43 protein-coding genes and 3 pseudogenes (1 of these 46 running past the window's edge) are annotated in these 57671 nt (G+C 69.1%); 16 read left to right on the forward strand and 30 right to left on the reverse strand.

Annotated elements, in window-relative coordinates; all coding sequences use genetic code 11:
• From VJT49_RS13440 to VJT49_RS13455, 4 genes are all read left to right on the forward strand, one after another.
• A partial coding sequence (locus VJT49_RS13440) for a hypothetical protein (RefSeq protein WP_324165121.1) occupies positions 1 to 231 on the forward strand: 231 nt, incomplete at its 5' end.
• Positions 232 to 472: 241 nt separating this feature from the next.
• Positions 473 to 952, forward strand: a complete 480-nt coding sequence (locus tag VJT49_RS13445) for an AbrB/MazE/SpoVT family DNA-binding domain-containing protein (RefSeq protein ID WP_324165122.1) — start codon at positions 473 to 475, stop codon at positions 950 to 952.
• A complete protein-coding gene (locus VJT49_RS13450) occupies positions 949 to 1527 on the forward strand; it encodes a hypothetical protein (RefSeq protein WP_324165123.1) in 579 nt (192 codons plus the stop codon). Before VJT49_RS13445 ends, VJT49_RS13450 begins: the two co-directional genes overlap by 4 nt.
• Positions 1524 to 1898, forward strand: coding sequence for a hypothetical protein (locus VJT49_RS13455; RefSeq protein WP_324165124.1), 375 nt, complete (start codon positions 1524 to 1526; stop codon positions 1896 to 1898). The genes VJT49_RS13450 and VJT49_RS13455 overlap by 4 nt, the downstream gene beginning before the upstream one ends.
• Positions 1899 to 2117: 219 nt before the next feature.
• On the opposite strand, the gene VJT49_RS13460 is transcribed toward VJT49_RS13455, so the two are convergent.
• From VJT49_RS13460 to VJT49_RS13490, 7 genes are all read right to left on the reverse strand, one after another.
• The gene (locus VJT49_RS13460; RefSeq protein WP_324165125.1) at positions 2118 to 4439 is read right to left on the reverse strand and encodes an SEFIR domain-containing protein; all 2322 of its coding nucleotides are present in this window, start codon (positions 4437 to 4439) and stop codon (positions 2118 to 2120) included.
• Between the two features lie 195 nt (positions 4440 to 4634).
• Positions 4635 to 4880, reverse strand: a complete 246-nt coding sequence (locus VJT49_RS13465; RefSeq protein ID WP_324165126.1) for a tetratricopeptide repeat protein — start codon at positions 4878 to 4880, stop codon at positions 4635 to 4637.
• A gap of 40 nt (positions 4881 to 4920) precedes the next feature.
• Positions 4921 to 6309, reverse strand: a complete 1389-nt coding sequence (locus VJT49_RS13470) for a tetratricopeptide repeat protein (RefSeq protein ID WP_324165127.1) — start codon at positions 6307 to 6309, stop codon at positions 4921 to 4923.
• A gap of 156 nt (positions 6310 to 6465) precedes the next feature.
• Positions 6466 to 6756 carry a hypothetical protein gene (locus VJT49_RS13475; RefSeq protein ID WP_324165128.1) on the reverse strand — a complete coding sequence of 97 codons (291 nt, stop codon included), beginning with the start codon at positions 6754 to 6756 and terminating at the stop codon, positions 6466 to 6468.
• Positions 6757 to 6995: 239 nt separating this feature from the next.
• The gene (locus VJT49_RS13480) at positions 6996 to 8972 is read right to left on the reverse strand and encodes an AfsR/SARP family transcriptional regulator (protein ID WP_324165129.1); all 1977 of its coding nucleotides are present in this window, start codon (positions 8970 to 8972) and stop codon (positions 6996 to 6998) included.
• Positions 8973 to 9062: 90 nt separating this feature from the next.
• Entirely contained in the window at positions 9063 to 11963 is a 2901-nt protein-coding gene (locus tag VJT49_RS13485; RefSeq protein WP_324165130.1) for an AfsR/SARP family transcriptional regulator, read from the reverse strand.
• Positions 11964 to 12060: 97 nt separating this feature from the next.
• Positions 12061 to 13989, reverse strand: coding sequence for an ABC transporter ATP-binding protein (locus tag VJT49_RS13490; protein WP_324165131.1), 1929 nt, complete (start codon positions 13987 to 13989; stop codon positions 12061 to 12063).
• 431 nt (positions 13990 to 14420) lie between these two features.
• Between VJT49_RS13490 and VJT49_RS13495 the strand changes: the two genes are divergently transcribed.
• A complete protein-coding gene (locus VJT49_RS13495; RefSeq protein ID WP_324165132.1) occupies positions 14421 to 17519 on the forward strand; it encodes a lantibiotic dehydratase in 3099 nt (1032 codons plus the stop codon).
• Positions 17509 to 18825 (forward strand): lanthionine synthetase C family protein, encoded by a 1317-nt coding sequence (locus VJT49_RS13500; protein WP_324165133.1) that lies wholly within the window; start codon positions 17509 to 17511, stop codon positions 18823 to 18825. The genes VJT49_RS13495 and VJT49_RS13500 overlap by 11 nt, the downstream gene beginning before the upstream one ends.
• Before the next feature lie 802 nt (positions 18826 to 19627).
• Here VJT49_RS13500 and VJT49_RS13505 read toward each other — a convergent pair.
• From VJT49_RS13505 to VJT49_RS13525, 5 genes and pseudogenes are all read right to left on the reverse strand, one after another.
• Positions 19628 to 20866, reverse strand: a complete 1239-nt coding sequence (locus VJT49_RS13505) for a cation:proton antiporter (protein ID WP_324165134.1) — start codon at positions 20864 to 20866, stop codon at positions 19628 to 19630.
• Between the two features lie 21 nt (positions 20867 to 20887).
• Complete coding sequence (locus tag VJT49_RS13510; protein ID WP_324165135.1) at positions 20888 to 21730, reverse strand: class II glutamine amidotransferase; 843 nt, start codon at positions 21728 to 21730, stop codon at positions 20888 to 20890.
• An 887-nt stretch (positions 21731 to 22617) separates the two neighbouring features.
• On the reverse strand, positions 22618 to 23508 hold the full coding sequence (locus VJT49_RS13515; protein WP_324165136.1) for an SDR family oxidoreductase: 891 nt from the start codon (positions 23506 to 23508) through the stop codon (positions 22618 to 22620).
• Positions 23509 to 23675: 167 nt separating this feature from the next.
• On the reverse strand, positions 23676 to 24914 hold the full coding sequence (locus VJT49_RS13520; protein ID WP_324165137.1) for a flavin-dependent oxidoreductase: 1239 nt from the start codon (positions 24912 to 24914) through the stop codon (positions 23676 to 23678).
• 438 nt (positions 24915 to 25352) lie between these two features.
• Positions 25353 to 25604, reverse strand: a pseudogene (locus VJT49_RS13525) (metal-sulfur cluster assembly factor); the annotation flags it as partial.
• Positions 25605 to 25625: 21 nt separating this feature from the next.
• Between VJT49_RS13525 and VJT49_RS13530 the strand changes: the two are divergent.
• The 6 genes and pseudogenes from VJT49_RS13530 to VJT49_RS13555 form a co-directional block, all read left to right on the forward strand.
• Positions 25626 to 25975 (forward strand): annotated as a pseudogene (locus tag VJT49_RS13530) (DUF2867 domain-containing protein); the annotation flags it as partial.
• 33 nt (positions 25976 to 26008) lie between these two features.
• Positions 26009 to 27262 (forward strand): glycosyltransferase, encoded by a 1254-nt coding sequence (locus tag VJT49_RS13535; RefSeq protein ID WP_324165138.1) that lies wholly within the window; start codon positions 26009 to 26011, stop codon positions 27260 to 27262.
• 199 nt (positions 27263 to 27461) lie between these two features.
• Complete coding sequence (locus VJT49_RS13540; protein WP_324165139.1) at positions 27462 to 28451, forward strand: phytoene/squalene synthase family protein; 990 nt, start codon at positions 27462 to 27464, stop codon at positions 28449 to 28451.
• Positions 28430 to 28786: a lycopene cyclase domain-containing protein gene (locus VJT49_RS13545; protein ID WP_324165140.1), complete on the forward strand. Its 357-nt coding sequence runs from the start codon at positions 28430 to 28432 to the stop codon at positions 28784 to 28786. The genes VJT49_RS13540 and VJT49_RS13545 overlap by 22 nt, the downstream gene beginning before the upstream one ends.
• Positions 28783 to 29091 carry a lycopene cyclase domain-containing protein gene (locus VJT49_RS13550; RefSeq protein ID WP_324165141.1) on the forward strand — a complete coding sequence of 103 codons (309 nt, stop codon included), beginning with the start codon at positions 28783 to 28785 and terminating at the stop codon, positions 29089 to 29091. The genes VJT49_RS13545 and VJT49_RS13550 overlap by 4 nt, the downstream gene beginning before the upstream one ends.
• A 5-nt stretch (positions 29092 to 29096) precedes the next feature.
• Entirely contained in the window at positions 29097 to 30668 is a 1572-nt protein-coding gene (locus VJT49_RS13555) for an FAD-dependent oxidoreductase (RefSeq protein WP_414635943.1), read from the forward strand.
• Here VJT49_RS13555 and VJT49_RS13560 read toward each other — a convergent pair.
• Positions 30620 to 31624 (reverse strand): DUF5914 domain-containing protein, encoded by a 1005-nt coding sequence (locus tag VJT49_RS13560; protein ID WP_324165189.1) that lies wholly within the window; start codon positions 31622 to 31624, stop codon positions 30620 to 30622. The two genes, VJT49_RS13555 and VJT49_RS13560, sit on opposite strands and share 49 nt — an antisense overlap.
• 253 nt (positions 31625 to 31877) lie before the next feature.
• On the opposite strand from VJT49_RS13560, the gene VJT49_RS13565 reads away from it, so the two are divergent.
• Positions 31878 to 32576, forward strand: a complete 699-nt coding sequence (locus VJT49_RS13565; protein WP_324165143.1) for a TauD/TfdA family dioxygenase — start codon at positions 31878 to 31880, stop codon at positions 32574 to 32576.
• A 99-nt stretch (positions 32577 to 32675) separates the two neighbouring features.
• Positions 32676 to 33488: a DUF1684 domain-containing protein gene (locus VJT49_RS13570; RefSeq protein WP_324165144.1), complete on the forward strand. Its 813-nt coding sequence runs from the start codon at positions 32676 to 32678 to the stop codon at positions 33486 to 33488.
• A gap of 291 nt (positions 33489 to 33779) precedes the next feature.
• Here VJT49_RS13570 and VJT49_RS13575 read toward each other — a convergent pair whose 3' ends face one another.
• Positions 33780 to 34457, reverse strand: coding sequence for a hypothetical protein (locus VJT49_RS13575; RefSeq protein ID WP_324165145.1), 678 nt, complete (start codon positions 34455 to 34457; stop codon positions 33780 to 33782).
• A gap of 1609 nt (positions 34458 to 36066) precedes the next feature.
• On the opposite strand from VJT49_RS13575, the gene VJT49_RS13580 reads away from it, so the two are divergent.
• Positions 36067 to 36354, forward strand: a complete 288-nt coding sequence (locus VJT49_RS13580; RefSeq protein WP_324165146.1) for a hypothetical protein — start codon at positions 36067 to 36069, stop codon at positions 36352 to 36354.
• 115 nt (positions 36355 to 36469) lie between these two features.
• On the opposite strand, the gene VJT49_RS13585 is transcribed toward VJT49_RS13580, so the two are convergent.
• The 4 genes and pseudogenes from VJT49_RS13585 to VJT49_RS13600 all read right to left on the reverse strand — a co-directional run.
• Positions 36470 to 37543, reverse strand: a complete 1074-nt coding sequence (locus tag VJT49_RS13585; protein ID WP_324165147.1) for a D-alanine--D-alanine ligase family protein — start codon at positions 37541 to 37543, stop codon at positions 36470 to 36472.
• The gene (locus tag VJT49_RS13590; RefSeq protein ID WP_414635946.1) at positions 37453 to 37830 is read right to left on the reverse strand and encodes an alanine racemase C-terminal domain-containing protein; all 378 of its coding nucleotides are present in this window, start codon (positions 37828 to 37830) and stop codon (positions 37453 to 37455) included. The genes VJT49_RS13585 and VJT49_RS13590 overlap by 91 nt, the downstream gene beginning before the upstream one ends.
• 1689 nt (positions 37831 to 39519) lie before the next feature.
• The gene (locus VJT49_RS13595) at positions 39520 to 39753 is read right to left on the reverse strand and encodes a hypothetical protein (RefSeq protein WP_324165191.1); all 234 of its coding nucleotides are present in this window, start codon (positions 39751 to 39753) and stop codon (positions 39520 to 39522) included.
• A gap of 678 nt (positions 39754 to 40431) precedes the next feature.
• Positions 40432 to 40986, reverse strand: a pseudogene (locus VJT49_RS13600) (recombinase family protein); the annotation flags it as partial.
• A gap of 554 nt (positions 40987 to 41540) precedes the next feature.
• Here VJT49_RS13600 and VJT49_RS13605 point away from each other — a divergent pair.
• Positions 41541 to 42284 carry a TylF/MycF/NovP-related O-methyltransferase gene (locus VJT49_RS13605; protein ID WP_324165149.1) on the forward strand — a complete coding sequence of 248 codons (744 nt, stop codon included), beginning with the start codon at positions 41541 to 41543 and terminating at the stop codon, positions 42282 to 42284.
• A gap of 60 nt (positions 42285 to 42344) precedes the next feature.
• Here the strand turns inward: VJT49_RS13605 and VJT49_RS13610 are convergent, their stop codons facing one another.
• The 12 genes from VJT49_RS13610 to VJT49_RS13665 form a co-directional block, all read right to left on the reverse strand.
• Complete coding sequence (locus tag VJT49_RS13610; protein ID WP_324165150.1) at positions 42345 to 43070, reverse strand: SDR family NAD(P)-dependent oxidoreductase; 726 nt, start codon at positions 43068 to 43070, stop codon at positions 42345 to 42347.
• Positions 43067 to 44401 carry an aldehyde dehydrogenase family protein gene (locus tag VJT49_RS13615; RefSeq protein ID WP_324165151.1) on the reverse strand — a complete coding sequence of 445 codons (1335 nt, stop codon included), beginning with the start codon at positions 44399 to 44401 and terminating at the stop codon, positions 43067 to 43069. Before VJT49_RS13615 ends, VJT49_RS13610 begins: the two co-directional genes overlap by 4 nt.
• A complete protein-coding gene (locus VJT49_RS13620; RefSeq protein ID WP_324165152.1) occupies positions 44401 to 45468 on the reverse strand; it encodes an AMP-binding protein in 1068 nt (355 codons plus the stop codon). Before VJT49_RS13620 ends, VJT49_RS13615 begins: the two co-directional genes overlap by 1 nt.
• Positions 45465 to 46052 (reverse strand): aminodeoxychorismate/anthranilate synthase component II, encoded by a 588-nt coding sequence (locus tag VJT49_RS13625; protein ID WP_324165153.1) that lies wholly within the window; start codon positions 46050 to 46052, stop codon positions 45465 to 45467. Before VJT49_RS13625 ends, VJT49_RS13620 begins: the two co-directional genes overlap by 4 nt.
• On the reverse strand, positions 46049 to 47404 hold the full coding sequence (locus tag VJT49_RS13630) for an anthranilate synthase component I family protein (protein ID WP_324165154.1): 1356 nt from the start codon (positions 47402 to 47404) through the stop codon (positions 46049 to 46051). Before VJT49_RS13630 ends, VJT49_RS13625 begins: the two co-directional genes overlap by 4 nt.
• Entirely contained in the window at positions 47401 to 48588 is a 1188-nt protein-coding gene (locus VJT49_RS13635; protein WP_324165155.1) for a DUF362 domain-containing protein, read from the reverse strand. Before VJT49_RS13635 ends, VJT49_RS13630 begins: the two co-directional genes overlap by 4 nt.
• Complete coding sequence (locus VJT49_RS13640) at positions 48578 to 49255, reverse strand: cyclase family protein (RefSeq protein WP_324165156.1); 678 nt, start codon at positions 49253 to 49255, stop codon at positions 48578 to 48580. Before VJT49_RS13640 ends, VJT49_RS13635 begins: the two co-directional genes overlap by 11 nt.
• A 14-nt stretch (positions 49256 to 49269) precedes the next feature.
• Complete coding sequence (locus VJT49_RS13645) at positions 49270 to 49494, reverse strand: tautomerase family protein (protein WP_324165157.1); 225 nt, start codon at positions 49492 to 49494, stop codon at positions 49270 to 49272.
• Positions 49494 to 54548, reverse strand: coding sequence for an amino acid adenylation domain-containing protein (locus VJT49_RS13650; protein ID WP_324165158.1), 5055 nt, complete (start codon positions 54546 to 54548; stop codon positions 49494 to 49496). Before VJT49_RS13650 ends, VJT49_RS13645 begins: the two co-directional genes overlap by 1 nt.
• Positions 54549 to 55409: a hypothetical protein gene (locus VJT49_RS13655; protein ID WP_324165159.1), complete on the reverse strand. Its 861-nt coding sequence runs from the start codon at positions 55407 to 55409 to the stop codon at positions 54549 to 54551.
• Entirely contained in the window at positions 55406 to 56740 is a 1335-nt protein-coding gene (locus VJT49_RS13660; RefSeq protein ID WP_324165160.1) for an ATP-grasp domain-containing protein, read from the reverse strand. The genes VJT49_RS13655 and VJT49_RS13660 overlap by 4 nt, the downstream gene beginning before the upstream one ends.
• A 105-nt stretch (positions 56741 to 56845) precedes the next feature.
• Positions 56846 to 57671, reverse strand: the 3' portion of a protein-coding gene (locus tag VJT49_RS13665; protein WP_324165161.1) for a hypothetical protein. Its footprint extends 518 nt past the window's final position; 826 of the gene's 1344 nt are visible here — the last part of the coding sequence; the start codon falls outside the window, past its right edge; the stop codon is at positions 56846 to 56848.

Below are 57671 nucleotides of genomic sequence, written 5' to 3' on the forward strand. Positions count from 1 at the left end.
ATCCGTGAAGCGCCGTTGCGCAAGCTCCATGGGCATGACGTCGAGGTGCCGTCAATGGTAGCGAAGCCGAAGCTTGTCGCTAACCTGGTCCTGCGCAAGTTCACCGAGGTAAGCGGCCTGCCGATCGATTTGGCTGAGTACTTAAAAGCCGATCGCCTGCAGGCGGAGGAGCGCGCACGGCAACACGCGATGCGCCTCGCGTCCAAGAAGCAGAAGCAGGCTTCCTCGTAAGGAGGGGATTCGTGTCATCCCCCAGCGGGCCTGGCACCCGCCCGGTCAACGGCGGGATGAGCAGGGAAAGCCTCATCAGCTGGAAGTGGGCAACCGAAGGCGGGTGGATAGTGTGCAAGTCCCCCCTCGGACACAGTTTCGTGGCATCCCTGCCACATCTGACGTACTCGTGCTCGAACGCACTCCAACACCCCGGCGTGGCGTATAGGCCGCGTTTGCGTGTCTTCCGGCGGCGGTCATCATGACCAACTCCGTGATCGCGCCGGTGGTCATCCCGGCCACTCCTCTTCGTTCTGACGGGCACACCGACGGGTCGGTCGGGACGTCGGGCGCCCGCCGGACGCTGCCACTGCCGACCGTGCCCACGCCCCGCACGAGCAGCATCGTGTACGGGCTCGCGGCCGTCGACTGCCGGGGCCGCCCGGCCGACCACACCGTGGTCACCGCGCTCGGCTGGGTGCCCGGCACGCGCCTGGACATCCGCGAATCCGGCGGGCTCCTCCTCATCCGCTCCGACGTCCACGGCGTGTTCAGCGTGACCAAGCAGGGACACCTCCGCCTGCCCGCTCCCGTCCGGCACTGCTGCGGCCTGATCCCCGGCGACCGCGTCCTACTGGCCGCCGACCCGCAACGTGACCTCCTCATCGTGCACCCGCCCGCAGTCCTCGACGACCTGCTCGCGCAGTGCCACGCGCAGCTGCTGGACGGTGATCTCACATGACAACCCAGAAACCCGAGCTGGCCGCAACCCCGGCCGAGTTGGATGCCGCACGGCTGCTCCTCGCCCGGATGGGCCTGTCACCTGAAGACCTCCTGGCCACGCACACCGCCCGGCCACCCTTGCCCACCTTCACCGAGTACATCCCGATCGTCTCCGCGGCCGTCACCGACGGCACGCGCAGGGTCTACGGCTCCTACTGGAATCGCATCAATGAGCATTGGGGCCACCGCCATCTTGACGAGCCGACCCCCTCCGAAATCAAACAACTGGTCGAACACATCAAGACCAATGTTGTTTCCCGCCGCAACGCCCGCGGCGGGCGTAGCGCAGGCGAACACCTCGTCGCCGCGCTGCGCTGCCTCTACCGACACGCCGAAGACGACGGCCTGATCGACCCCGCCGACAACCCGGCCAGCAAAGTCGCCAAACCCCGCCGCCTACCCTCCACACGACGAGCCGTCGCCGACACCCGGCTGACCGAGATCAACCACACCGCCGCCACCACGGGCAACGACCCCGCCCTCGACAACCTGCTAAAACCGTCCGCTGGCAACCCGTCTCACCCACCCTCATGACACACCTCCAGCACCACGCCCACCAACGGCACGCTCCCCGCGACGGACAACTGCTCCGTTACCTTGACGGCCGACCGATCACCACCCGCCGCTACGACCACCTCTGGACCCGACTCGGCACACACCTCCCCTGGGTCGCCACCCAACAAATCTCCACCCACTGGCTCCGCCACACCACCCTGACCTGGGTCGAACGCAACTTCGGCTACGCCATCACCCGCGCCTACGCCGAACACACCGACTCAGGCGGCGACACAGGAACCACCACAACCTACGTCCGCGCCAGCACCCAGGAAGTCGCCGCCGCACTCGCTGCCCTCACCCAAGAACCCCACCCCTGTGGGAATCAACCACTGACCTCCTCGGTGTGAACCAAGGACGGCATCGTCCGCTGACTAGCGGAAATGTGATTTCCACTAGTCAGCGCTGGTCCGTTCGGAGTCGTCGGATGCAGTTAAGAGCGGTTCGACGGGCATGTCTGCTCCCAATTTGCTCCCCGTGCGAGTATCGACATGTCCCTTGACCTGCATGGACGAGATTTTCGGCACGACAGGTGCCCCGCGCGACGTCCGAGAAACCAACCGCACCGGCTACGCGGGACCGCCCAGGTGCCGTTGCAGGTGCCGGTGGCGGAATTGGTGGACCGCCCCGTACTGGCGGAGCACGCCGCGGTCGCGGGCGTTGTCCAGGAACGCGAACAGCCGCCACGGCAGCCTGCCGCGCGCGGCGAGCACGAGCCGGGCCGCAGTGAATCTGGCGTACGCGCTGAACAACATCCAGGCGGCGGCGTAGCCGAAAGCGATCCGGACCGCGTAGTCGACGCCCAGCACGGCGAACAACGCCGCGATCGCGAGCATTGTCCCCGTGCCGACCAGGACTACCTTGCGGTCCGCGCGGACCGTACCGCCCGGGCTTGTTGTGCGTTTGAGGTCGGCGAGCACCACTAGGCCGTCGCTGCTGCCCTGGCGCTGCCGATGCCACAGCTTGCGGCCGAACCACCAGACCAGGAACCCTCCACCGAGCACCAGCGTCGTCAGCACCAGCACCGCGCGGAGGGTGAACACGAGTCCCGTCGCGATGCCCCGGCCAGCGACCAGCAGCGAGAATACTCCGACCACGAACAGCAGCGCGCTCCCCAGCAGTTTCGCGAAGTCGCGGAGCTCGGCACGCAACTTGAGCGCTGAGGCGTCGAACGCGTGCGGGGTTTCGAGGTCGGCCACGTTGAAGTAGGCCATGTACCGGGTGCTGTTGGCGACCAGCCCGACCACGGCGGCGGCCACCAACCCGGGCACGACGCCGACGGCGCTGACCAGCCCGAAGCCCAGCGCGCCGCCCGCCGCGAAACGGCAGGTGGGAGTGACCCACGGGAGGGAGCGGTGGAGCCGCCACCACGCGATGTCCGCTGACCCGGTCGGACCGAGGTGGTTGGCCAGGTGCTCCAGCCAGCGCCGCACGGTGCTGTGGTGTACGCGGGCGAAGGCCGCGCGGGGGCGGCGGCCAGGGTGGTCCGGGTAGACCGCCGGGACGAGATGCTCCAGCAGGTGGGCCTCGATCGAGTCCAGGTCCGGGAAGCGCGTCCGGTCACACAGGTCGCCGGGATCGCGGTCGAGCTCCTGGTGGACTACGCGGACCAGCCACACCACGAGCGGTGTCGGGTCGTGTTCCGCGCGCAGCCGGGCGAACAGCGGGGCCAGGCGGGACACTCCGTGCGGCACGGTCTCGGCCAGGTAGTCCTCGACGTCGTCCCGGTCGAGCGGCAGCAGTTCGGCGCGGGTGGCGCGCGCCAGCCCGACGCCCGCCGCCTCCAGTTCCCGATACTCGGCCAGGCCGCACGTGACAACCAGCGGAACCGACGAACCCAGGCGGTTGAGCGCCGCGATCGCCTCGGGCCTTAGGTCGTCCGCGATCGTCTCCAGGCCGTCCAGCACTGGCAGCACCAGCCCCACCTCCAGCAGCGCGGACGCCAGCGTGGTGCGCCTCCCGTCGACCCAGCGCACGGTCCGGCCTAGCCGGTGGTCGCGGGCCAGCCGGCGAGCGAGCCAGTCGAACGCGTGCAGCTCGCCGGGATGCCAGTCGGTGACCGGGACCAGCACCGGCACCGGGTCGCCCTTGGTCCGCTCGGCCAGCACGTCGGACACCAGTCGGATCGCCGACACGCTTTTGCCCGACCCCGGGCCGCCGAGCACGATCAGCCGGCGAGTCGGCACGTTCCGGCGGAAGAACGGCCCGATCCGGTCGAATTCGCCGCCCTCGGCCGTCCAACGGGTGGCCAGCGGGCGGGGGTCGTCCAAGCCGAGCCGCTTCGACTCGCCCCGCCACAGATGGGCGACCGCGCCCGCGAGCCCCTCCGCAGCCTCGACCAACACCCGGCTCAGGTCCGCGCCCAGCGGCGTCGAGCGGAACAGCCCGTCCTGTTCTGCGGTCGCCGGATCGGCGGGCGGTCCCAGCTCCGGCAGGACGTGGCGGGACTGCCCGGTCAGCACGCGCAGCAACTCGTCGAGCTGCCCAGGGACTGCGTATCGGGTCGCGGAGTAGGGCTGGAGGAACGCCGGCAGGTCGTCGGCGGAGTACCCGGGCAGGACGACCGGAAGGATCTTGGCCAGCCACCGGGGCCGGTCCGCGGCCAGGTGCTCGCGCAGCATCGCGAGCTGGAACCGGGCGTGCCCGTGAGACTCACCGTCCGACGCGGCCAACCGCTTGTACTTGGGCGAGGCGATCGCGAGCACGAAGTCGCCATGCTCGATCTGGTCCACCACCCAGTCGAGCCAGTCCCGCCGTCGATCGCGCTCCCACAAATCCAGACGGACGTCGATGCCGAGCTCGCCGCGCAGCCGACGGGCGAACCGGTGGACAGCGTCGGTGTGTTCGCCGGAGTCATCGGCGTAGGAGACGAACACCCGGGGAGGTCGCATGGGCGGCACGCCGCCCGACCCTAGTGCCGCTGCATCGGGCCGGGGCGGGAACCCCGGATTTCCGTTGCGAGGCCCGCGAATTGCGGACACTGCACCGGACTACCCCGTCGGTGTCCGGCACGATCAGCTCGACCAGTTCGGCGGCAGTCAGCGGCGAGCCGCGCGGCGACTGACGACCCTGGCGTCGGAAGGTGCTCACACAGCCTGGTTGTGCAGGAGGTCGTGGATTCTGACGGCTTCCTCGATGGCGCGGACGGCCTCTGGCTGTCGTCCCAGTTGAAACAACCGGATGCCGAGGTTGCGCAGCGCGGCGACGAGTCCGAGGAGGTGGGCGGGGCTGGCGTCGGCCAGTCGGCGGTAGATCGCCACGGCCTCCTCGCTGACCGGCAACGCCGACTCGGCTCGCCCCACATCCGACAGCCGGTTGCCCAAATTGGTCAATGCTGCGCCAAATTGGCGAGGTCACTGGCCAGGCCGGGGTTCATGTGACTCCGACAGATGGCGACGGCCTCCTCCGCCGCAGTGCCTCCTCCGGACTCTGGACAGCAGCCAGGTTACTCAGGGCGGCGGCGAGATCCACGAAGTGGGCGGGGTTGGCCGCATCCAGCCGCCGATAGATCGACACGGATTCCGCGAGGGCCAGCCGTGCGTCATCCCACCGCTCCAGGACGGACCACGAGGCGCCCAGATTGCGCAGGGTTCCGGCGAGACGGGGAAGGTGGGCGGCGGGGTTGTTCTCGGCCAGTCGCCGGTAGATCGCCACGGCCTCCCGGGTGGCGGACAGTGCTTCGTTCGCTCGCCCCAATTCCGACAACCGAACGCCGAGATTCGTTGTCGTCAGGGCGAGAGTGAGGAGGTAGGAGGTGGGGTTGGCGTCGGCGAATCGGCGGTAGATCGTCACGGCCTCCTCGCTCGCCGGCAATGCCTCCTGGTTTTGCCCCAACTCCGACAACCGATTACTCAGATTGTTGAGCGTCACGCCAAGGTCGAGAAGGAACGCGGCAGAGTTGCCGTCGACCAGCCGCCGTCGGATCTCGACGGCCGCCTCGGTGGCCTGGAGCGCCTCGTCCCATCGCCCGAACGTGCCCAACCACTTGCCGAGAATGTCCAGGGCTCCGGCCTGGCCAGGAAGATGGGCGACGGGATTGGTCTTGACCAAGCGCCGACAGACGGTGCCGGCCTCCTGGGCGATCGACAACGCCTCCTCGTGCCGTCCCCGGCTGGCCCACCGCTCGCTCAGGTGTTCCAGGAACACAGCGAGTTCGGTGAGGTGGCGTTCGGGGTTGTCCTTCGCTAGTGCCCGGTAGATCGTGATTGCCTCCTCGGCGACCGACAGCGACTCATCTTCTCGCCCCAGATCGGACAGGTCCACGCTGTAGTTGTGCAACGCTACGGCCAGAGCGGGGAGGTCGGCTGCGTCGGCTTCGGCCTGCGTCCTGTGGATCATGACGGTTTCCTCGGCCGCCTTCAACGCCTCTTCTCGGCGCCCCAGGTTGAAGAGTTCAACAGCGCGATTGTGGATGGCAGCGGCCAAGGCGGGCAGGTCGGGGGTGTTGGTGTCCGCCAGTTTCCGGTGGGCCGCGATGGCTTCCTCGGTGGCCGACAACGCTTCCTCGTATCGCCCCAGTCTGGACAGCCAGACGTGGAGCTTCGCCTGGAGCGCGGGCCAGCCGCTGGCGGAACGGGCCAACAACAACACCCGCGTCGGAAACGGCTGATGCAGCAGTTGGTTCTGGAACAACCAACCCAGATCCGACACGGACCATCGATCGGCGTAGTCGACCAGCAGCACCCCGGCGTGCTCGGTCACGCGCATATCCTGGCTGCCCGCCTGCGTTGGATGGGTCTCCATGCGATGCACGGCGTCCACGACCAGCCAGCCGGGGCGCTCGGCGTCGGCAGCGAGTGCGGCGGCCAGCCGAGTCTTGCCCTGGCCACCTTCGCCGTGCAGCCACCGCACAGTGAACCGAGCCCGGTGTCCCGCCAGGTGACCAGCTCGCTCAGTTCCGCATCGCGACCGGTGAAATCAACGACCTCGGCGCGCGCGTCCAGCATCCGGCTGGGATGGGCGCAGCCATTCGGTGTCGTGGGCGGTCGTCGGGCGATGGGCGAACAGCAGGTACACCGGGGTTCCGTCGCCGAACACATGGATGTCCGCGCCGACGGCGCCATAGGCGTAGCCGCCCCCGGCCCGGACATCCTGGCGTAGCGACACCCAGCCATCCGGGCCGGTCAAAAGACCGATCTCGTCGGGAGCCGGCCCCGCGTGGTGCATGGCGGCACTGACGGTTCCGGGACCGACGGTGGTGCTGTTCACGGGCGAGGATGATGGGAGGATTCGCCGCTGGAATGTTGAGACGGGTGAGGCCGTTGGTGAACCATTCGGTGACCACGCGAGTCCTGTGCGGGGCATGACGGTCGGCGCGCCCATTGACGGCAGGCCCACGTTGGTGACCGGTGCAGACAATGGGACTGTGCGTCGCTGGGACGCCGAAACCGGGCAGCAAATCGGGCCGCGGATGAACAGCGAGAGCGGATCGCCATCCCGAACGCGTGTCACCGCCCTACTCGCGGATTCGGGCAGACCGCCCGCACGAGCCGTGCATTCTGCTCTTTCAGTGCGGCGACGGGCTCGTTCTCGCGGATCATATCCTCAGTTTTCCCCTGATCGCGCGCGTACAGCCGGACCAGGTCGTGGATCCGGTAGTGGAGTGCGTCGCCTTCCTGGTCGTCGGCCGTATCCAACAGCCGGGCATCGACCAGATCCTCGAGCAACCGCTCGGCCTCGGCCACGGTGATGCCCAGCAGGTCGGCACCGAGATGCGCGGGGAACGTCGGGACGTCGAAAATACTGACCCGGCAGAGCAGTCTCTTGGCCTGTTGTGGGAGGGGCCGATAACCGAGTGCCAGGCACGAACGCAGATCGAGCTCGCCATGCCGGAGCTCCGCGAGCCGACGGGCGTCATCCAGCAGCCGACCCGCCAACGTCGCGAGCCGGCGCCGAGGCCGTGCCGCGAGACGTGCGCCGGCGATCCGCAGTGCAAGGGGTAGTCCCGCGCAGCTGCGAGCGATACTTCTTGCCTCCTCGGGCTCGGCGGCGAGCCGGTCTTGGCCGACGATGCGTGCCAGCAGGTCGAGCGCGCCCTGCTCATCGAGCGCGCCGAGATCGATCCGGTGTGCTCCGGGAAGCGACGCCATGCGCGCTCGCCCGGTGATGATGGCCGCGGAGCCGCTTCCCGCGGGAAGCAACAAGTTCATCTGGCTTTCGTCGACGACGTTGTCCAGCACCACCAGCACCTTTCGCGACGCGGTCAGCGACCGGTACAGCGCGACGCGCTCGTCCGATGACCGGGGCATCGTTTGGTCGTGGAGACCGAGCCCGCGCAGCAGACAAGCCAAGGCGATGGAGGTTCCCGCGCGCCGCAGGTCCACGTACAGCTGGCCGTCGGGAAACGCTGGAACAAGACGGTGCGCGCATTCGACAGCCAGAACGCTCTTCCCTACGCCACCAGGCCCGCTGACCACCGCGAGAGGTTCTCCCCCGCGAGCGCCGAGTTGCCCAACGACACCGGCTGCCTCCGTTTCGCGACCCACCAGGTCGGCGATCTTGGCGGGCAGCTGGCGGGAAATGCCGAGAGTAGCTTCGCGTTCACCGGCCGAGTCGGGATTTGTCGTGGCCGGGCGCCGCGACGTCGACTCACCGGTGCAGGTGCAACGGCTCCCTCGGCCGCTGTTGCCTTCGCGCGCGTCGGTTTCGTCGCCGAGCAATCCGCGGAACGCCGCACGCAGCTCTCCGGACGGGTCGATGCCGAGTTCGGTACGCAACCGCCCCTGCATTTCGTGATAGGCCATCACTGCCTCGGCGCGGCGCCCGCACCGCACCAGCGCCATGATCAGCAGCCGGACAGCCGTCTCCCGCAACGGGTGGCGGGTCGTCAGCTCGCGCAACTCCGGCACCACCTCCGCGTGCGCACCAGCCGCGACGTCGAGCTCGATGCGCCGTTCCAGGGCCGCGATCCGCTCCTCGGCCAACGCCGGCGCATCTTCACGCTGAAACGCCTCGGACTGCAACCCGGCCAGCGGATCCCCCCGCCACAGCAGCAATGCCCGGCGAAGCAGGTCACGCGCCCGATCGTCCGGCAGAGACCGCGACTCGGCGACCATTCGGCGGAACACCAGGACATCGACGTCCCCGGGCGCGATCCGAAGCAGGTACCCCGGCGGCGCGGATTCGATGATCGGGGCTCGCAGCACCCTGCGCAATCGCATCACCTGGTTGGACAGACTGGCGCGCGCCTGCGTGGGCAGCCGCTCTCCCCAGATACAGTCCGCCAGCGTGTCGGCCGCGACAACTTGCCCCGCGGACAAGGCAAGCCTCGACAGCAGGACGGCGCCCCTGCCGCTGATCTGTGGCAGCACCTCGCCGCTGACGCGAACCCGCAGCGAACCGAGCACCTCGACCTCGACACGCATAGCCCTCCCAATGCACCCGTACCAGTCATCACACCGCGGGTCTCCCGAACTGAGCGGCATCGCCCGAACCCTTCGCGACCCCGCGGATCACGAAGATCACGGTGTGGGTGGAGGGCGGAACGAACCTTGAACTCCGCTTGAACCCGCTGGTCACGGGCCGGCGCGGCCCCCATCATCAGGATGGGTACCCCGCGGACTCGGCATCGTCGAAGCGCCGGCCGCCAGCAAGCTGTTTCCGCTCCCGCCCGCCGAAGGTCGCCCCTTGAGACGGCAGAGGCTTTTCCCGATGTCGTCGGCATCGGCGATGCGATGCTGCGCACGGTAGAGCTCCAGTGCCTGGCACCACACCTCACGAGCCTGGGCAAGGGCGCCGAGAGCGAGATGAGCGTGTCCGAGATGCTCCAGTGTGTCTGCTTCGAGGTAGGTGTTGCCCACCTCGCGATACAGGACGAGCGCCTGGTAATAACAATCGAGCGCGTCGTCGTTGCGCCCGGTGTGATGTGCGATGTGGCCCAGGCTGTCGAGAACGTCCGCTACAGCCGGATGGCCGTGTTCGCGGTACAGGGCCAACGCCGCCTCGCAATGAACGCGAGCCTCGTCGTGCTCGCCCAGCCGCGTGAGATACCAGCCCACCCCGTTGAGTGCCTGGGCCTTCCAGACCGGATTGTCCAGCGTCTGGAACAGCCGTAACGCGGCGGTGGCGTGGTCCAAGGCCTGTCGGTCGTCTCCCCGCAGCTCCCAGGTCTGCGCCAGGTCGTGACGGGTGATCGCCTGGCTCGGCCGGTCGGCGGTTTCTTCGGCCAGGTTCAGCGCCAGGCCGAGGTGGCTGAGCGCGTCGTCGTGGCGGCCGCCTCGGGCGCAGGCGAGGCCGAACCGGCGGTGGGTCGTGATCCGGACCGCGGGGTCACCGAGCCGGTCCGCGGCGTTCACGGCGGCCGGCCACACGGCGAGATCCTCGTGGAGGAACCCGCGCCGGTAGTGGAACGCGGTCAGTGCCCAGGCCAACTGCCAAACAGGATGGTGCCAGTCCCGGGCCGCCATCAGCTGCTGGGTCGCCAGCAGGCAGGCATGCTCGGCGTCGAACCAGGCCAGCGCCGTGGTCTCGTCCGCAGGCCGGGACGGATGCGGATGGGCGTCGGCATCCGGTGCGCCGCTGTCGACGAGCACGGCGTGCGGATGCAGGATCCGGTTGCCGCTCAACGCCGTGCGGACATAGAAGTCGCCGAGCCGCCGGAGCGCGTCCGTCCGGACGTCGTCCGGCAGATCCCCGCGAGCCCGGTCCACCGCATACGAGCGGACCAGGTCATGCATCCGGTAGCGGCCGGGAACAGGCTGCTCCAGCAGAGAAACCCGTTCCAAGGTGCGGAGAACCACGGCGGTCGAGGCAGGCGGCAGGTTGAGCAGGTTCGCCGCCGCCCGCACACCGATGTCCGGGCCAGGGGCAAGTCCCAGCAACCCGAAGACCCTGGTGTGGTCGGGGGCCAGCGCCTGGTAGGACCAGGACATGACCGCCCCCAGACTCGCTCCGGGTTCACCGTCGTCCAGAGCTCCCATCAGAGTCGTCACGTCGCGGAGTTCGGCGACGAGGTCCGCGAGCGGGAGTTCGGGGTGAGCGGTGGCCCGCCCAGCCAGGATGCTCAACGCCAGTGGCAAGCCCGCACACCGGGCGAGTATCTCGTCAGCAGCTTCGGATTCGGCCTCGAGGCGCTCCTCGCCCAGCCACGCAATGAGCACCTCACGGGCCTCGGCGGAGGTGAGGATTCCGACGCGCAGCGGACGCGCGCCGCGTGCGGCCACCATCCCGGCCAGCCGGTCGCGGCTGGTAACCAGGACCGCGCAACCGCCGCTCCCCGGCAACAGCGGCGCGACCTGCACGCTGTCGCGGGCGTTGTCGAGAACGACCAGCATCCGCTTGCCCGCCACCAGTGTCCGATACATCGCAGCTTGGGCGTCGGCGTCGGCCGGCATCGCAGTCCTGGTCACGCCGAGTGCGTGGAGGAACCCGCGGACGGCCACGTCAGCGGGTGTCGGGGATTCGGCCGGGTCGAACCCTCGCAGGTCGGCGTACAGCTGCCCGTCCGGGAACTCACCGGTGTGCCGGTGGGCCCAGCGCAGGGCGAGCGCGGTCTTCCCCATTCCCCCGCTCCCGTGCAGCACGACGATCGGCGTCGCGCCGTCGGCGCCCGAGCCGCGGGCCAAAGTCTCCGTCAGCACGTCGAGCTCCTCGCCCCGTCCCGAGAAGCGTGCCGACGGCGGCGGCAGTTGCCGTGGTACGGGATGGGAAAGCTCCACTGGTGCCGCGGCTGGGCGCGGGGTCGTCGCGTTCGCCGTGAGGATCTGCTGATGTAGTGCGCGCAGCTCGGCTCCGGGGTCGGCGCCGAGCTCCTCGCCCAGCCGCACTCGGATCCGCTGGTAGTGGGCGAAGGCCTCGTCCTGCCTGCCGCTGCGGTGCAGGGCGAGCATCAGCCGACCCGCGATGCGCTCGTCCAGCGGGTGCTCGCCGGCGCGGACGGCGAGTTCCGCCACGACTTCCGCGTGGAGGCCACGCTCCAGCTGCACGTCGATGTAGTCCAACTCGGCGGCGCCTCGCTGCCGGTCGAGCCCCTCGCGGACGATAGCCGCCCACGACGACTCCAGCCCGCTCAGCGCCTCTCCGCGCCACAGTTCCAAGGCACGCTCGAACAGCGCCGCCGCCTCGTCACGGTGTTCGGCGGCGCGGGCCTTCGCCAGCAGGTCACCGAAACGATGCAGGTCCACAGTGCGAACATCGTGGAGAGGGATCCGGTAACCACCAGACCGGCGCTCGATCCTGACGCCGGTCCCCGTGAGTGCCCGACGGAGCCGGGCCAGATAGGTCTGCAGTGTGTTGACCGCGCGCAGGGGCGGGTCCTGTCCCCAGACACGGGTGATGAGCTGCTCGACCGGCACGGTGCGATTGGCGTCGACCAGCAACGCCACCAGCACCAGCCGTTGACGAGCGTGGCCGAGGTCGAGCGGCCGGCCGTCGGCTTCCGCCCCGATGTCGCCCAGCACGCGGAACTCGACCGCCATCGCGCCCCTCCCCGGCTCAGCGTCCCGTCCGGGCAGACTATCCAACGGCCGGTTACCGGCGCTGGTCGAGGGGCGGCGGCGAGGCGGGTGTGGCCGGTCAGGTGGTGGCGGCGCGGCCGCTGTACTGGTCCGCCTGCTGGCGGTACATGGTCGCGTAGCGCCCGTCGGCGCGCATCAGCTCGTAGTGGCTGCCGTGTTCTACGATGCGCCCGCCGTCCACAACGTAGATGCGGTCGGCCCGCGCCACCGAGGCGAGACGGTGAGTAACCAGAACGACGCAGCGGCCGCGCCAAGCGGAGCCGATGATCTCGTCGAACACCGCGATCTCCGCGGCCGGGTCGAGCGCGGCGGTCGGCTCGTCCACGACCAGCACTGGTGCGTCCCGATACCATGCCCTGGCGAGCGCCATCCGTTGCCACTGCCCGCCCGAAAGGTTGGTACCACCCCAGAACTCCCTGGCCAGCAGGGCGTCCCAGCCGTCGGCCAGGCCGTCGACGACCTGTGCCGCTCCGGCCGTCTCGGCGGCTGCCCGGAGCCGCGCTTCGCTCACGGGCTGGTCGGCGCGGCCGACGGCCACGTTCATCCGGGCGGTGAAGGGCCACTGCACGAAATCCTGGGTCACCAGCGCGATCCGGTCGAACAAGGCGCGGCGATCCAGATCCTGGACGGCGACCCCGTCCCACGACACGGTCCCGCTCGACGGCAGGTACAGGCCGGTCAGCACCTTCGCCAGGGTGGACTTTCCCGAGCCGTTCTCCCCCACCAGGGCGATCACCTCGCCCCGCCGGACGTACAGGTCGATGCCGGTGAGCGTCGGCCGTGGGGCATCGGGATACCGGAATCCCAGGTCACGGGCGACAACGGTGTCCGGCGCGGCCCCCGGCACGGTCGCGCCACTCGCGATTCCCGCGTTCGCGGCCCGGCCGCACGCGTCGGCCCAGTCCTGGACGTAAAGGCCGTCCTCGTAGAGCTGGCGCAACTGACCGACCAGCATGACGAAACTCGACGTGCTGGAGCGGATCGCGAAGGCGGCAGTGGTCGCGACCGGAAACGTCATCCGGCCGGTCACCACAAGAAGGACGAGCAGCCCGTAGGTCAGCACGCCGAGCGCGCCGGCCAGCGCGCCCGCGACGAGCTGAACCCGGGCCTCGTGGCGGGCGAGCCGCGCCTGCTCACCCTCGCTGTCGTGGGCGAGCCTGCGGTAGTGCCGCAGCAGGAAGCCGCCGAGCCCGTTCGCCCGCACTTCCTCGGCGCTCTCCCGGTGGGTCATGAGCATCGCCAGCTGGTCGAGATGCCGGTTCAGCTCGGTCCATCGCTTCGCCGAGGTGTAACGCGACGTCGCATTCCTGGCCACGCTCCAGCCCCGCGGGACGATCGTGATGAGCAGAAGCGGGACGAACAGCGGGTTGAGCGCCGCCAGCACGGCACTCGTGGTCACGATCGACAGCACCCCGCCGCCGAGCGAGACGGCGCGTTCGATGACGCGCCGCGCGGCATCCGCGCCGCGACGGGCCGCGCCGAGCAGATTCTGGAACCGGGTGTCCTCGATCGCCGCGAGCTCGGCGCCGACCGCGCATTCCAGCAGGCGGATCTGGGCAGAGCGGGAGACCCGAGGCCCCAGCCGACCGGACGCCACGGTTCCGAGTGCGGTGCACCCGGCGCGCAGGGCGCTCAGACCGACCATCACGAGCGCCACGGTCACAATGACCCCGATGTGCCGGCCCGGGTCGGGGCCAACCAGCGCGTTGAGCAGATCCCGCACGAGGAGATAGCCGGCGGCGGTGCACGTCGCCACCACGAGCTGGACGACGACCACAGCGACAAGCGCGGCGCGGTCGGCGTGCCAGCCGAGCCGAGCGGTCGTCGCGACCACGGCGGGCAGCCTGCGCAGGGCCCCAAGGCTGCCCGGGCTCCGGTGGTGGTCCTGGAAGGAAAGCCGGAAGCCGGCGCCGAACAGCGGATCGCGGCCGTCAGGCGCTCCGGTGTCTCGCGGAGAACCGCCGGGACCCGCTGTCCGGCCGGTCATCGCGCACCCGGGCGCGCGAAGACAAGGACGCTGGTCAGCACGCGCACGGATGTCCTGTCGTGCCGTCGCAAGTCTGCGTCGTGCACGGACAAGTGGAGTCGCACGTGCCCTCACACGTACTGCCGTTCAGCGTGCACGCCGTCGTGTAGCAGCCCAACGACGGCGTCATCTGCATCGGACGACCAAGCTGCCCCCCGTCGCGGTAGGCAACCCATCCCGCGTTCCGGCCCAGCATCCGGGGGTCCAGATCGAACTCACCCATTTCGGTTTCTCACTTTCCACCTCGAACCAACATTCGGAACGAAACGTTAGCAAGCCACCGAAAACATTTCACTGCCATCGAAATAACACCCGAACAACACCGGTAACATTCGACTGTCATTGCCATCACACGTTGACCACCCGCCGATCGGCCTGCTAGTTCTATTGTCATGTCGCCTGATCCCCAGTTCCGCCCGGCAGAATTCGCGATCGCACGTCTTTCGCTGTTGGGTTCGTCCACGGCGATTCCGGAAATACCGCGAACGCTCGACGACCTGGCCGGACTGCGCGAATTCCTCACCACGGTGGCGGCCGACCCCGCCATCAGCGAGGCGATCACTGTCTCCAGTGAATCCCTGGCCATCGTGCTGGACCGGCTCGTGGCCGGTGAACCTGTCCGGCCGAAGCGGTTGCGGCGCGCGGCGCTGTCCGCGGCGCGCTACCTGTCCCGCATGTCCAGCCGGGCCACCCCGTTCGGGCTGATGGCCGGGGTCACGTCGGCGCGATTCGACAACGACGTCAAGGTCCGGATCGGCACAGCGCATCGCAAGCAGGTGCGGCCGGACACGGCCTGGCTGACCTCGTTGGTCCGGAACTGGGAGATCGATCCGGCTGTGCTCGGGCAGCTGCGCGTGGTCAGCAGCGACGGCTACGTCGTCCGGGGTGATCGACTGGTACTGCCGCACCTGCCGGAAAGCGACCGGGACAGAGGTCCCGACCAGAGCGAACACACCGTGCGATACACCAGCGCGGTCCGTATGGCGCTCGGCTTCGCGCGGACGCCATGCCGTTTCGAGGAACTCGTCGAACACCTGGCCGCGGAGTTTCCGGCGGTGGCCGGGCAGGTGGTCCGGGCCATGCTGACGGAACTGGTGCGACAGGGATTCCTGGTGACAAGCCTCCGTCCGCCGACCACCTCCCCCGATCCACTCCGGCACATCCTGGACGCGCTTTCCGGCGTACCCGGGCACACGGGACGAGACGCGCTCAGCGAGATCGCCGAAACGCTGGCCGAATACGCGGACGCGCCCGTCGGCGCCGGCCGGTCGCTCTGGGACTCGGCGACGCGGCGCATGCGGCGGCTCCAGGGCGGGGAACGGCTGCTACAGGTCGACGTCGGCATGGAGGCCGATATCGTGCTGCCGTCGGACGTCGCCGAGGAGCTCGCGCAAGCCGTCGCGGCCGCCTGGCAGGCGGCGCCTGCCGGGGCAGCCCCCATGGACCCGCTCGCCCCTTATCGTGCCGAGTTCATCGAGACATACGGCATGAGCACGCTCGTCCCGGTCAAGGAGCTACTGGACCCGCAAAGGGGGCTCGGCGCTCCGGCCGGCTACCTCAGGCCACCCGGCCACCGCAGCCCATCCCCTGCCGCGCCGGCCGACACCCCGCGCGGCCGCCTCCTGCTCGCCCTGGCACAGCGTGCCACCGCGCGAGGTGAGGCGGAGATCGTGCTGGACGAGGACGTCCTCACGCACCTACGCCGTCCCGGCGCCGAGGACGAACCCGGCAGCGAGGTCGAGGTGTGCGCGTCCCTGCTCGCGAACTCCGAGGAGGACCTGCGATCCGGCGACTATCGTCTCGTCATCGCCCCGATCAACTACTCCCGATCCGGCGCCATGTTCGGCAGACATCTGTCCCTGGTCCCCAACCTGGCCGCGCAAGTGACGGGCTGGGCGGCGGACGCCCTCGATGCGGTTCCCGCCCAGCTGATCAGCTCGGTCGTCGGCGACCGGCTCGGCAACGTGACCAGGGTTCCGCGGCTGACCGAACAGACCATCGAGGCAGGCGTCTTCGCCGACCGTTCCGATCAGCGGGTCCACGGGCTGGACGAGCTGGCGATCTCCGCCGACCGGAACCGGTTTCTCGTGGTGTCGCTGCGCACCGGCGAAGAGCTGGTACCGCTGCCGTTCAACGCGCTGAGCGCGGTCACCGGTCTGCCGAACGCCGCTCGCCTGCTGGCGGAAATCGGTGAGCAGTACACACCCCCGTGGCAGCTGTGGAACTGGGGGCCCGCGGAACAACTCCCCTATCTGCCCCGGGTCCGATATGGACGGACAGTGCTCGCCGCCGCCCGGTGGTCGTTCGATCCCGCACTGGCCGAGTCCGGCACCAGCGAGACCGGGTGGCTCGCGGCGTTCGAACGCTGGCGCACCGAATGGACCGTGCCCGACCGGGGGTATCTTCGCCATTCCGACCACCGGGTGGGCGTGGACCTCACCTCTCCCCTGCAACTGCGACTGCTCCGGGAAGAACTGCGCCGCAATCCTGGCACCGTGTTGCAGGAAGAGCCGCTCGCCGGCGACTACCACTACGGGTGGAACGGCGGACACGCGACCGAGATCGTCGTCCCGCTACGGCCACGGCAGAAACGGTACCGGCCGCGGCAGCGTCCCAGCACGGCGCGGCCGGCCGCGGCGCACCGGCTGCACCAACCGGGAGGTTCCTGGCTCTCGCTCAAGGTGTACGCGGCCGAGCCCGTGCACGACGAGCTGCTTGTCCGCCACCTGCCCGCCCTGCTCGAGCACGCGACCGATGTCGTCGACCGGTGGTTCTTCCTGCGGTACCGCGACGACAGGCCACACCTGAGAATCCGTTTCCACTGCGAGCCCGGCGGAATCCGCGCGTCGCTGACCGGTGCCGTGCACGACTGGGCGGCCGACCTCGCCGCGGCCGGGCTGATCCGCGAGACCGTGGTGGACACCTACCGGCCGGAGATCGCCCGGTACGGTGGTATCGACGCGATCGACGCGGCTGAGCAGGCTTTCTGCGCGGACTCCGCGAGCGTCCTGGACCAGCTCACGATGGGACACGACGGCGCGACCGGGCTGCCGGCGGCCCTGCTCGGCGCGGCAAACTGTGTCGACCTTGCCCGTCACCTCTGCGGCGGAGAGTGGCGCGACTGGCTCGTCGAAACCTTCCGCCGCGAAAACCAGCGCGAAGCGTTCCAGCGCCATCGCGACGAGGCCGTCCGGCTGCTCGATCCGGACGGCGGCTGGCCCGGGTTGTCCGACCTCGACGGCGGCCCCGGCCTCGTGGCGACCTGGTCCCGGCGCGCGTCGCGGCTGGCACTATACGGTGAACTCGTCCGCGATCTTGTCGCCCGTGGCCGGCTCGAATCGGCGTCCACGGCGTTCAGTGGCGTGCTGCACATGCATCACAACCGTCTGGTCGGCATCGCCCCGGTGGCCGAACAGTGTTCCTACGCGATCGCTCGCGGGGTCGCGCACGTCAGCCTCGAGTGGGAAAGGCACCTGAGCCATGTCTCCTGACACGACGGACGTCGTCGACACGATCGCGCGCCGGCTGTCCGACGCGGAACACGTTCTCGCCGTGACGAACGCACCCGGCAACCTGATGCATACGCCTCGGCAAACCCGGCATCCCTGGTCCGCACTGTCCCTTTCGGACGGGAATCCGGCTCTGGCATTGTTCTTCGCCGAGCTGACCGCCGAGGACACGGGTCACCGCGACGTGCTGCACGCCTATCTCTCCGCGGGGCTCGAGGACGGATCACCACTACCTGAGACGACGCTGTTCAACGGGCCGTGCGCGCTCACCTTCGCCGCGCATGCGGCGGCAGTGGGCACCGGGGGGTACGCCACGCTGCTGGAATGGCTCGACGAGGCGGTCGTGGCGAAAGTGCGGCAGCAAGCCAGAACCGTCCACGCGCATATCGCGGACGGAGTCGCCATCGCGACCTGGTCGGGATACGACGTCGTCACTGGTATCAGTGGTACCGGTCGGCTCTTGCTGGCACGCCACGGCGTCACGGGCGATCCGGCAACCGGCGAAGCGCTCACCGAGGTTCTCACGACGCTGGTGGAAACCGCGCTGGCGGACGCCGTCGTGGCGGACGGCCGGGCGGTGCCCGCATGGTGGGTGACCCACTCGCCGACGGCCACCGCCGGCCACATCACCGAACACCTGAACCTGGGGCTCGCACACGGAGTAGCGGGCCCGCTGGCACTCCTGGCCCTCGCTCTCCGCGCCGGCGTGCGCGTGCCCCGCCACGAGGAGGCGATCACCCGGATCGTCGATCTGCTGTGGCGCTGGCGCAAGGTAGACGAACACGGTCCGTACTGGCCGGATTGGGTCACCCCCGACCAGTACGACGGAACCGCGCCACCCGGTCCACGGATCCGCGACGCCTGGTGTTACGGGGCAGCCGGGATCGCGCGGGCGCTGTACCTCGCCGGCGCCGCCGTCGGCAACAACGCATGGCAGGAGGACGCACACCATGCGTTCCACGGCGTCATCGCCACCGACGGCGGCGCGATCGGCACCGCCTCCCTGTGCCACGGCCGGGCCGGACTCCTGCAGATCGCACTGCGGATGTCCCACGACTCGGGCCTGCCTCAGTACCGATCGTTCGCCGACGCGCTGGCCGCACGACTCACCGCGGAGTTCGATCCCGAGAAGCCATTCGGATACCACTACCTGCATCCGGTGGCGTCCCTCGGCCCCGACCGGCCGGGATTCCTCGAGGGCGCCGCGGGCATCGCCCTGGCACTCCACGGCTACGCGATCGGCCGGCCACCGGCGACCGGTTGGGACGCGGCCCTACTGCTGAGCTGAACCAAAACTCCTGCGACCGGGAATGCGGCCGCACACGGCACAACCGCCCACCAACTCTTTCCACCTACCTTCCGCCGAAGACCGGCTAACGCGCCCGAGACACCCCTTCCGGTCAACTTCATCACACGAATCAGAGCCGAAGCCGGGTGGATAGCGCACAAATCGCCCCAGTGGTGCACTGATCATATGACCCCGCCCCCATATTCAGCGTCTCCTAGAAAAACATGGGGCGCCTGGTGAGGATTTTCCAAGAAAAACAAGGGCACTCGAAGAAGAACAACGCAATCGCCAGTGAGGCGGTCTGGAAGTCCCACTCCGAACACATCCTCGGATAGGCCAGAAGAGCTGATCGGCCAAGCCCCTCCGAGGTGGCCTGCGGCCAGCCTTGACACCGACGTCTCATGCACGCGCCCAAACCAGCGGCGGAAACCAGAAAAACAACCGCAACCCGGACCAACATCAGCCTTTGACCGGCCCCGCCCCTTCAAGGACGACCAGCGCGTTTCCCGTCGGTGTCATTCTCGTTCCCGATGAAACGCCTGCTTACCGGCGGGGGGGTTCAAGTCCCTCCGGATACGCGCACTGACCACACGCCCGCCGGGCGGCTGGACCACGGTGATCCATCGTGGCCCAGCCCTTGCCTCCGGATCGTCTCGGGCCACAGATCGGCGGGATCACTCGCCCGGTGTTGGCCGGCACCGGCTCACCTCCCGCCGCGTCCGCACCGGGTTCCGAGCATCCATCGAGCCGTGCGCGCGGACGTCACCCGAAGCAGGCGAGGTGCGCCGTCGGCGTCGACGGCTCACGTCGACGACAGCGGCTGACCGGGCGAGCGGAACTCGGGCAGCGGCCGGTCACTGCCCGCTTGCCGCGCCCTGATGGCCGCCCCGTACCGGGCTGCGAGCGGCCCCGAACTGGCACCGTGTGCAACCACGCTGGCCAGCACGGTGACCGCGATCACCGCGACGACGGTGTCGGCGCCCGAGCCCAGGGCGTCCAGTGCCAGCAGGGCGAAGATAAGCGACGCCAGGCCACGGGGCCCGAACCACCCCACGAACAGCACCGTCGCCCGGTCGAGGTGGGTGCCGAGCAAGGACAACGCGACCGGCGCCATTCGTACGACGGTCAGGCTGAGCAGCGCGTACAGGGCAATCCGCCAGTCGAAAACGTGTGCCAGGACGGGAAGAACGGTCGCCCCGAAGAGCATCCAGACCAGCAGGGACGCCAGTTCCGCGGTGTACGAGACATAACGGAGGTCCCTGATGTCACTGCGGCCGGCCGCGTTACCGAAGGTCAACCCGGCGATGAACGCGGCGACGAACCCGCTTGCGTGAGCGGCGATCGATGCCGCGTAGACGCCGATGGCCAGTGCCAGCACGGCGGGACCGGCGAAATCCTCCGAAACCCAGCCAGACCGGCCTGCACGTCCGAACAACCAGCCTCCGGCCAGCCCGGAACCCGCCCCGATGACCATCCCCATGACCAACTCGAGGACCACCTTCCCGACGCTTTCCTGTCCGGTTTGGGCGGCACCGGCGATCGCGACGAGCACCACCGGCGTGACGAGGCCGTCGTTGAGTCCACTCTCGACATTGATCAGCCTGCGGACCCGCGGCGGCACGGCCGGGTTGGTCATGACGACCAACCCGAGCGCCGCGTCAGTGGGCACGAGTGCGGCCGCGGCCAGCAGCGCGAGCCATGGCGTCAGGCCCGGTACCAGCAGGCTGGCCAGCAGCCACCCGGCGCCGAGGGACAGCGGCAGGCCCACGCCGAGCAGGCGGGCGTAGAACCCCAGATCGGAGCGGAAGTCCCGGAACCGGACCTTCGACGCGTCGGAGAAGAGCACCCAGACCAGTGTGGCCTCGGTGAGCAACCTGAACCTGTGCGGATCGAGGTCGAACTCACGAGCCAGAGCGGCGAGCATCCCGCCCACCGCGACGAACACGATCGGTGCCGTCAGGAAAGCGCGCTCCAGCCGGGCGGATACCAGGCCCCACAGGAAGATGGCCGCCATGACCACGGCGACGCCACTCGCGCCCATGCCAACCGATACCCAGCCGAGTCAACCGGTTGCCGCCGAAGTCAGCGCCGAGAACGGCCGCAGTTCCTCCTGACCACCTCGCGCGACGACGTAGCTGGATCCCGGCACCTCCCGCCACGCCCCGTGGAGATCTCCCAGCGGTTCGGACACCACCAGCCGGGCGTCATCGGAAAGCTTGTGCGAATTGGGATCGTCCGGATACTGGCGACGGAGCGTCGAGACGTCTTCGCTGTGGAAGAGGGACCGCGACCGGCCTTCACTGGAGTAACGGAACGCCCACGTTGTTTCGCCGTTGGTGAGGGCGATCGTCATCTGGATCGGGTACCGGACACCGTGACGCCGTCCCGCCTCCTCGACGAGTCCCACGGTTCGGCCCAAGGCGGCGGGCGGATCCCGGTCCAGGCCGAACGTCAGGGCAAGAAAGAACAGGACCTCGGAGTCGGTCGACCCCGCGATACCGGGATAGAGTTCGGGGTCGACGGCCAAGGTGAGTTCACCCCTCACGGCCGGGAATTCCGCGACGAGACCGTTGTGCATCCACAGCCAGCGACCATGACGGAAGGGGTGGCAGTTCGTCTTCTGGACCGCCGAACCGGTGGAGGCCCGGATATGCGCGAAAACCCGGCCGGACCTGATCTGCGCGGAGAGCTCCCGCAGGTTGCGGTCGCTCCAGGCCCGCTCGGTGCTCAGGAAGACACCCGGCGTGGCGAGGTTTCCGTACCATCCGACGCCGAAACCGTCCCCGTTCATGGTCTCGGCGCCCAAACGCGAGTGCGTGCTCTGCAGTACGAGCGAATTCGCGGGCTTGTAGAGGAGATCCTCGAGGAAGACCGGTGAGCCGGAGTATGCGAGCCAACGACACATGCCTCCGATCGAGTCACAGGTCACCGCCGCCCGGCTCACCTGTACGGGATGAAATGGACGAACCGTCCCACGTTGAGCGACGGCCGATGTGCTGCCCGAGTTGGCCCACGCGATGGGCGCTGGAGCCGGCCCCGTGGAACGACAGGCCTTATGTCAACGAGGCCGACCCGGACAGCTGGATGTATCAACTGGAGTTGCCGGCGGCCTGGAGTCGATCACACATCACGACCACCCGGGGACCTGACCGATCGTTGTCATCGACCGTCGGTCCGGCACGTGAGAAGGAGAACGGACCCATCCCTCGCTCACACCGCATAACCAAGGCCAAGCGGTGTGGTTGGCGTGTATGTCCCCCTCGGACACAGTTTCGTGGCATGCCTGCCACATCTGACGTACTCGTGCTCGAACGCGCTCCAGCACCCCCAGCGTGCCGTGTAGGCCGCATTTGGCGGTCTTCCGGCGGTGGTCGTCGTGACCAACGCGCCGGTGGTCATCCCGGCCACCCCCTCTGCGTCCTGGCGGGCACGCTGGTACGTCGGACGCTGCCACCGACGATCGTGCCCACGCCCCGCACGACCAACATGGTGTACGGGCTCGCGGCCGCCTGGCTGAGCGCGCCGTAGTCACCACGGCTCGGTTGACAGCCGGCACCCGGCATGGCGCCGGTGGCGTGTTCAGCGTGACGAAGCAGGGCCACCTCCGCCTGCCCGCTCCCGTTTGGCACTGCTGCGGACCACGTCCTACTGGCCGCTGACCCTGAAAAGGGGCTGGGCAATTGGTTCTTCTGACGCCGGAAAGGCCAACATCTGTGAGAAGGCCGGAAACTGGGTTTGGTAACCGCGCGCTGGAGACCGGGCACCTGCGCTGGTTCGAAGTCCGGGGTGTCGTCAGCGGAGGCCGGTACCGCCGTTGACCGGCAGGACCTGCCCGTTGATCCACTCCCCGTCCGCGGACAGCAGGAAGGTCACCGCCGCCGCGATGTCCTCCGGTCGTCCGAAGCGGGGTGAACGCAGTGTCTCGAACACCGTGGCGCGGTACTGCTCGTCGTTGTTCGTCATCGAGTTCTCGGTCAGCACGAGGCCGGGCGCGACGACGTTGCCACGGATGCCCTCCTTGCCCCACCGGGTCGCGATGTGCTTGCTCAGTGCGACCACACCGGACTTCGAGGAGCCGTACGCCACCCGCCTGCGGTCCCCGTGCAGCACCAGTCCGGAGATCGTGTTGACGATCGCGCCGCCGCCACGCGCCAGCATGGCCGGGACGGCGTGCCGCGCGGTGAGGAAGTAGCCGGTGAGGTTGACTTCCAGGCTGCGCCGCCAGACCTCGAGCGGCACGTCGAGGAGGTCGGTGTCGCGGCCGAGGGTGCCCGCCGACAGGTCGGCGGGCACGTTGAACAGTCCGTCGACACCGCCGAAGGTCTCGACGGTCGCCGCCACGAGTGACGCGCAGTCCTCGTCGTCGGCGACCCGGCCGGGGCCTGTCGGCCGCCGGTTATCACGTCGAGGAACAGCCCCTGTTCCGGCCGCAGTCCGTCGTCCAGCGGCAGATGCAGCGCCGCCACCCCTGCCGCCTTGGCGGCGACCAACGATTCCCGGCACAGTCGCGACAGCCCTTGGACCCAGGCGCGCAGCGCGCCGGTGGCCCCCTTGCCGGCGAAGTACTCGTTTACCGGCCCGATGCGCTGCGCTTCCTCGCCGCCGAGCCGTGCGCGTAGCGGGTGACACACCGCATGTCCCGCTCCGGCAGGTAAAACACGGGCTGGTCGAGTTGTGCCGCACGCAGCCACGGACACGGGTCCCCGGCCTGTACCCGGGTCGAAGGGATCGAACGTCCGTCCGTCAACCTCGGGGGCTCGCGGACTCGTCTCCGTCATGGCGTCTCCTGGCACCATTGCCTTCTCTTTGACGGCGGCGGATTCCCTGGATGGGACGGGGCGGCCCGGCGCTCACGCGGGGTCGGCCAGCTGCGCCCGGGAGTAGCCAGCCACTTCCTTGTAGGAATCGGAGATCCCTTGCAGCTCGCTCAGGCTGATGACGTCCTCGATCCGTTCGAAAGGACGGTCACCGGTCCTCTCCCACACCTCACGCAGGATCGCATCCGGCGGCCGCACCCGATTGGTGCGCACCACCCGCGCGGTCGCCGGCAGCCGGACCTCCTCATACCGACGCAGCGCGGCAACGGGATCAGCGCACTCCACCAGAGCCGTCCGCAGCGCATGCGCGTCAAGGATCGCCTGACCAGCCCCATTGGAGCCCCGCGGGACCATCGGATGCGCGGCGTCGCCGACCAGCGTCAGCCGCCCCACCGTCCAGTGGCCCAGCGGGTCCTGGTCCACCATCGGGTACTCCAGCACCTCCCCCGCGTGGTGGACCATCTCCGGCACGTCGAGCCAGTCGAACCGCCAGGTCTCGAAAGCGAACAAGAAGTCCCCGACGTCGGCACGGCGAGTCCAGTCCCGCCGTTCATGGCGCTCGGTCTGCAACTCCGCCACCCAGTTGACCAACTGGTTACCCTGGCCGTCGACATCATCCCGAATGGGATAGATGACCATCTTCCCACCCGCGAGCCACCCCGCCCGGATCATCGACGCCCCAGTCAGGATCGGCGGCATCACCGTGGTCCCCCGCCACATGTTCACGCCCGTATACAGCGGCTCACCCTCCTCCGGATGCAGCTGCTTGCGGATCGTCGAATGCACCCCGTCACACGCGAGGACCACATCGCCCCGCACAGCGGGCAGCGCGACACCGGCAGGATCCCGGAAATGAGCCGTGGCGCAACGCTCATCCTGCGACGCACCATGACACACGTGGCCCAGAACCACCGCATCAGACCCCAAACGCTCCCGCACCGCCTGCAACAGCACCGTCTGCAACTCACCCCGATGAATCGAAAACTGCGGGGTGGAATACCCCGCGAACCGCCCCGCCGGCTCGCGGTAGATCATCTGCCCGAACCGGTTGTAGAACACCGACTCCCGAGTGGTGACAGCCACCTCAGCCAACGCCGACTCCAGGCCAAGCCGACCGAGCACCTTCGTGGCATGCGGCAACACGTTGATCCCCACCCCCATCGGCAGGATCTCCGGAGCCGCCTCGTACACGCGGCACTCGATCCCCGCATCGTGCAGCTCCAGCGCGAGCGTCAGCCCGGCGATACCCGCACCGACGATGACTACTCTCATCGAGGACTCACTCCTTCCGATCCCTGGCGCACAGGGGGACGGCTCGTGGTGGCGATCCGGGTGGACCTGCTGCAGGTCCGATTACGTCGGCGGCCCGCAGAACCACTCCTACACGGCCACGCCGCCGAGAGACACCGTGACGGCAGAGGATTCTGCGCACCGGAAAACGGACGGAGCGAGCCAGAACACCACGTACCGTAAGAGCACCACAATGGACACGACCGCAGATCCATCGTGGACATTCCCGAGCCACGCTACGCGGTGAATTCCTACTCCACGCCGCGGTCCCAGAAGTCCTCCAGTGCACCGATCGCGGCGATGCCCACGAGATCGCGCGCTCCGGCGCCCCCGTCCGGGCGCCCGCTCCGAGGACGACCACGACCCGCCCGTCCAGCCGGAGCCGATCGGCGTAGCCGGGGACCGCCCCGATCTCGGGCCTCACGAGACCACCGTCAGCCGCAACGGCCGGACGCGGAGCAGTGCGGCTTGCGCCTCAGCGTCCATGTCCTCGGGCATCCACTCCGCGGCGTGGTCAACCTCGATCCGGATGTCGGTGACGCCGGGAAGGCGGTCGACGGTGGTGCGTGCTTGGTCGGCGATGAGCCCGGCCCGCATGCAGAAGGGGCTGGTCAGCCTGATCTCGATGGTGACCACGCCGAAGTCGATCCGGATGTTCTGGATCAGCCGTCGTAGTGCAAGTGGCGTTGCCGCGGCTGGTACTCGTTTCCGCTCACGTGGGCGGTGGGAGGCCGCATCGAGCGGTTGGCCGGCGGGGTAGGGCTCCGCCGCGGTTGCGTAGGCTGCACGTGGGTGATGCGCTCGACTGGCGGCGCGTCGAAGGCCCGCAGCGGCCGCGCCTGCTCCGGCTTCGCGCCGAAATGCTGGTACGGGACAGCGCCTGGCTCGAACTGTCCGTCATGCCCCGGCGGATCAACCTGCCGGCAGCGAGCGATCTTCGAGCCGTACGGTCTCGCCGGCCACCTGTACTGGACTTCTACAACATCATCTTCGGTGGCATGCGCGACATCACCGGCACCGCCGAAGGCCGGCACGGCCGGTAAGCGGGGCTTGCCGGCCACAACGGAGGGAAGGCCATGCCGAACTACCTCTTGGCCGCCGCCCCGGTGCCCGGCCATGTCGCACCCATGACGCAGATCGGCAAGGACCTGGTACGCCGGGGACACCGGGTGCGCATGCTCAGCGGTGAGGAGTTCACCGAAACGATCCGCGCCGCCGGGATCGATCCGGTCGCTCTCGCCCCTGAATGCCACATCGCACCGCCGGCCGCGAAGGCACATCGCGCGCGTGTAACCGGCCCGGTCGACCGGTGGCGACGCGGCCGCACCGAGCTGCGGGAGCTGTTCGTCGAGCCGATGGCCGCGCAGCACCGCTCTCTGCACCGGGCGCTGCGGACCGGGCCGGTGGACGCGGTGCTGGTCGACGTCGCCTTCACCGGAGTGCTGCCCACGCTGCTTGCCGGCGCACCCCGGCCGCCGGTGCTCGCCTGCGGTGTGGTGCCACTCATGCTGTCCAGTGTGGACACCCCTCCGTTCGGCATGGGCCGGCCGCCCACCCGGCGGCGGGACTACCCGGCGATGGGCTGGGTGGTGCACCGGCTGCTGTTCGGCCCGACCCAGGCTCTTGCCGACCGCCAGCTGCGGGCTTTGGGCCGCCCACGGCTTCCCGTGTTCCTCATCGACTGGCCGAAACTGGCCGACCGGCTACTGCAACTGACCGTGCCGTCCTTCGAATACCCGCGGCGCGACCTCCCGCCCACGGTGACCTTCGCCGGCCCGGTACTCCCCGAACCGCCCCCGAAGACCGCGCTGCCGGCCTCGTGGCCCGAACTCGCCGGCAGCCGGCCAGTGATCCACGTCGCCCAGGGCACGTGGGACAACACCGATCTCGACCGGCTGATCGGACCGGCCCTGCACGCTTTGGCCACCGAAGACGCACTCGTCGTCGCCACCACCGGCGGTCCCCCGGCCGGCGAGTTGCCCGCACCGCTGCCGGCCAACACCCGCGTGGCCGAATTCCTGCCCTACCAATGGCTGCTGCCCCAGGTCGACGTCATGGTCACCAACGGCGGCTATGGCGGCGTCCAGTGCGCCCTCGCGCACGGCGTGCCACTGGTCGTCGCCGGGGTACCGCCGACAAGCCGGAGATCGCCGCCCGCGTCGCCTACACCGGCGCCGGCATCGACCTGCGCACCGGCACGCCGACCGAGCACGCCCTGGCCACCGCGGTACGCACCGTGCTGCACACCTCCACCTACCGGCAACAGGCGCGGCGCCTGGCCCGCGATATCGCCGCAAGCCGTCCCCTGGACACCATCGCGAACGCCCTGACCGTGTGCGGCGGCCAGACCGATCAGGGGCGGTTCCGGTCAACCCCACCGAACTCTTCGACAACCTGCCGGTACCGGCCGGAAACGCGTTGACTCCTGCCGCTGAGTCATACCGAAATCTGGTGCGCTGCGCGACGTCCGGGCGTTCACTATCGTGGTTTTTCTAACACTCACATCCCGCTGCCAGGACAGAGCCGATCATGGCTGAGCGTGAACTCGATGCTGCCGGCATCACCGAACCCCACTTGCGCACCGCTTACCGGGAGTGCCGCCGCGTCAACGCCCGCCACGGGCGGACCTACTTCCTGGCGACCAGGCTGCTGGACCCGCGTCAACGCCCGGCCGTCCACGCCCTGTACGGATTCGCCCGCCACGTGGACGACCTGATCGACGAGCCGCCGCGGGGTGCCGGCAAAGACGACCTCGACGCCGCAGTGAGCGATGCGGAAAGACGTCTCTACGAGGGCCTGGAAACCGGGCGGTGTTTCGGGCCGCTGCTTCCGGCCGTGGTCGACACCGCCCACCGCTACCGCATACCGCGGCGGTACTTCTCCTCGTTCCTGCGCTCGATGCGCATGGACCTCACCGTCACCGGCTATCCCGACCGGCGCGCGCTCGAGCGGTACATGCACGGGTCGGCCGAGGTGATCGGCCTGCAGATGCTGCCGGTGCTGGCTACCGTCACCACGATCGCGGAGGCCGCACCGCACGCCGCGGCGCTGGGCAAGGCGTTCCAGCTGACCAACTTCCTCCGCGATGTCGCCGAGGACCTCGACCGCGACCGGGTCTACCTGCCTGCCGACGAGCTTGCCGCGTTCGGCGTCGACCGCGATCTCCTCCGCTGGTGCGCCCGGTCACGGCGCATCGACCGGCGCGTCCGCCAAGCGCTCGCCGACCAGATCGCCACCACCCGCGCTGTCTACCGCTTCGCCCATCCCGGCATCGCGATGCTGCACCCGGTTTCGCGGCCGTGCGTCGCGACCGCCTTCACGCTGTACTCCGAAATCCTCGCTCGGATCGAACAAGCCGGCCACAACGTGTTCGCCGTCCGGGCCAGTGTGCCGGGCCCGCGCAGGCTCGTGGTGGCCGCCGGAGCTCTCGCCCGCGCGCACCGAGCCCGCCTGCGATACGCCCCGGGCCGGGCCCCTTCCCCGTGGAGTACGGTGACATGGGCACCGCGGAATACCTGATCGTGCTGGGCGCCTGCGTCCTGATCACCCTGCCGCTCGAACTCCGCGCCCGGGTATACCGCAGGCCAAGCCGCCTCGTCCTGACCGTGCTGCCGGTGTCGGTGCTCTTCCTGGTCTGGGACGCACTGGCGATCGCGGCGGGCGCATGGAACTTCGACCCGGCGTTCATCACCGGAATTCGCCTGCCCGGAGGCATTCCCGTGGAGGAAGCGCTGTTTTTCGTGATCATCCCGACCTGCGCGATCCTGACCTTCGAGGCGGTCAAAACCACCTCCGCACTCCTGGCGAGACTGCGCACGCACAAGAATCGGGTCAAGTCACGGGCGGCGCGATGATCCCCTGGGCCTACACCGTGCCGGTCACCCTGGCCGTGCCCGCGGTGGTCGCACTCGAGTTGTTCGTGTTGCGCACCGGTTTGTTCCGCACGTCCGCGTACTGGGTCACGATGGCCATCGTGACCGCCTTCCAGGTTCCGGTGGACGGCTGGCTCACCAAACTGCCCACGCCGGTTGTCCGCTATTCGCCGGCCGCGATCAGCGGTGTCCGTTTCCCTTGGGACATCCCGATCGAAGACTTCCTCTTCGGCTTCGTGCTGACCACGGCCGCCCTCATGCTGTGGCGGGCCGTGGACAGGGAGTGATCTCGGTGAGCCCGCCCTCAGGTAATGGCAGGCGCGTGACCTACCCCGGTCACCCCGGAGCCCCGCGGCCGGAAAGCGGCGCGCGAGTTCCGGAAACCGCGGTGATCGGTGCCGGAATCGCGGGGCTCACCGCCGCCACCGCACTGGCCGAACGCGGTGTCAGCGTCACGCTTTTCGAACGCGAGTCCTACCTCGGGGGCCGGGTCGGCGCCTGGCCGGCCAGGCTCCGAGACGGCACTCAGGTCACCATGAGCCGAGGCTTCCATGCCTTCTTTCGCCAGTACTACAACCTGCGAGCGCTGCTCCGGCGCACCGATCCCGGCCTGGAACGGCTGGTCGCCCTCGAGGACTATCCGCTGCGGGATGCCCGCGGCCTCATCGACACCTTTGCCGGGCTGCCGAAGGCACCACCGCTCAACGCGCTCGCGTTCGCCCTGCGCAGCCCGACCTTCTCCGTCCGCGATCTGCTCAGGCTCCGCGCGGCGAAAGCCCTGCCCCTGGCGGCCGTGTCGGTGCCGGACATCTACCACGAGCTCGACCACGTCGACGCCGCGTCCTATTTGAAGTCCATCAATTTCCCCGCGGCGGCAAGGCATCTGGCCTTCGAGGTTTTCTCGCGCAGCTTTTTCGCGGACCCGGCCGACCTCTCCGCGGCCGAGTTGGCGACCATGTTCCATCTCTACTTTCTCGGCTCCAGCGAAGGCCTGGTGTTCGACGTCCCCTCGGCGCCGTTCCCGGACGCACTGTGGAACCCGCTGAGTGCCTACCTGACCGCTCGTGGAACCGACATCCGGATCGCCACGGCGGTGGCCACCGTGGGCCGGGATCGGTCCGGTGGCTACGTCATCCATCCCGAAGACGGCCGGCCCCTTCGCGCCGACGCGGTGGTGCTCGCGCTCGACACCGGCGGACTGCGTCAACTCGTCGAGCGATCACCGGACCTTGGTGACGCGAGATGGCGTGACGATGTCGCCGCGCTGCGGGTCGCGCCTCCGTTCCTGGTCCGGCGACTGTGGCTGGACCGGCCCGTATCGCCCGCGCGGCCGGCGTTCCTGGGCACTGGCGGCCTTTCCCCGCTGGACAACATCAGCGTGCTCGACCGGTACGAGCGCGATGCCGCGGAGTGGGCGGCCCGCACCGGCGGCTCGGTTGTCGAACTACACGCCTACGCCGCGAAGACCGGCGACCCTGCGTGGCTGAGCGAGCGGGTGGCCGGGCTGCTGCGCGAGATCTATCCGGAAACGGCCGCCGGGGTCGTGGGCGACATCGCGGTGTGGCGGCAGGACTGTCCGCTGTTCGGGCTCGGTGGCTTCGCCCGACGCCCCCGTGTCACCACCGGGGATCCGAATGTGGTGCTGGCCGGTGACTGTGTGCGGGTCGACCTGCCGGTCGCGCTGATGGAACGGGCGGCGACTTCGGGTTTCCTCGCGGCGAACCAGCTGCTGCGCACCTGGGATCTGGCCGGGCACGCGATCTCGTCGGTGCCCAACCATGGCCGGCTCGCGCCGCTGCGCTGGCTCGCCGCCGGTCATCGAAGGGCACGGCGATGGCGGAGCGCGAAACGCCGCTCCGCATAGGCGAGATCATCGCGCCACAGCCGCTCGGCCGCACGCCGCATCAAGGGACGCAACACCGGTGCGGTTCTCCGCGCGAGGGCGAAACCACGGCGTTCCGACGTGGCCACCGTGGCCTCGATGACCGCGGTCCGCGGCAGGCCGTCCGGTCCCGCGCCGAGCGGCGTCGCGTGCGTCTCGACCACGCTGCCGGCGCCCTCGCCCTCAACGATGCGCATCAGCACGGTCCGCGGCCCAGGGCAACTGAACTCGGCACGCACGGTCACGCCCCAACGGCCCGCGACGCGGAACGTCACCGCCACTACGAACCGGTCTTCGTCATCGGTCGAGGCATGGACGGCGGGGGCGGACAGCACCCGAAGCCGGGCGAACGAGTAAGGATGGAACCAGGCTCCGTGCCAGGGATCGAGCCGGTTGGCGACCACGTCTTCGGGTTCGCACACGCCCGTCATCGTCGTCACCGCGGCCACCTGGGCTCCGCTGTCCGGCCGCGACGGCACGGTCGGCCGTTCGGTGGGCGGCTCTCCGCCTTCCCGGTCGAGCCTGACCCAGGCGAGTATGCCGTCGTCATGGCAGGGCAGCGCCCGCCAGGATTTACCGCATCCCCGCCCGAGCCGCAGGCCGTGCCAGCGGCACACCAGATCGCCGTGATCGAGGCGGGCCCTTGCCAGGGGCGCGCCGAGGTGAGGGCAAACGCCGGGCCCCACGGTCAGCCGGCCGTTCCGGTCCCGCCAGGCAACCAGTTCCCTGCCGGCGACCGTCACGCCGAACGGAGCGCGGCCGGTGACGTCGCGGCTGGCACCCACGACGTACCAGTTTCCCGACCGCCGGGCGGCGGCGCGCTTTGCCGCGGCCTCGATCACCGCGGGGTCCGCGTCGTGGTAGGTCGGCCGTTGCGCGGCCCATGCCGGTTCTCCGAACGGCTGGATCGGCCATCCGGCCGGCCAGCTGTCGATCATCCATTGCCCTACTCGCACCGGCGCCCGCCTCCTCGGGAACAGGACACCATCCTGGGCGATCCCCGGCCGGCCGGCAAACCCAGGATTTGATCAATGTCGGCGCCGATTCGAAGCGAAATCGCGTGGTACCCGTCGAAAGCGGATCAAATGACCGAGCGTCCAGGCCGGCCGAGGAAATTTTCCCAGCCCGTTCACCCTATTCTTGTGTTGCGGAACCAATCGTGTCAGCGTCACGTCATCGGCCTCAAGGCTCATGTCCGATGACGCGCTCGGGCAGGAGTTCCTCACCCACAAGGTGCTCGTGTTCCGCGGCCAGCACCTCACGCCGGACGAGCACGTCAGGGCGGCGCGCATCTTCGGTGAGCCGTTCCGGCATCCGACCGCGATCGAAGACGAGGCGAATCCGCTTGTCTACCCGTACAACGTGCGGGAAACCGGAAAAGCGAGCACCTGGCACATCGGTGGCCTGTGGCGGAATCCGCCGTTCAGCATCGAGTCGCTGACCTATCAGGAAGTGCCGGAACTGGGTGGCCACACGTTGTGGGCCGACCTGCAGGCCGCGTACGACGACCTTTCCGAGCCGGTCAAACACTTGCTGGAATCGGTCAATGCCGTCTACGACGCCGATGCGGCCAACTACGCCCAGGACAGCAAGCGGGACGGGGTTCGCGAGACGATCGAGCATCCGGTGGTGTTGCGGCATCCGGACACCGGCCGGCCCGGCCTGTTCATCAGCTCGTCGGCGCTCGGCCTGACCGGCGTCACCGCCGATGAGGGCAAGGCGATCCTGCCGTTCCTGCTCGGGCACGCCTCGTCGCCCAACTACACGATCCGGTTCGGCTGGCGACCCGGCGACTTCGTGCTTTGGGACAACCTGGCAACGTGGCACTACGCGGTGGACGACTACGGCGACGGGCCGCGCGCCTACCGCAAGGTCATCGTAGGGCGATAACGGCAAGGCGGCGCGGCGGTCCCTGACGCCCACGTCGGCCGCGCCGCCGGATGACTCTCGTCACCATCGAAGCTCGTCACCATCGAAGAAGGAGGACCGATGAGCACACCGACCACGAACCTCGACGCCTTCGCCGCCGAGTGGCAGGACTGGCACCGCGAGCACGAGGAGCGGCTGGCCGACCCACACGGGTTCCTGGCGATCACCAGCCTGCACTGGCTCGGCGAGGTGCCGACGCGGTTTCCCGATGCCCCAGGTGCGTGGTCCACCGGCCGCGAGGGCGTCACCGTCGTCCTGGACGACGGTGAGGAACTGGTAGTCGACGGCGCGGTGGTGCGCGGGCGCTACTCGTTCGGGGTCATTCCCGAACGCGGCGGGATCAACGCGGTCTGGGGGGACGCGGTGATCGAGGTGGCCAAGCGGGGAGGGCAGGACATCGTGCGGCCCCGCCACCCGGACAACCCGCTACGCACCGCGTACACCGGCACCCCGGCCTACTCGCCGCACCCCAGGTGGGTGATCGCCGGTCGCTACCAGCCGTTCACCCGCCCCAGGCCGACGACGGTAGGCGCGGCCGTCGAGGGGCTGGAGCACGTCTACGACGCGCCCGGCCGGATCGACCTCGAACTCGACGGCCGGGAACTGAGCCTGACCGCGTTTCCAGGACACGGCCCGGACAGCCTGATCGTGCTGTTCACCGACGCCACCTCCGGCGTCACCACCTACGCGGCCAACCGGGTGCTGCCCGTACCGCCACCGGACGCCGACGGCGTCGTCACGCTCGACTTCAACCGCGCCACCAACCTGCCGTGCGCGTACACCGATCTGGCAACCTGCCCGCTGCCGCCACCGGAAAACCGACTGCCGATCGCGATCGAGACCGGCGAACAGATCCCGTACGAACGCCGCTGAACCTGGCAACCATGAACAACCTCCACGGCACGTACCTCGGCCGAAGGAGGCCAGACCTGCGACTGTCCACTCCGGACGGTGAGCTTTCGTACTGCGATCCCCGGATCTCGCTGTCGTGGCACTTCTCGTTCAATCAGCGGCATCCGCTCGTGGAAGAACTGGTCACCGTCCGGGTCGAGACCTTTTTCACCCGCTTCTTCCAGCCGGCCGTGCACCGGCCGTCGGATGCGCGAGTCCGACGGCCGTGTGGGGCAACGGCAAAGCCACCGAAACGGAACCCGGGGCCGGGCCTCAGGCCTTCCGGCGAACGCGGAGCACGACCAGCAGTGCGGCGCCGCCCAGGACCAGTACCGCGCCGAGACCGACCAGCCAGCCGCCGTTGAACCCGGTGTAGGCCAGGTTGGACTGGTTCGTGTTCACGACCGAGGAAGTGCTCGTGGCGGCAGCCGCGGCACCGCCGGCCATCGATGACGAAGACCTCCCGGCCGTGCTGCCCGTGGTGGTTTCGCCAGCCGGCCCGGAGGTCGTGGTGTTCCTGCTCGTGCGGGTCGTCGTGGGTTTGCCGGTGATCGAGCTGGGTGTGGTCGCGGTCCCGCACACGTACCAGTGGCTGATCTGCGGGATGTTGCCGCCACCGTTGAGCGGAGACCTCAGGTTGGTCCACGGCGGCGTCGCCGGCAAGCCGAGCCGGCCCGGCACGTACACGTTGTACCCGTCACCGCCCTTGACGACGACAGCCGAAACCGTGACGCCGCCGGACACACCCGTGATCGTGACGTACTGATCGACGTTGGGAACGCCACCGGTGAACTGGTAGTCGACGACAGGTTTCAGCAGGGTGCCGCTCACTCCGGCGCTTCCACACGTGGTGACGTTTCCGTCGTGCGCGATCGCGCGCGGATCCTGGGTGTCCTCGGCCGAGGCGACGGCAGAAGAACCGAGCAGGAGGCCGAAGGTCAGGCAGACCACGGCTGCAGCGCACCTTGAACGTCGGTGAGCCAGCTTCATGCGAGAAACTCTCATGGGTTGGGTGCGTGCGCAACGGGATGAGAGCGCTGCGCGGATCGGGTGGGCGAACCTTAACCCAAAAGGACGAACGCGCCAGGATGTGATGGTCTCGGTATCCACTTTGAGTCCGTTCAGTAACCATTCCGATCTCGACCGACGGTCACAAGCGGAACGGTCCAGTTGGCGACCGCCGATCGGTAAGACGATCTCACCATGGCGGCCGGAGCCCACCGCTCCCGTGATGCCGGGCTCCCGGCGGCCCTGCCCCCGCATGATCAGACCGGCCTGACGCCTGCCGGACGCCGACCGTTGACCTCGGAAAAGCAACGGTTCGGAGACGGGCGTGACACGATTGGGGGCACCGGCGCTGATGCAGGTGAGACGAGCGCGAACCGTCGACGGTGTTTCGACCGGTACCCGGGCAGAGTCCTGGGTGCCGGTCCCAAACACGCACCCGACCCTCCGCTCACTCCGGCGGCTATCCCGTCCGCGGCAGTGAGCGAGGCGGTGCCTGTGCTGCGATGACGCTTCGCCCACTCGTCTCGTCCCTGCACCTCGGAGACGGAGACGCCCCTTGATCAAGACCGTGCTGGCGAAACCGCTCACGACCAAGGTCGCGGTGGCCGCCTCCGCGACCGCGGCCGTCGGAGGCGTCGCGGCGGTCGCCGCCACCGGCCATCTCCCAGACGTGTCAGGCGGCAGCCCGACACCCGGGTCGGCCGCCGCTTCGAGCGCACCGGCCAGTGAGTCTTCGCACGCAGGCGCGAGATCCAACGGAAACGGCGACTCGAACGCGTCCCCGTCCCCTTCGTTGCTGGGCCTGTGCCACGCCTACACCGCCAGCGCTGGTTCCGCGCACGGTAAGGCGCTGGAGAACCCCGCGTTCAGGATCCTGATCAGTACCGCGGCTGGCGAGGACCAAGTGGCTGCCCACTGCGCCAAACTTCTCGCCGAACCCAGCTCCGCGGCCACCTCGAAGGCGCCAGCGAAGGAGCACAACACCGAGGCCCACGCGACGCCGGACCCAAGCACCCGCTCCAGGAGCGTAACGACCGCGCGGCCCAGCCACTGAGCCAGTGGCGTACGCGATCACGAACTGGCCAAGTCCTGGCGTGTTCGCCCTTGAGGAACAGATGGGCACCTGTCCTCCTCACCTGATGCCCCAGGCCTGCGGCACCAGGCGGCGGCACGTCACCGGTCGTGAGTGGAAAGCGTTATCGGGGTGACGCTTTCCACTCACGACGCAAAACGGGCGGTGACTCACCTTCCCACTCGGGAGTCGCCGCAGGAAAAGAGCGGGTGGCGGTCTCGGCGACTCCTCCGTCCCAAAAGACCGCCACCCGTGTCCTTATGCGCCGAAATCGGCCAAGGAACGACCGGAACCTGCATTCGAGCGGCGCCCCCGGCGGATTTACCGTCCTCACCGGTTCGCCACGCGAGACAATTTCATGAATTGGTTGATGCGCTTCAAGAAGTTGTTTCCAGCCTGAGTCCGGCGAATAACTGTGATGCCTTCTCCTGATCCCACGACAAGGCGGATCCGACACCAGGCACGTCGACCGATCCGCTGGTGCTGTTCCAGGTGCTGTTGCAGGTGATCGCACCGGTCATCGACATGGCGGGCTTTTTCGGACTGTTCACCCAGGACGCCGTGTCGATCGCGGTGACCTGGCCGGGTTTCCTGGCACTCCAGCTCGTTCCGGGCATACTCGCGTTCAAATTGGACGGTGAACGGTTACGACCGTTGCTCACCCTGCCGCTGCACCAGGTAGCGTACCGGCAGCTGATGTACTTCGTCGTGATCCAGTCCGTGATCACGGCTCTTGCCGGTGCCAGGCTGCCATGGCACAAGCTGTAGTGCCGAGGACAGCTCATCCCACACGAACAGGCGCCCCGGCGTTGAAACTCGCCCACGCGCTGGCATCGGAAAGCCAACGGCACGTCGCCGGGCCGATCAACCGCCTCCACGGCCGTCACGGCCGCCCGGCGTTCGCACGCCACCGTGCCGTGTCGATCAGGACGTCGAGCAGCTCGCGGTATCCCAGGCCGGCGGCCTGCCACATGCGAGGGTATTGGGAAGCGCTGGTGAAGCCCGGGAACGTGTTGGCCTCGTTGAGGACCCGGCGGCCGTTCGCGCGGACGAAGAAGTCGACGCGCAGCAGCCCGGTGCAGTCCAGGGCGCGGAACAGCCGCAACGCGTCCTCGCCGAGGGCTTCGGTGATCGCCGGGTCGAGGGTGGCCGGAACGTCGAGCACGGTGGTGGCGTCGCTGTACTTCGCGCGGTAGTCGAAGAAGGTGACCGCGCCGGAGGTCCGGATCTCCAGCGGCGGGCTCACCGCGAGGTCGCCGCCCGGCCGTTCGAGCACCCCGATGTCGACTTCGCGGCCGATGACGGCCGCCTCCACCAGCACCTTGTCGTCGCTCTTGCGCGCTCTGTCCACGGCATCGGGCAGCTCGGCCCAGTCATCCACTTTGGACACGCCGATGCTGGAACCCTCGCGGGCGGGTTTGACGAACACCGGAAGTCCCAACCGTTCTCGGTCCGCCGCGGTGACATCGTGCTGGCTCCTGCGCAGCACCACCCCGTCACTCACGTCCAGACCGGCACCGGCCGCGATCTTCTTGGTGTACTCCTTGTCCATGCTGAGCGCGCTGGACACGACGCCGTTGCCCACGAACGGAATCCCCAGCCCGTCGAGCAAAGCCTGCAGTGTACCGTCCTCGCCGTATGGTCCGTGCAATGCCGGGAACACCACGTCGCACCACGTGAGCTCGCGCATCGTGGCAAGGATGCTGCCGACCGGGGTGTTGTCCCCGGCCGGGGGGAAGCCGGTCTGCTGCCACCGCAGCGCCGCCTCGACAGTCGGCAGGTCGGGCACGGCGGACACGCAGCTCCAGACACCGTCCCGGCCGATCCGCACCGCCAGGATCTCGTACCGCCGCCGGTCGAGGTTGGTCAGGATGCTGGCCGCCGAGCGGCATGACACTTCGTGTTCACCGCTGCGCCCGCCGAACAGGACAGCGAGACGGATCTTCGGTTCAAGCACGTGACGGCTCCCCCGGCTTCTCGGCAGCGGCGTGAGCATAACGGCGGGGCATTCTCGGACCAACCCCGGTTCTCGGGCGGGACCGTCCGGGCCCATTCGCTGACGGTCGGCTCCCTTTCGGTGCCTGGCCCGAACACGACGACCTCATCGCCCATCCGTGCCGTGTCGCCACCGAAGTCGACGACGAACTGGTCCATCGCGATCCGGCCGGCCACCGGGTACCTGCGGCCGCCCGTCGCGGAAACCGGTGCTGAAGTTCCGGGTGGACACGATGCTGTTCGAGGGATCGTGGAAACGGCTGGTGTTCGACAAGCCCGGCTTGCCCCGGGCGCGGTGGACCGCTCGGAGTATGTGGTGTGCGTGCTGGAGAAGTTCCACTTCTGGCTCAAACGCCGCGAGATCTACGCCCCGTCCTCCAGCCGGTAGCGGGATCCGCGTGGGGTAGTACTCGGATGTGGTGTTCGGGCTGGTGCACCTGCTGGACAAGCAATACCGGCCCGCGCCGACGGATCTGCCCGACGAGCGGCGGCTCCGGCGGGTGAACACCGCCGCCCGCGGCTGTCTCCACCTGGAGCGCCCCGCCCGGCACCGGGCTGACATGCTGCGCGTGGTCGGTTCCATCCACACCGGCGAGGTCCGCGCCTTCGACCGTGATGCGGATCCTGCCACGCGACGGGTCCCCGAACCCCGCTGGGCCACGCGTTCGCCCACCACGGGGGCATCTTCAAGGCCCGCCACCTGCTGTCCTACTTCGACGAGTCGCCAAGCACCTCTTCCACGGCAAGCTCGGCAAGATCCACAAGGCGTATCAGCAGGGCGTGGAGAAACAGTTGGGCGCCCAATTAAGGTTGTTCACTCTGTTGGAGTATATCCAACCAACTTAAAGGTGCGGGACCGTGATTCACGGAAGGGGACTGGGTAGATCTCTGGCGTTTTCGATTTACTGTTCACGAACTTTGGGGGAGTCAGGTGGAAGCCCCGAGTGGGAAGACGCGGGAGTCTGCCCAAGCCGAAAACGGCAAGCGCCACGGAGGATTGCTACAACTGGAGGGGGTTATCGTGACCGCACGCATTTTTCGCTTAAGAAACATCGCTCTGCTTTCTCTGGCGTGCTTGTTTGCCGGTATGCCTGTAGCTCAGGCGGCCGAGCAGCGGCCTGCGGCCTTTGATACCTTTGCTGGCATCTCCTGCCTGGCTGGTGCATACCCGATCATTTCTTACAAGGGATGGGGTGTGGACTACGCACGCGGCCGCGCAGTTGACGTTTACCTCGACGTCACAAGCCCGCCCACCCTCGCGGTGAACCCCCTGGCCATGACAACCGTCACCGCCGACGGCAACGGCGCGTGGAGTACCCCGACGTACAGTGATCTCTCGCTGGCAGCTGGAACCTACGGCCTGCATGTCGTCGCGTACTCCACCTCTAGCCACGCGCTCCTCGGGGAGACTTATACAGTAGTAGTTGCACCTACTAGTCTTGGGGCAAGTCGTTCGAGTTGCCGGGGTGGCGCAGCCCGCGCTACCTTACTGTACAACCCGAACGACTTGCCCCCAGGAAGGTGCTTATCGAATGCCTGGCGACGTCTGAAAAAATCCGGCACTAAACCCCACAAGAATCTGGGAAGATTCGCGCGACGTCCGCAACGAGCTGTCGTTCATTGTTCACGGTAGCACACCGGCGGACCGGGTTGACTTTCTTCGCGAGCTCCTGGCCGTCGGCGAACTAGGTCTGAATGATTCACAACATCGGGAATCGTCGACTTTTCTTAATAGGCGAGGGCATTCGGATTCGTTCCGCTAATCGAGTTTGATGGGGAAACCTGTAGGTTGACGCCCGGTGTCATCGCTCCGCTGCGTAAGGTTTTCTCTTCGTCGTACACCCCTGGCGATTGACCAACGCATCGACCAAGGCGACAACCCGGAGCTGGCGGTCCCGCTGCACTACAACGCCGAGCAGGTCCTGGATCAGCTCGGCGCTACCCCTCGTCCTCGGGTAGCAGGTGCCGCAGGAACCTCTCCGGCGCGGCCAGGAAGTCCCGTGTGAGCCGCACCGGCAACGCCTGGTCATACTCGACTCGCTCGATCTCGCCAGCTTCGGCGATCTCGTAGATCGTGGCACCGGGCAGGGCGAGCAGGATCGGCGAGTGGGTGGCCACCACGATCTGGCACCCCAGCTCGGCCAGCTCGGCCAGCCGGGCGAGTACCGCCATGCAGCCGCGTACCGACAGTGCCGCCTCCGGCTCGTCCAGCAGGTACAGCCCGTTGGGCCCGAACCGGTGGTCACTAGATCCACGAACGACTCGCCGTGGGAGCGTTCGTGCGGCGAGACACCTCCGTAGGCGGGCAGCAGCGGCGAGCCGGGGTCCCGGTCCAGACGTTCGACCTCGGATGCGACGTTGTAGTACGACTCGGCACGCGGAAAGAACCCGGTCCGCGGCTTGCGCGTGCCCCAGGCCAGGACCAGGTGGTCACCGAGCGATGATTCGGTGGCGCGGGTGGCGAACCGGAAGTTCTGGGACCCACCCTCTGGGTTGAACCCGGCCGCCACTGCGATCGCCTCGATGAGGGTCGACTTGCCGGTGCCGTTCTCGCCGACCAAAAACGTCACTCCCGACGCAACGGCGAGCCCGCCCGACCGCTCCAGGCAGGCCACGGCGGGCAAGGTGAACGGGTAACGACGCTCGGTACGTTCGTGGCGAGCCGGACCCGCTGGATGAAGCCGCCGGCCGCGGTCCGGGTTCGGGCGCGGGTCATCGGGTGGCCGCCTTCCAGGGCGGCAGCGGCTCGTCGTACTTGCCGAGATCCGACAGCGGCGGGGTGTCGGCGGGCAGTCTCTCGGCCAGGTCGCCCGTCCCGGCGGAGCCGCCCACGCCCTGGCGGGCCCGGCGACGGTCCAGCACCCGGTAGACCGCGGGCCGGGAGACGTTGAACAGTTCGGCCAACTCCACCACGGTGTGCTTGCCCGCCTCGTGGAGCTCGACCAGGTGCGCCTGCTGCCGGGCCGACAGCTTGGGCTGCTTGCCCTTCAGCTTGCCTTTCGCCTTGGCGATGGCCATGCCCTCGCGGGTACGCATGCGCAGCAGATCGACCTCGAACTCGGCGAAGGTGGCCAGGATGTTGAAGAACATCTTGCCCATCGGGTCGGTCGGGTCGTACACCTTGCCGCCCAGCGACAGACTCACGCCGCGCGCCGCGAGGGAGTCGCCGATCTCGCGGGCGTCCGGGACCGACCGGGCCAGCCGGTCCAACTTCGGCACCACCAACGTGTCCCCACCGCGCACGGCAGCCAACGCCTCGCGCAGGCCGGGCCGGTCCCGCTTCGTGCCTGTCAGCCCATGGTCGAGATAGACCCGGTCCGTCGCGACGCCGAGTCCGAGCAGAATCTCCCGCTGCGCGGCGAGGTCCTGCTTGTCGGTGGAGCAGCGTGCGTAGCCGATGAGGATGCCCACTCCCGCCTCCCGTGTCACGGTTAACACCCCTGTACGTTACATTATCACCGTACACCCTTAACGTGACACGATCGGCTCAGATCGCGACCCCCGGCGCGGAACGGCTGATCTTGTCCGGTGAAGGATCTCCTAACGGACACGCCTCAACCAGCTACAACACCTCCAACGGCACCTGGCCGCAGTTTCGGGAGTGCTGGGCTTTGGGAGGAAGCGAGCACCCAGCCGACGACCCCGGCAGACCTCGACGACGACGATGACGAGTCCGACGACGAACTGGAATGGACCTCGCTGCACTGGTCGCCAGTATCATGCCGTGACCTGTGGTTTAGCGGGTGTTGTGCCTCACCGCGTCAAGGTCCACCCTCGGCGTGCGCATGCGGCGTGATGGCGGTACCTCGGATGACACAGGGCAGATGGTGACGCGTGGGGTGTCCGGCGGGGGTCCGATACGTGACACATCGCCCGAAGGTACCGTCATCGAAGGTACAGACAGGCGCAAGATCGTCTGGTGGTCGACAGACCGGGACCAAGCAGGTATCACTGCGCACATGACGACTTCGGACTCGACCGACGCGCTGACCTCCCTGGCGCCGATCCTGGCCGGCACCACCGGTGACTGGGCGGCTACCGCCGGCCGTGTCACCTACCCGTCCCGAGCCCAGGTGCTCGCGCTCGGTGTCTCGTTGTCCCGGCCCGTGCCCGGGCACATCATCGAGTTCGGCACCTGGGAGGGCGCCTCGACCAGAGTGATCCGCGACGAGCTGTGGCAGAGCCGGATCTGGGACCGTGGGCAGCGCGGCAAACGGATCTACGCCTGTGACTCCTTCCAGGGGCTGGCCGAGAACTACGAGCACCTGAAGAAGGGGACTTTCGCCACGGAAGTGCCGAAGCTGCGGGGCGTGCGGATCGTCAACGGCTTCTTCGAGGACACGCTCACCGACCGCTTGGCCAGGGAGATCGGCCGGATCAGCTTCGCACATCTCGACGCCGACCTGTACAGCTCGACGCTGACGGCGCTGAACTGGATGACGCCGCTACTGCAGCCGGGCAGCGTCCTGTTGTTCGACGAACTGATCGGCGAGGACCCCGCCGAGGCCCGCGCGTTGCTGGAGTGGCAACGGGACAGCGGGGTCGAGCTCGCCATGCTCGCACTGTTCGGCCGTGAGCCGAGCGGCAAGGGCGACATGACCGACCGGCGTGCCCTGTTCCAGGTGATCGGCGACAAGAAGATCACCAAAGCGCCGCCGTTGTTCCCGGTCAGGTTGCGGCGCCGGCTTGCCGCGAAGTGGTGACGGCCTGCGACGCCTGAGGTTCCGCGACCCGCACCGCCACGCGAACCACTTTCAAACTCCCTAGTGAAGGAAGCGGCCGCCGTCGATGACGAGGGTTTGGCCGGTGATGGCGGGCGACGTGGCGAGGTTGAGGATGGTGGTGGCGACTTCGGTGGGGTGGACGATGCGGTGGAGGGCGGTGGCGGAGACGAGGGCGTCGAGGGTGTGCGGGTCGAGGGACTCGGTCATGGCGGAGGCGACCGGGCCGGGGGCGACGCAGTTGACGCGAATGCCTTGCGGGCCGAGGGACCGGGCGGCGGAGCGGGTGAGGCCGATGACGGCGGCCTTGTTGGCCGCGTAGTGGGGGCCGAAGGAGCCGCCGGTGAGGGCGGCGACGCTGGAAAGGTTGACGACGCTGCCGCCCGCCTTCTCGAGGGGCTTGAGGAGTTCGCGGAGGACGAAGAAGGGGACGTCCACATTGAGACGCCGGCAGGCGTGCCACTCGTCGTCGGTGATGTCGGCGAAGCGCGTGGGGCGGGCGCCGCCGACGCTGTTCACCAGCAGGTCGACGCCGGTCCAATGTAGAGGGATCGATTCGGCCAGTGCGCGGGGGGCGCCGGGTTCGGTGAGGTCGAGTTGGACGGGGATGAGGTTTCCGGTCCGCACGTTGATGTCGCTGAGGCGATCCTTGCGGGTACGGTACTGCGCGAGGACTTCCGCGCCGCGTTCGAGGCAGGCGGCGACGACGGCGGCGCCGATGTCGCCAGAGGCGCCGGTGACGACGACATGGTTCAGGTGGGTGCTCATGTTTCCCTCAGCACGGTCTTGGGTTCGAGCAGGAAGTCGGTGAGGCTGCCGTCGTGCGGCAACCCCGGGGCGGTGGTCCACGGGGGCACGGCGCCGTGCACGACCTTGCGGACGGTGGGTTCGGGCAGGGCCTCGCGGGACTGCCCGAGAATGTTGAGCACCAGGCTGTTCCGCAGCGGGGCGAGGCCGTCGCCGGGTTGCCAGGGCGCCACGATCACGAACGGCAGCGGGAGTTCCACGTCGGGCACGGCCACTCCGGCGGGTGCGCCGAGAACGACCGGCCGGGCGACCAGCGAGCCGTCGGACGAGGTGGCGAACGGGTCGGCGGCGTACCCGCTGTGGTCGACCATGCCACCGGCCAGCAAATTTCCGAGTTGCTCGCGGACGGCCTCGGCGACGGCGGTGGGCACCGCGGGGAGCACCGCGTCCGGGTCGGTGACCGGGTGGACGGGGATGGCACCGAGGCGGGCGGCGAGGGCGGTGGCCAGGGTGTCGTCGCCGGTGCGGATGACGGAAGTGTTGGTACAGCGCACTCCCCCGTCACCGGCGACGGCGCTGGCGAGATGGTCGATCACGGCGCCGGTCGCCGGCACGTCGACGAGTGCCTTGCTGTATCCGGGGCCGCGGACCAGCACGGCAGGATGACCCCTCCACCGGCGGGCGGCGGCCGGACCTCCGTAGACGATGGCCCGGTCGGCGGTGCGGACCAGGAGGTCGGCGGTGCCGTGGTCGCTGGGCAGCAGCGCCAGCCGGTCCGCCGGCAGCCCGGCCTTGACGAGGGCGGCGGAGAGCCGGGCCGGGGTGAACGGGTCGGCGGAACCGGGTCGCACCAGCACCCGGTAACCGGCGGCCAGCCCGCGAACCCAGGTGAGGTGGGGCTCCGGATGGTTGCTCGGACAGATGACCGTGAGCAGCCGGCCACGGGGAACCCACCGCACTGCCGCCTCGACGCCGGGCGCGATCACAACCGGGGAGACAGCCGGCGGGCCCACCGTGTCCATATAGGACAATTCCGCGGAAACATGGCCCAGTGCCCGTCGGTAAACACCGACCGGGACGCCGCTGGCCGACGCGGCCCGGGCGCAGTACTCGTCCGGGGTTTCGTCATCGAGCGTCGCGGTGGCGAACAACCGGCCCGCCTCGGTGAACACGCCGGCGGGAACCGGAGCGTCGTCAGCGCGGGCGATGCGGCGCAGCGCGAGCTGAACCAGCAGCGGCGGCGCCGTGTGCACGACCGCGACGGGCTGCCCCGTGACACCGGTCAGCACCTGGTGATCGGCGCTGTCCAGCGGTTCGGCGCCGACGGTCGGGCGGACAACGGGCAGGTCCATCAGTACACGCCTTCGATCACGGTGCGGGAGCCACCGCGGTAGGGCTGGATGTCGGCCAGTTCCACGCCGGCTCCGTCCTCCGGCCGCAGCCGCACGGCGGTGTCGCGCTCGGCGACGTTGGGCAGGAACATGTCCTCGCTGAGCAGGTGGACGAGCACCCGGCCGCGCTCACCGTGGGGCACCCGCTCACCGGTGTCCGGGTCGATCACCTCGACCTGGGCGTTGGGCCAGTAGGGCCGGAACACGCACCGATACGCGTCACCCGGGCGGCGAACGCGTTGCGGCGCGATGCCCATCAGGCTGTTGCCGTAGATGCCGGCCACCGCGGCGTCGGCGAAGAACTCCTCCTCGACCAGCTTCAGCGAGGTGGGGCCGATGCTGGTGCCGCTCCAGATCAGGCCGCGCACGCTTTCGGTCAGCCGCTCGTACAGATCGGTTCGCGCGATCAACGCCTCGAGGATCGGCGGGGTGATGAACAGGACGCTGATCTTCTGGTTCACCACGATCTGATCGACCTGGTCCAAGACGTGGTCGACGTACTCCGCGACGAGGTCCGGGCGCTCGGTCGCGACGAGACGCTTCACCCACCTCGGGTCGACGTCGATGGTGAAGCACAAGGAGTTCCTGAGCTCGGCGAGCCGGCGCACCGAGCGGCCGACGATGTGCGGCCCGGTCGGCCCGACATGCAGCCAGTCGCCCCGCTCCGGGAATCCGTGTTCCCGCAGAACCTCGCTCACCCATTCCACATTGGATAGTCGCGATTCGTGCTCGACGATGCGTTTGGGCCTGCCCATGGTGCCGCCCGACTCGTACACCGCGTAGGGGCGATCGGCGCGGCCGCGCGGAATCAGCCGACCGACCGGAACGGTGCGCAGTTCCTCGCTGAGATCGGGGAAACGGCGCAGGTCGGCCAGGTCACGGACGTCCGTGCGAGGGTCGAAGCCGAGCGAGCCCGCCCGGTCCAGCCAGAAGGGCGCGCCGGTCGCCGGGTCGAAGTGCCACTCCATCATGCGCCGGATGTGCGCCTCCAGGGCGGCCCGGCTGTTCGAAACGGCGATGGCGGTCATGCGGTCACCAGCCTTTCCGCGCCGGCGCGCATGGCGTTGCCCACCATTTGGATCCCGTGCTCGGTGAACAGCGACTCCGGGTGGAACTGCACACCCTCGATGGGCAAGCTGCGATGCCGGACACCCATGATCTCCCCGGTGTCCGACCAGGCGGTCGCGACCAGCTCGGCCGGCAGCGTGCCGGCGTCGATCACCAGGGAGTGGTAGCGGGCGACCGTCATCGGGCTCGGCAACTCAGCGAAGACACCTTCACCGTCATGCGTGATCTCCGAGCACTTTCCGTGCATCGGCTCGGCGGCGTGCCGGACCCGGGCGTCGAAGGCGGCGCCGATCGCTTGATGGCCAAGGCAAACCCCGAAGATGGGGATGCCGCCACCCAGCCGTCGCACCACCTCGACGGAGATCCCCGCGCTGGCCGGGTCGCCGGGTCCCGGCGAGATGATGATCAGCTCCGGGTCGAGGCCGGCGACCTGTTCGACGGTCACCTCGTCGTTGCGGTGCACCACGCAGTCCGCGCCGAGCTTTCCCACGTACTGCACGATGTTGTAGACGAACGAGTCGTAGTTGTCGATGACGACGATCACGCGGCGGCTCCTTCCACCGTAACGCCGAGCGCGCGGGCGCCCGAACCGAGTTTCGCGAGGCATTCGGCGTACTCTGCGGACGGTTCCGAGTCGTACACGAGGCCGCCGCCCGCCTGCAGGCGGATTTCCCCGTCGCACAGCACCATGCTGCGGATGGTCAAATAAAGGTCCACATGGGACAGTCCGAACGAGCCGACGGCACCGGAGTACAGCCAGCGCCGGGCGGGCTCGAGGTCGTCGATGATCTCCATCGCGCGCACCTTGGGCGTGCCGGTCATGGTGCCCGCCGGGAACGTCGCCCTGATCAGCTCGTCGATCCTGCGGTCACCGCGGATCCGGCCCCGCACGTCGGAGGTGAGGTGCATCACGTGGGAGTAGCGTTCGACCGCCATGAGCCGGTCGACGGACACGCTGCCCGGCCGGCACACCCGCCCGAGGTCGTTGCGGGCGAGGTCGACGAGCATTTGGTGCTCGGCCATCTCCTTGACCGACGACCGCAGATCGTCCTCGGCGAGCTGGTCGGCGCGGCTGTCCCGCCCGCGCGGCCGGGTGCCGGCCAAGGGGCGGATCAGCGCCCTGCCGTCGGAGACGGTCAGGCAGGGTTCCGGCGACGCGCCGACGACCTCGAACCCCGGCCCGGTGTACCAGAAGTGGTACGGGGACGGGTTGATCGCGATCAGCCGCTCGTAGACGCCCAGACCGTCCACTGTGGCCGGTGCGGACCAGGCGATGGACAGCACGAGCTGGAACACGTCGCCGTCGAGGATGTGCCGCTTCGCCCGGTGCACCGCGGCGACGTACTCGTCGTAGCCGAAGCTGAACCGGCCGGCACCGACCCGGAGCGCGCCCGGCGGCACCGGGGTGAACCCGTTGAGAGTTCTGGCGATCCGTTCGGCCGTGGTGCGCGCGGCGGCGGCGGAGCCGCCCCGGCCGATCACGTACCCGCGCCCGCCGGTGAGCTGAATCAGCGCCTCGGGCAGGAAGAACTCGTACACGGGCCGGCCGGTCGCCGGGTGACGGCTGGGCAGCCGCTCGAAGTCGCGCGCCGCGTCGTAGCCGAGCAGCCCGTACCAGGCCGCCTCCCCGGGCGTGACGTCCGCGGGCAGGTCAAGTCCGGCAAGGAAATCCACGGCGTCGGCCAGCGGCGCCCGACCCGCGCCACCCGGGTGTGACAGGACCGCGAGCTCACCGACGGCAAGCGTCGCGGTGCGACCGCCGGAACCGGCGGTGAGCATGACCCGCCCGGCGGTGCGCAGCGCCGTGGCGGCCGCCACCGGGTCGACCGCCGTCGGCAGCGGTACCGCGTGGCGGTACAGCCGCGATCCGTTGGAAAGTGGTGAGGTGATCGTCATCGCCTACCGTCCACCAGACTCGACGGCACCCGGAACTGGGTCCGCTCGTGGTCGCCGACGGTTTTGCCCATCGCGTACCGGAATGCGGCGAGCTGGATGGCCCGGGGCGGGCAACCCTCGATGAAGATCCCGAGATCGCGGCTCTCGTACAGGCAGTTGCCGACGAGGACCACGACCCCGCGCAGCGGCGGCATCTCCACCTGCGGGCCGGAAATCACCGTCATCTCACCGTCCCAGGCCCGCAGTTCCCCGGCCAGCGCCCGCATCGCACCGGCCACGAACCGGCCGCACGCCGGGCACGCGTGCTCGGCGTGGACGTGGATGCCGGCGCGTGGCGGGACGATCTCGACCGGCGCCTTCACCATGTCGAAGGCCAGTTCCTCCAGCGGGGTGCCGAGCAGGTCGATGTCCTCGAGCGAGAGCGGACCCATGCCACGCTCGTGCGCGTCGCACAGGTAGGCCACGCTGTCCGGGTCGAACCCGGCCAGCGCACCGACCGCGACGTCGAGGGCGACGGCGTTCCTGCTGGCGGCCAGGAAACCGACCGAACGCGCCTGCCCGTCCATCGGGTAGTTGCCCTCGATCACCGTGGTCCCGTCGCAGACCACCAGATCCTGCGGGCGCATCAGGTTGAGGTCCACAGTGGACTCGTCCACCCCGGCCATGTGCACGATGCGCGTCGTGTAGCCGGGCAGCAACCCGACCAGGTTCTTCATCGCGTTGGAGTAGACGACGCTGGCGTGCGTGCGCAGTTGCGGCACCCCGATGAAATAGTCGCAGTCGAGGATCAGCTCGGGCACGGCGATCGGCACCCGCAGCGACGTCGCCCCCGGAATGCCGGTGATCCGCAGCGGCAGGTCGTCGAAACTGACGATGCGTGCGTAATGCGCGGCCGCGTGGTCCCGCAGGATCTCGTAGATCGCGTGGGTGCGCTCGGCGATCACCGGCTTCGCCCCGTGCTCGGCGACCGCACGGGCGATGCCCGCCAGCAGCGCCGGGCTCACGTGGAATCCGGGCCGTGTCTGGAACAGGTTGGGCTTGATCAGCACCTGCGCGCCGGGACGCAGGCCGGCCAGTGGCGCGCCGAGGAGGTCGAGCAGCCGGTGCAGCGCGTCCGGCACCGCGGCGTCATCCGCCACGGGCCCGAGTGCCACCGAATGCCGCGACGCCGTCTCAGGTGCCATCGGTCTCCTCCATCGCGATGACCCGTGCCGGTGCCGCTTCGGCACCGGCGACCTTGATCGGCAGGGCGAGCAGCCGCACGACCGGCTTGGTCAGCTCGTGCATGTTGGTGATGTACTCCAGCAGGGGAATCCCGGCCGCGAGCAGCGCGTGGTGCACGGGGGACGCGGCGTCGCCCGGCCGCTCGGTGAGGCAGTCCAGCCCGAACAACCGGGCGCCGTTGTCGATGGCCCACTCCGCGGCCGACGGGGTCAGGTAGGGCGGGCGGTCCCAGTAGTCGGCCCGGCCCCAGTTGTGCCGCAGGTAGTCGGTGCGGACCAGCAACCGGTCGCCCTCCTGCCACACCGGCCGCAGTACCTGTTCCAGGTCCTCACCGGTGACCGGTTCCAGTTCGCCCTTGTGCGACAGGTCGGCGACACAGGCGCGGCCGATCAGGGTGTCCAGCGGGACCTCGTCAATGCCCTCGGCCCCGGGGAAGAAGTGCAGCCGGTACTCCATGTGCGTGCCGTTGTGCGGAAACACGTGCAGGTAGGAAAACGTGCGTTTGGTGCCGTACGGATCGGTTTCCGGGGTCATCGCCCGTTGGCTGGCGAACTTCGGATACCAGTCCGCCGGGTAGGATGGCATTCCGTCATAGAAGCCATGGGTCAGGTCGACAAGCCGAGCCAATGCTCTTCTCCCTCTCAGTAGTTCGGGGACTTCCGCAGCAGTTCCTTGCGGTTCACGATTTCCGGCTGGTAGACCCGTTCGTGCCACACTTCCCTGGCGACCGGTTCGAGCGCGACCGACACCACCCCCTCGTCCAGATCGAACGCGCGGGCCACGGCGCTGCTGACGGCGGCCACCAGTTCCGATTCCCGCTCAGCGGAAAGCGGCGCCGGAAAATGCTTGATATTGACGTGTGGCATCACGACTCCCCGTTCTGTCGACGATTGCCGAGGCATTGCCGGATCACCTGGGCGAGTTCGTCGGCCCCCGGCTCCCGGAGCATGCCGTAGTGATCCGCGCCGAGGTGCCGCACGAGCGGCGCGTCCACCGCGTAACCATCGCTGCTTTCGATGAACGAGTAGTCGTCCCCGCGCGCCTTGATGATCGTCACGGGTGCGGCGATCCGGCGCATCGCGAGTTCCGAGAACGTGTATCCGAACGAGTACGTCAGCCGCACGATCGCCACGATCCGGCGCACCAGCTCGACGCCGAGGTCCGGATATCTGTCGCTGATGAAGGACGCGAAGCTCGCCTCGTCCGTGGCGGTCGCCAGGCATTCCCGCAACGCGGGATCGGTGATGCCGCCCGCGAAAATCGAGAACAGAATGGTCACGTAAACCGGGTTGTCGAAGGCCGCCCGGCCGGGGTCGGCGGCACCGGCCGCGGGCACCTCGGGGGCGCCGGGCGCGATCAGGAACAGGTGGTCCACCCGCTCCCCCGCCCGCTCGAGCTGGTAGGCCGCCTCGAACGCCGGCCGCGCCCCGAACGAGTAACCCCACAGCGTGTACGGACCGCCGGGCCGCAGCCGGCGGATCAGTTCCACATCGGCCGCGGCCATCTCGCCGATGGTCGCGTACGGGGTCTCCCCCTCGTTGATGCCGTAGGCCTGCACGCCGTACAGCGGGCGGTCGAGCCCCAGCCGGCCGGCGAGCGGCCGCAGGTTCATCGGGTAGCCGCCGAGGCCGGGCCAGCAGAAGACCGGCTCCCGCGACCCACCGGTCAGCCGCACGAGCCGCGACCTGGCGATGCCCGCGCCGGCCACGGTTTCCGCGAGCAGGCCGATCGTGGGGTGCTCGAACAGCACCTGGGCCGGCAGCGAGGTCCGGAACTCGCGGTTGAGCCGGTTGACGAGCCCGACCGCGATCAGCGAGTTGCCGCCCGCGGCGAAGAAGTCGTCGTGCACGGACACCTCGGGCCGCTTCAGCGCCGCCTTCCAGATCTCGGCGATCCGGCGCTCGACGGGCGTACGCGGCGGAACCTGTGGCCGGGCCGCGGTCGCCGGCGCGACCTCCCTCGCCTTCAATGCCCGCACGTCCACCTTTCCGTTGGGGGTGCGGGGAAGCTCGTCCAGCACGACGACCCGGTTCGGGACCATGTAGCGCGGCAGGGTGGCGACGAGATCATCCCGCACCATTTCCGCCGGCCCGTTCATGTGGACCGTGTCCTCCTTCATGCCCTCGCTCCGCCACTGCTCGGCGCTCACCTTGCCGCCGAGGAAGAAATACGAGGCGCCCTCCGCACCGAGCACGCTCGCGATCCGCCGCGCCGATGGCAGCCCGGCGCCGGTCTCGGAGCTGTAGCCGGCGGACATGAAGCCCAGCCGCAAGTCGTTCATGGACAGTTTCTGCAGCACCCGGCCGAGGTCGGTGTAGGCGCGCCAGCCCCTGGTCCGGGTGACCGCCGAGATCCCGAAACCGGCCCGGTCGTAGACCTGCTGGTTGATCGCGATGACGTGATGCCGCTCGACGAGCTGGTCGCTGACCCTGACCAGGCGTCCGTCCCGGTAGTGGTACTGCCCGGCCGCCAGATCCGCGACGCGGCCGGGATGGCTCTGCACGTAGAGATCGACGCCGCCGGTGGTGTCCGCTCGCCCGGCGCCCGGCACGATGTCGAACGTGCCGAGGAGACAGTCCTCTTTCGCACAGCGGAGATCCTTTGTAGACAATCCGCTCGCGCCGGTGACGACGTCCAGCCCGTGCGCGGGCAGGATCTCCTCGAGCAGGCCGATCAGGTGGCCCGCCTCGATCTGCAGGACCTCCCGGATGTTGTTGCGGTACACCGGTTCGATCGCGCGCCTGCGGCCGACGAGATGCAGCCGCAGCCCGGTGTTCCCGGCGTGCTCGTTGATCAGCGCGAGCTGGTGACGAGCCGGATGGTAGTAGTAGCAACCCGGCCGCAGTCCAGCGACGCCGTGGATCTCGAGGTACAGCTGGGTCGCGTACAGCGCGCCGGGCGAGGCGTAGGCATACTTCGGCAGCAGCCGTTCCTCGCTGACGTGCGCGCCGAGATTCCGCAGCAGGTGGCCGAGATCGGTCAGGGTCAGCGTGCGCGGATCGCGGGCCGGGGTGGCGGCCGGGGCCGTGCCGGCGAGCAGTCGTTCGAGATCGGCCCGGCGCACCTCGCCGCCCTCGAAGAACCGGTATGTCTTGCGGGAGAAGGCAAGCCGGCGCTGCTCGGGCGTCGCGTCCCGGCCGGGTAGATCAACGATGGCCGCGCCGGCCAGCTCCTCGGCGTCCCGGCAGCCCGGGTTCGCCAGTTGCGCCCGGACCTGCAGCCGGTTCTCCTTCGACCGGTGGTGGGCGCCGTGGTTGCCCTGGTCCATCAGCGCGGCCTGCCTGGGGCTCAGCTCGACGAACGCCACCAGTTCACCGGGATCCCCGCTCACCACAACGGACGCGGCCGCCACCCAGGGGTGGTTCTCGATCACCAGTCGGATCTCGTCCAGCTCGACGCGGTAGCCGCGCAGCTTGACCTGGTTGTCCGTCCGGCCGACGAACTCGACCGTTCCGTCGGCGTTGCGGCGCACCAGATCGCCCGTGCGGAACAACCGGGGATGGCGTGCGGCGTCGGCGAGCGGGTTGGCGATGAACCGTTCCGCGGTCAGCTCCGGGCGGCCGAGGTAGCCGCGCGCCACCAGGACACCGCCGATGTGCAGCTCGCCGACCCCACCGTCGGCCACCGGTGCGCCCGTGGTGTCGAGCACGTGGTAGACGGTGCCGTCCACCGGGCGGCCGATGGAGATGGCCGCCGGGCCGCCGTCGACGCTCGCCCGGTCGACGGTGTGGGCCGAGGTGTTGATCGTGCACTCGGTCGGCCCGTACAGGTTGACCAGCTCGCATTCGGGCAGCGCGGCGAGCAGTTGCCGGGCGAGGCTTCTGGTCAGCACCTCACCGCCGCTGAACACCTGGGTCAGCGACTTGCACCGGGGGAACTCGTCGTGGTCCACCAAAGCCTGTAACAGGGTCGGCACGCACTGCAGGGTCGTCACGTTGTGCTCGATCACGGTTTCGATCAGCCGGTCCGGGTCGCGGTACACCTCGGGATCGCCCATGACCACGGTACTTCCGCAGGCCGGCGCCAGGATTTCCCACTGCGCGGCGTCGAAGCTCATCGGCGTCTTCTGCAGCACCGTCTTGTCCTGCCCGAGGTGCCCCGCCCGCTGAAGCCAGCGCAGCTGGCTGACGATGGTGCGGTGCTCGATCATCACGCCCTTGGGCGCTCCGGTGCTGCCCGAGGTGTAGATGACGTAGGCCAGCTCGCGCGGAGCCGGGCTCGGGACGGGATTTCCTTGTGCCGCCCGCGCTTCGGCGACCGTGACGATCGTGACGCCAGGCGGCACCAGCGCGGCCAGCCGCGCCCGCAGGTGCTGCTGGGTGAGGATGATCCGGACCCCGGCGTCGGTGATCATGTACCGCACCCGGTCGTCCGGGTACTCCGGGGACAGCGGCAGGTACGCGCCTCTCGCCCGCACGATTCCCCACGCGCCGACCATCAGATCGGTGGACGCCTCGACGAACAGGCCGACCCGGTCGTCCGGCGCGACACTGAGCCCCAGCAGGTGACCGGCCACCCGCCGGGCGCGGTCGGCGAGCCCGGCGAAGGTCAGCCGTTCGGAACCGGAGATCACCGCGGTGGCCTTCGGGCGAGCTTGTGCCTGCATGTCAAGGAGATCGGTCAGAGTGGCGTCGCCGGGTGCCCCGCTGTCGGGTGTGTCGTCGTCGGTGCCGTCGAGGACGAGCCCGGCGAGGAACCACTCCTCCACCTGTCGCAGCCGGTTCTCGCAGGTGCGCCGGTCCGGCCCGGCCACGATGGCCATCACCATGAAGTCGCCGGAATGCCGGGCCGCCGCCATGCTCTGTCCGGAGTGGACGAACACCCGGAACTTCTCGACCCACTCGAACGGCGGTGGCCCGTCCGGGACCGTGACCACGCGGCCGGGGCGCTTCATCAGGACGAGCTGGCCGGCCATCCGCGCCGGCCGCAACCGGTAGCCCCGCAGCCGCTCCGGCAGCGGAAGGCCGAGCTGTGCCCGGACGACGGTTTCGCTGGGGTCGAAGCCGAACAGCAGGTGCTGGGTATCGCGCACCCCGGCGCCCCCGGCCCTGGCGGCGATCTCGCAGAGCAGCAGGCGGTCGTCCGGCGTGTGGAAGATCTCCGCGTGGAAGGCGAAGTCCTCGTCGCCCGGGAGGGCGTCGAGCAGCCGCTCGGTGTACTCGATCAGCCGGCCGGTCAGCGGATCGTCCCGGTCGAGAGTGAGGTCGAGCCGCCCGCCGCGGTCGGTGGCGAAGGTGGCCAGCGCGTACTGGTACTGCGAGGGCCACACGGCGACGATCCGGCCGTCGAGCACCAAACCGTCCACATGGCACATCCGGCCGGGCACGAAGGACTCGACGAGCAGGTTGGGGTGGTGCGGACCGTACAGGTCGAACCCGTTGTCCAGGAAGTCGTCGAGGTCCTCACTCGTGCGCAGGGTACGCACGCCGACCGAGCTGGCACTGTCCCTCGGCTTGAGCACGACCGGAAGCCCGTGCTCGGCCACGAAACCCACGAGGTCGGTCGCGCATTCCACGTCCCGGTACGGCGGTACCGCGAGCCCGGCCGCCGCGGCGAGGTCCTTCATCACCAGCTTGTCGCGGAACGGAATCAGCGCGTCCAGGCGCGGGCCGGGCAGCCCGGCGATCTCGCGGAGCTGCGCGGCGCGCTCGAGGTCCAGTTCGTTGCACGCGACCAGGTGCCGGATGCCGTGCCGCTCGGCCAACTCCAGGCAGCGCGCCTCGATCTGGCCGCTGACGTCGTAGCCCCGCACCGCCTCGGCGTGCGCGTAGTCGCCGGTGCCGGTCGGCAGGTCCTCGCCGACCAGGTCGAGGAACTCGCGGCCGGCCAGCAGCAGCACGTCGCCGTCGTAGTCGGCCAGCCAGCTTCGGTAGGGCGCGCCGGCCACCGAGCCCAGCCGGTGCAGTACCAGAACGGTCATTCAGACCACCCGCGCCAGTGCCGGGAGCTGACCCACCTGGGCCCGCACGACCGCGCACAGCAGGAAGTCCGCGCCCGGCGTCGCCGGCGTCGGATCGCAACTGATCGTCTCGACAAGCCATTCCCCCTCGTCAGAAGACACCGCCTCGACGTGATGCGGCCACCCGGCCATGGCGTCCACAGCGGACAGTGCACCGCCCGCGAGCTCGGTGAACGTGTGCGCATCCGGGTACTTGTCCATCGCGCGGGCTCGGTCACCGTCGAGGGCGAACACGCCCCGGTGCCGCTCCCCCGCCACCACCGGCTCGGCCATCAGGCTCGGCATCACTTCCTGGTTGGCCGGCAGCCCGCCCTCGGTGAACGCGCGCAGTTCGTCTCTGTCGTGCAGCACGACGACGGTGGGCCAGCCGGCGACCCGACGGGAGCGGATGCGCAGGGGACAGCCCCACCTGTGCGCGTACCAGTACAGGTCGACCGCCCGCCGCACCCGACCGCGCGGGAGCGACGGCACACCGGCGTCCGCAAGCAGTCCGGCGGCGCGCACCCCGTCGACGAGCCCGATCGCGGTGTCGCGGCCCGGGCCGGGCAGCCCGAGATGGTCGCGCAGGCCGCCCGCCCTGATCTGGTCGAGCACACCGACCGCCACGATCGCGGTGAGGTCGGTCCTCTCGGCGATGTCGAGTACCGCGGTCTCGACCCGAGCCGACGTCTCGTAGTCCACAATGGATAGAACGTCCGCGTATCCGGCACCGGCCGCCGTCGCCGGACCCGTCACCAGGACGAGGTCGGTCGCCACACCGGCAAGCCACTCCGGGTACGGCGGCAGTGAGCGGCCCGGCGGATGCAGAATCACCACGGTCATGCTGTTTCCTCCGCGAGTTCGCACGCGACGGTGTCTTGGTGGGCTTCCGCCAGCGGCTCGATCTCCACCGTCAGCCCGTCGCGGACCGCTTCCTCGCAGAGTTTGACGGCGGTGTCGGCGTCCCCGGCCTCGACGGCGACCATGCCGAGGCGGTCCCAGTTGTCGTGCACGGGTGGCACGATCTGACCCACCTGGGCGGTGATCGCCACGGTCACCACGTCCGGCCGCGCGGCCAACTCGGCGACGCCGTCCAGCCGGGAAATCCGGCCTGGCCCGGCCACCACCGCACGGGCCGCGGCGGCGCCGCGCGGCGCCGGGCGGGCGGTGATCTCCGGCACCAGCCCGAACGGCCAGCCGAGCGTGTACGCGCCGAGGTCGACCCCGTAGACGCGCTGAACCAGTTCGGGGATATGGCCGCCACCCGGCCGGTTGTGCGACTCGATGATCAGCGGTCCGCGCTGGCTCAGCCGCAGCTCGGTGTGTGCCGGCCCATCCCTGATTCCCACAAGGTCAAGGAACTCGGCGGTCGCGGCCACGATCCGCGCCTCGTCGACGGGGTTGAGCCGAGCCGGCATGGCGTGCCCGAGCTCGCAGAAGTGGCCGGGGTCGACGAGTTTCTCGGTGATCGCGATGACCTGGTGCCGCCCGGCGAAGCTGAACGACTCCACGCTGAACTCGGGACCGCCGATGTACTCCTCCATGAAGAAGTCCCGTGCCTGGTACAGCGTGGTGCCCTTGTCGAGCCTTCCCCGCCGCCGCAACCGCTCGACCGTCGCCCATACCCGCTCGGCGTCGGCCGGGCCGCGCACCAGTTGGATACCGAACCCGGCGCCGAGATCGACCGGCTTGACCACGAACGGATATCCGTGGTCGGCGCCGAACGGCAGCAGGTCAGCCCGCCCGGTCAGCGCTCGCGCGGCCACCGCGGGCGCACCGTTGGCCGCCAGGTGCTCGCGCATCGCCAGCTTGTCGCGCAGCAGGCTGGTCGCGTGATGTCCGGTGCCGCCGAGGCCGAACAGGTCGTTGGCGCGTCCCGCGGCCGTCAAACCGGTCTCGGTCAACGAGATCGCGGCGCTGAACCGCCAGATCCGGTGCGCGGCCTCGATCAGCGGCCCGGCGACCGACTCGTCGGTGAAGTCGGCGACCAGCGTGACGTCGGCCAGCCCGGCCTGTGCTCCCTCGAGCTTGTCCCGGTGCTGCACCAGAATCACGTCCAGACCGAGATCCTTGGCCTTGCGCACCGTCTCCGCCGTGTGGCCGATCAGCAGCACCGTCCACTCCGGACGCATTGGCTCGCCGCGTACCGGCCGGACCGCGTTGACGAACGTCACGACACCTCCCCACTACCGGTGCCCGATTGGTCGACACCGCAACCTGGTAACACCGAGCATCCGCCGGCGGGCTATCGAATGTGTCTTCGCGCTACATCGGCATGCTCAGCACATGAATACACACGTGGAACGGGTGTTCCTGTTGGCGCTCAAGGAAATCACCGTGGTACCACCGGGCGGTACCGCGCGCGCCAGCGCACCGGCGAAACCGGCGGGGGTCAGGTAGGCACCCCATAGCGTGGACCACCCGGCACACTCACCGGTCTCCGGATCCACCATGAGCTCGATGCTCGGGCGCATCTCCTGCTGGACAAGGCAGCCCGCGGCCGCCCCCCGGGTCACCGCGTCCCGCCAGGTGTGGTCGTCCGTCTCGCGCCCGATCACCACACCTTGACCGCCGAACAACCCGGTCGGTTTGAGCACCAACTGTTCCCGGCGTTCGAGGCAGTCCTCGATGAGGGCGGCGTCGGTGGCCACACCCGGCTTGCCGAGCATACGGCTCCACGGCAACACCCGGTCGATCACCGCACGCTCCCCGGCGGAGAAGACCGAGCCGTCCCCGGCGAACTCGGAGAGCATCGCCAGCGTTCCCTTGTTGCCGAACAGGTTGCTCGTCATCGGCGTCCACAGCACCACGGTGCCTTCCTCGTGAGCGCGGAACACCGGCTCCAGCAGGGCATCGCCGTCCCGGTGCGCGAGCATCTCCTCGAGCGCGAAGTAGCGCAGGATCACGTCGATCGGGGTGCCGTCGAGGCGCGGCTTACCCCGATGGAACTCGAGGTCGCCGATCTCGCCGACCCGGCAGCCGAGCCCGTGCCCGCCGAGCTGATCCGCGAGCGCGCGCCGCTGATGGCTGTAGGCGGCCATCCCGCCCGGGCCCTCAAGGATCGCCACCACCGGTTCACCGGAGGCGACGGCCTGTCCCGCGGTC

Origin of the sequence: Amycolatopsis sp. (genome assembly GCF_035276945.1) — a bacterium.
Classification (GTDB): domain Bacteria; phylum Actinomycetota; class Actinomycetes; order Mycobacteriales; family Pseudonocardiaceae; genus Amycolatopsis_E.

Excerpts from the sequence above, each read along its gene's own strand:
- VJT49_RS13445 (WP_324165122.1), top strand. The coding sequence starts at position 473 with ATGACCAACTCCGTGATCGCGCCGGTGGTCATCCCGGCCACTCCTCTT.
- VJT49_RS13450 (WP_324165123.1), top strand. The coding sequence starts at position 949 with ATGACAACCCAGAAACCCGAGCTGGCCGCAACCCCGGCCGAGTTGGAT.
- VJT49_RS13455 (WP_324165124.1), top strand. The coding sequence starts at position 1,524 with ATGACACACCTCCAGCACCACGCCCACCAACGGCACGCTCCCCGCGAC.
- VJT49_RS13460 (WP_324165125.1), bottom strand. The coding sequence starts at position 4,439 with ATGCGACCTCCCCGGGTGTTCGTCTCCTACGCCGATGACTCCGGCGAA.
- VJT49_RS13480 (WP_324165129.1), bottom strand. The coding sequence starts at position 8,972 with ATGCCGCTCAGTTCGGGAGACCCGCGGTGTGATGACTGGTACGGGTGC.
- VJT49_RS13485 (WP_324165130.1), bottom strand. The coding sequence starts at position 11,963 with ATGGCGGTCGAGTTCCGCGTGCTGGGCGACATCGGGGCGGAAGCCGAC.
- VJT49_RS13490 (WP_324165131.1), bottom strand. The coding sequence starts at position 13,989 with ATGACCGGCCGGACAGCGGGTCCCGGCGGTTCTCCGCGAGACACCGGA.
- VJT49_RS13495 (WP_324165132.1), top strand. The coding sequence starts at position 14,421 with ATGTCGCCTGATCCCCAGTTCCGCCCGGCAGAATTCGCGATCGCACGT.
- VJT49_RS13500 (WP_324165133.1), top strand. The coding sequence starts at position 17,509 with ATGTCTCCTGACACGACGGACGTCGTCGACACGATCGCGCGCCGGCTG.
- VJT49_RS13505 (WP_324165134.1), bottom strand. The coding sequence starts at position 20,866 with ATGGGCGCGAGTGGCGTCGCCGTGGTCATGGCGGCCATCTTCCTGTGG.
- VJT49_RS13510 (WP_324165135.1), bottom strand. The coding sequence starts at position 21,730 with ATGTGTCGTTGGCTCGCATACTCCGGCTCACCGGTCTTCCTCGAGGAT.
- VJT49_RS13520 (WP_324165137.1), bottom strand. The coding sequence starts at position 24,914 with ATGAGAGTAGTCATCGTCGGTGCGGGTATCGCCGGGCTGACGCTCGCG.
- VJT49_RS13535 (WP_324165138.1), top strand. The coding sequence starts at position 26,009 with ATGCCGAACTACCTCTTGGCCGCCGCCCCGGTGCCCGGCCATGTCGCA.
- VJT49_RS13540 (WP_324165139.1), top strand. The coding sequence starts at position 27,462 with ATGGCTGAGCGTGAACTCGATGCTGCCGGCATCACCGAACCCCACTTG.
- VJT49_RS13545 (WP_324165140.1), top strand. The coding sequence starts at position 28,430 with ATGGGCACCGCGGAATACCTGATCGTGCTGGGCGCCTGCGTCCTGATC.
- VJT49_RS13550 (WP_324165141.1), top strand. The coding sequence starts at position 28,783 with ATGATCCCCTGGGCCTACACCGTGCCGGTCACCCTGGCCGTGCCCGCG.
- VJT49_RS13560 (WP_324165189.1), bottom strand. The coding sequence starts at position 31,624 with ATGATCGACAGCTGGCCGGCCGGATGGCCGATCCAGCCGTTCGGAGAA.
- VJT49_RS13565 (WP_324165143.1), top strand. The coding sequence starts at position 31,878 with ATGTCCGATGACGCGCTCGGGCAGGAGTTCCTCACCCACAAGGTGCTC.
- VJT49_RS13570 (WP_324165144.1), top strand. The coding sequence starts at position 32,676 with ATGAGCACACCGACCACGAACCTCGACGCCTTCGCCGCCGAGTGGCAG.
- VJT49_RS13595 (WP_324165191.1), bottom strand. The coding sequence starts at position 39,753 with ATGGCGGTACTCGCCCGGCTGGCCGAGCTGGCCGAGCTGGGGTGCCAG.
- VJT49_RS13605 (WP_324165149.1), top strand. The coding sequence starts at position 41,541 with ATGACGACTTCGGACTCGACCGACGCGCTGACCTCCCTGGCGCCGATC.
- VJT49_RS13610 (WP_324165150.1), bottom strand. The coding sequence starts at position 43,070 with ATGAGCACCCACCTGAACCATGTCGTCGTCACCGGCGCCTCTGGCGAC.
- VJT49_RS13615 (WP_324165151.1), bottom strand. The coding sequence starts at position 44,401 with ATGGACCTGCCCGTTGTCCGCCCGACCGTCGGCGCCGAACCGCTGGAC.
- VJT49_RS13620 (WP_324165152.1), bottom strand. The coding sequence starts at position 45,468 with ATGACCGCCATCGCCGTTTCGAACAGCCGGGCCGCCCTGGAGGCGCAC.
- VJT49_RS13630 (WP_324165154.1), bottom strand. The coding sequence starts at position 47,404 with ATGACGATCACCTCACCACTTTCCAACGGATCGCGGCTGTACCGCCAC.
- VJT49_RS13635 (WP_324165155.1), bottom strand. The coding sequence starts at position 48,588 with ATGGCACCTGAGACGGCGTCGCGGCATTCGGTGGCACTCGGGCCCGTG.
- VJT49_RS13645 (WP_324165157.1), bottom strand. The coding sequence starts at position 49,494 with ATGCCACACGTCAATATCAAGCATTTTCCGGCGCCGCTTTCCGCTGAG.
- VJT49_RS13650 (WP_324165158.1), bottom strand. The coding sequence starts at position 54,548 with ATGACCGTTCTGGTACTGCACCGGCTGGGCTCGGTGGCCGGCGCGCCC.
- VJT49_RS13655 (WP_324165159.1), bottom strand. The coding sequence starts at position 55,409 with ATGACCGTGGTGATTCTGCATCCGCCGGGCCGCTCACTGCCGCCGTAC.